The organism is Aminobacter carboxidus (assembly GCF_014863355.1).
GTDB classification, from domain to species: domain Bacteria; phylum Pseudomonadota; class Alphaproteobacteria; order Rhizobiales; family Rhizobiaceae; genus Aminobacter; species Aminobacter carboxidus.
In genome coordinates this window covers 1-50,926 of the sequence record NZ_JACZEP010000022.1, presented here as the reverse complement: position 1 = coordinate 50,926, position 50,926 = coordinate 1, and the positions used below count along the sequence as shown (strand labels likewise).

At 62.8% G+C, this 50,926-nt stretch carries 37 protein-coding genes; 17 read left to right on the top strand and 20 right to left on the bottom strand.

Features of this window, described 5'->3' with window-relative positions; translation table 11 throughout:
* Positions 1 to 451: 451 nt before the first annotated feature.
* From nadE to IHE39_RS29885, 5 genes are all read right to left on the bottom strand, one after another.
* A complete protein-coding gene (gene nadE / locus IHE39_RS29905) occupies positions 452 to 1,273 on the bottom strand; it encodes an NAD(+) synthase (RefSeq protein WP_343070145.1) in 822 nt (273 codons plus the stop codon).
* 230 nt (positions 1,274 to 1,503) lie between these two features.
* Positions 1,504 to 2,697, bottom strand: a complete 1,194-nt coding sequence (locus IHE39_RS29900; protein ID WP_192569091.1) for an amidohydrolase — start codon at positions 2,695 to 2,697, stop codon at positions 1,504 to 1,506.
* Between the two features lie 47 nt (positions 2,698 to 2,744).
* Positions 2,745 to 3,521 carry an amino acid ABC transporter ATP-binding protein gene (locus IHE39_RS29895; RefSeq protein ID WP_281399425.1) on the bottom strand — a complete coding sequence of 259 codons (777 nt, stop codon included), beginning with the start codon at positions 3,519 to 3,521 and terminating at the stop codon, positions 2,745 to 2,747.
* On the bottom strand, positions 3,521 to 4,489 hold the full coding sequence (locus IHE39_RS29890) for an amino acid ABC transporter permease (protein ID WP_184773027.1): 969 nt from the start codon (positions 4,487 to 4,489) through the stop codon (positions 3,521 to 3,523). Before IHE39_RS29890 ends, IHE39_RS29895 begins: the two co-directional genes overlap by 1 nt.
* Before the next feature lie 5 nt (positions 4,490 to 4,494).
* Positions 4,495 to 5,370 carry an ABC transporter substrate-binding protein gene (locus IHE39_RS29885; RefSeq protein WP_184773029.1) on the bottom strand — a complete coding sequence of 292 codons (876 nt, stop codon included), beginning with the start codon at positions 5,368 to 5,370 and terminating at the stop codon, positions 4,495 to 4,497.
* A gap of 344 nt (positions 5,371 to 5,714) precedes the next feature.
* On the opposite strand from IHE39_RS29885, the gene IHE39_RS29880 reads away from it, so the two are divergent.
* A complete protein-coding gene (locus IHE39_RS29880; RefSeq protein WP_184773031.1) occupies positions 5,715 to 6,587 on the top strand; it encodes a LysR family transcriptional regulator in 873 nt (290 codons plus the stop codon).
* 63 nt (positions 6,588 to 6,650) lie between these two features.
* Here IHE39_RS29880 and IHE39_RS29875 read toward each other — a convergent pair whose 3' ends face one another.
* The 3 genes from IHE39_RS29875 to IHE39_RS29865 all read right to left on the bottom strand — a co-directional run bounded on the left by IHE39_RS29875 (position 6,651) and on the right by IHE39_RS29865 (position 11,875).
* Positions 6,651 to 7,997: an amidohydrolase family protein gene (locus tag IHE39_RS29875; protein WP_192569090.1), complete on the bottom strand. Its 1,347-nt coding sequence runs from the start codon at positions 7,995 to 7,997 to the stop codon at positions 6,651 to 6,653.
* 387 nt (positions 7,998 to 8,384) lie between these two features.
* Complete coding sequence (locus IHE39_RS29870) at positions 8,385 to 9,035, bottom strand: efflux RND transporter periplasmic adaptor subunit (RefSeq protein ID WP_343070143.1); 651 nt, start codon at positions 9,033 to 9,035, stop codon at positions 8,385 to 8,387.
* Between the two features lie 32 nt (positions 9,036 to 9,067).
* Entirely contained in the window at positions 9,068 to 11,875 is a 2,808-nt protein-coding gene (locus IHE39_RS29865) for an autotransporter family protein (protein ID WP_192569089.1), read from the bottom strand.
* Positions 11,876 to 12,160: 285 nt separating this feature from the next.
* Here IHE39_RS29865 and IHE39_RS29860 point away from each other — a divergent pair, with 285 nt between their 5' ends.
* The 8 genes from IHE39_RS29860 to IHE39_RS29825 all read left to right on the top strand — a co-directional run bounded on the left by IHE39_RS29860 (position 12,161) and on the right by IHE39_RS29825 (position 19,118).
* Positions 12,161 to 12,532 carry a nuclear transport factor 2 family protein gene (locus tag IHE39_RS29860; RefSeq protein WP_192569088.1) on the top strand — a complete coding sequence of 124 codons (372 nt, stop codon included), beginning with the start codon at positions 12,161 to 12,163 and terminating at the stop codon, positions 12,530 to 12,532.
* A 495-nt stretch (positions 12,533 to 13,027) separates the two neighbouring features.
* Positions 13,028 to 14,386: an NAD(P)H-dependent oxidoreductase gene (locus IHE39_RS29855; RefSeq protein WP_192569087.1), complete on the top strand. Its 1,359-nt coding sequence runs from the start codon at positions 13,028 to 13,030 to the stop codon at positions 14,384 to 14,386.
* Between the two features lie 19 nt (positions 14,387 to 14,405).
* The gene (locus IHE39_RS29850; RefSeq protein ID WP_192569086.1) at positions 14,406 to 14,732 is read left to right on the top strand and encodes a putative quinol monooxygenase; all 327 of its coding nucleotides are present in this window, start codon (positions 14,406 to 14,408) and stop codon (positions 14,730 to 14,732) included.
* Between the two features lie 13 nt (positions 14,733 to 14,745).
* Positions 14,746 to 15,651 (top strand): NAD(P)-dependent oxidoreductase, encoded by a 906-nt coding sequence (locus IHE39_RS29845; protein ID WP_192569085.1) that lies wholly within the window; start codon positions 14,746 to 14,748, stop codon positions 15,649 to 15,651.
* 30 nt (positions 15,652 to 15,681) lie between these two features.
* A complete protein-coding gene (locus tag IHE39_RS29840; protein ID WP_434781354.1) occupies positions 15,682 to 16,677 on the top strand; it encodes a DctP family TRAP transporter solute-binding subunit in 996 nt (331 codons plus the stop codon).
* 56 nt (positions 16,678 to 16,733) lie between these two features.
* On the top strand, positions 16,734 to 17,315 hold the full coding sequence (locus IHE39_RS29835; protein ID WP_246485690.1) for a TRAP transporter small permease: 582 nt from the start codon (positions 16,734 to 16,736) through the stop codon (positions 17,313 to 17,315).
* On the top strand, positions 17,312 to 18,592 hold the full coding sequence (locus IHE39_RS29830; RefSeq protein WP_192569083.1) for a TRAP transporter large permease: 1,281 nt from the start codon (positions 17,312 to 17,314) through the stop codon (positions 18,590 to 18,592). The genes IHE39_RS29835 and IHE39_RS29830 overlap by 4 nt, the downstream gene beginning before the upstream one ends.
* Positions 18,593 to 18,605: 13 nt before the next feature.
* Positions 18,606 to 19,118, top strand: coding sequence for a gluconokinase (locus tag IHE39_RS29825; protein WP_192569082.1), 513 nt, complete (start codon positions 18,606 to 18,608; stop codon positions 19,116 to 19,118).
* Positions 19,119 to 19,136: 18 nt separating this feature from the next.
* Here the strand turns inward: IHE39_RS29825 and IHE39_RS29820 are convergent, their stop codons facing one another.
* From IHE39_RS29820 to IHE39_RS29810, 3 genes are all read right to left on the bottom strand, one after another.
* Positions 19,137 to 20,027 carry a LysR substrate-binding domain-containing protein gene (locus tag IHE39_RS29820; RefSeq protein WP_192569081.1) on the bottom strand — a complete coding sequence of 297 codons (891 nt, stop codon included), beginning with the start codon at positions 20,025 to 20,027 and terminating at the stop codon, positions 19,137 to 19,139.
* A gap of 313 nt (positions 20,028 to 20,340) precedes the next feature.
* Positions 20,341 to 21,483, bottom strand: a complete 1,143-nt coding sequence (locus IHE39_RS29815; protein ID WP_192569080.1) for an efflux RND transporter periplasmic adaptor subunit — start codon at positions 21,481 to 21,483, stop codon at positions 20,341 to 20,343.
* A gap of 15 nt (positions 21,484 to 21,498) precedes the next feature.
* Positions 21,499 to 24,639 (bottom strand): efflux RND transporter permease subunit, encoded by a 3,141-nt coding sequence (locus IHE39_RS29810; RefSeq protein WP_192569079.1) that lies wholly within the window; start codon positions 24,637 to 24,639, stop codon positions 21,499 to 21,501.
* A 215-nt stretch (positions 24,640 to 24,854) separates the two neighbouring features.
* Between IHE39_RS29810 and IHE39_RS29805 the strand changes: the two genes are divergently transcribed.
* The 3 genes from IHE39_RS29805 to IHE39_RS29795 all read left to right on the top strand — a co-directional run bounded on the left by IHE39_RS29805 (position 24,855) and on the right by IHE39_RS29795 (position 27,229).
* Positions 24,855 to 25,427 (top strand): TetR/AcrR family transcriptional regulator, encoded by a 573-nt coding sequence (locus tag IHE39_RS29805; RefSeq protein ID WP_192569078.1) that lies wholly within the window; start codon positions 24,855 to 24,857, stop codon positions 25,425 to 25,427.
* 209 nt (positions 25,428 to 25,636) lie between these two features.
* A complete protein-coding gene (locus tag IHE39_RS29800) occupies positions 25,637 to 26,728 on the top strand; it encodes a helix-turn-helix transcriptional regulator (RefSeq protein WP_184773045.1) in 1,092 nt (363 codons plus the stop codon).
* Positions 26,729 to 26,959: 231 nt separating this feature from the next.
* Positions 26,960 to 27,229, top strand: a complete 270-nt coding sequence (locus tag IHE39_RS29795) for a hypothetical protein (protein ID WP_192569077.1) — start codon at positions 26,960 to 26,962, stop codon at positions 27,227 to 27,229.
* 236 nt (positions 27,230 to 27,465) lie between these two features.
* Here IHE39_RS29795 and IHE39_RS29790 read toward each other — a convergent pair whose 3' ends face one another.
* On the bottom strand, positions 27,466 to 28,227 hold the full coding sequence (locus IHE39_RS29790; RefSeq protein WP_184773049.1) for a FadR/GntR family transcriptional regulator: 762 nt from the start codon (positions 28,225 to 28,227) through the stop codon (positions 27,466 to 27,468).
* A 112-nt stretch (positions 28,228 to 28,339) separates the two neighbouring features.
* Positions 28,340 to 29,236 (bottom strand): NAD-dependent epimerase/dehydratase family protein, encoded by an 897-nt coding sequence (locus IHE39_RS29785; RefSeq protein WP_192569076.1) that lies wholly within the window; start codon positions 29,234 to 29,236, stop codon positions 28,340 to 28,342.
* Between the two features lie 97 nt (positions 29,237 to 29,333).
* On the opposite strand from IHE39_RS29785, the gene IHE39_RS29780 reads away from it, so the two are divergent.
* Positions 29,334 to 30,260, top strand: coding sequence for an NAD(P)-dependent oxidoreductase (locus tag IHE39_RS29780; RefSeq protein WP_184773053.1), 927 nt, complete (start codon positions 29,334 to 29,336; stop codon positions 30,258 to 30,260).
* Positions 30,261 to 30,284: 24 nt separating this feature from the next.
* On the opposite strand, the gene IHE39_RS29775 is transcribed toward IHE39_RS29780, so the two are convergent.
* The 3 genes from IHE39_RS29775 to IHE39_RS29765 all read right to left on the bottom strand — a co-directional run bounded on the left by IHE39_RS29775 (position 30,285) and on the right by IHE39_RS29765 (position 33,204).
* Positions 30,285 to 31,052, bottom strand: a complete 768-nt coding sequence (locus IHE39_RS29775; RefSeq protein ID WP_184773055.1) for a FadR/GntR family transcriptional regulator — start codon at positions 31,050 to 31,052, stop codon at positions 30,285 to 30,287.
* A 138-nt stretch (positions 31,053 to 31,190) separates the two neighbouring features.
* On the bottom strand, positions 31,191 to 32,177 hold the full coding sequence (locus IHE39_RS29770) for a substrate-binding domain-containing protein (protein WP_184773057.1): 987 nt from the start codon (positions 32,175 to 32,177) through the stop codon (positions 31,191 to 31,193).
* 46 nt (positions 32,178 to 32,223) lie between these two features.
* Complete coding sequence (locus IHE39_RS29765) at positions 32,224 to 33,204, bottom strand: NAD-dependent epimerase/dehydratase family protein (protein WP_192569075.1); 981 nt, start codon at positions 33,202 to 33,204, stop codon at positions 32,224 to 32,226.
* 191 nt (positions 33,205 to 33,395) lie between these two features.
* On the opposite strand from IHE39_RS29765, the gene IHE39_RS29760 reads away from it, so the two are divergent.
* The gene (locus IHE39_RS29760; RefSeq protein WP_343070144.1) at positions 33,396 to 34,193 is read left to right on the top strand and encodes an ATP-binding cassette domain-containing protein; all 798 of its coding nucleotides are present in this window, start codon (positions 33,396 to 33,398) and stop codon (positions 34,191 to 34,193) included.
* A gap of 41 nt (positions 34,194 to 34,234) precedes the next feature.
* Positions 34,235 to 35,233 (top strand): ABC transporter permease, encoded by a 999-nt coding sequence (locus IHE39_RS29755; RefSeq protein WP_184773061.1) that lies wholly within the window; start codon positions 34,235 to 34,237, stop codon positions 35,231 to 35,233.
* A gap of 102 nt (positions 35,234 to 35,335) precedes the next feature.
* Here IHE39_RS29755 and IHE39_RS29750 read toward each other — a convergent pair whose 3' ends face one another.
* Both IHE39_RS29750 and IHE39_RS29745 read right to left on the bottom strand, forming a co-directional pair.
* Positions 35,336 to 36,046, bottom strand: coding sequence for a glycosyltransferase family protein (locus IHE39_RS29750; RefSeq protein WP_184773063.1), 711 nt, complete (start codon positions 36,044 to 36,046; stop codon positions 35,336 to 35,338).
* 58 nt (positions 36,047 to 36,104) lie between these two features.
* Positions 36,105 to 36,992 (bottom strand): glycosyltransferase, encoded by an 888-nt coding sequence (locus tag IHE39_RS29745; RefSeq protein ID WP_192569074.1) that lies wholly within the window; start codon positions 36,990 to 36,992, stop codon positions 36,105 to 36,107.
* 248 nt (positions 36,993 to 37,240) lie between these two features.
* Between IHE39_RS29745 and IHE39_RS29740 the strand changes: the two genes are divergently transcribed.
* Positions 37,241 to 37,777, top strand: a complete 537-nt coding sequence (locus IHE39_RS29740; protein ID WP_184773067.1) for a dihydrofolate reductase family protein — start codon at positions 37,241 to 37,243, stop codon at positions 37,775 to 37,777.
* A gap of 60 nt (positions 37,778 to 37,837) precedes the next feature.
* Here IHE39_RS29740 and IHE39_RS31030 read toward each other — a convergent pair whose 3' ends face one another.
* Entirely contained in the window at positions 37,838 to 40,480 is a 2,643-nt protein-coding gene (locus tag IHE39_RS31030) for an autotransporter domain-containing protein (protein ID WP_192569073.1), read from the bottom strand.
* Positions 40,481 to 40,827: 347 nt separating this feature from the next.
* Between IHE39_RS31030 and IHE39_RS29730 the strand changes: the two genes are divergently transcribed.
* A complete protein-coding gene (locus IHE39_RS29730) occupies positions 40,828 to 41,907 on the top strand; it encodes a helix-turn-helix domain-containing protein (RefSeq protein WP_192569072.1) in 1,080 nt (359 codons plus the stop codon).
* A gap of 378 nt (positions 41,908 to 42,285) precedes the next feature.
* On the opposite strand, the gene IHE39_RS31025 is transcribed toward IHE39_RS29730, so the two are convergent.
* Positions 42,286 to 50,865: an SPM autocatalytic domain-containing protein gene (locus tag IHE39_RS31025; protein ID WP_210327727.1), complete on the bottom strand. Its 8,580-nt coding sequence runs from the start codon at positions 50,863 to 50,865 to the stop codon at positions 42,286 to 42,288.
* Between the last annotated feature and the right edge of the window lie 61 nt (positions 50,866 to 50,926).

Genomic DNA, 50,926 nt, shown 5'->3' with positions numbered 1-50,926 from the left:
GGGGCGGAGCGGTCGGGGCGGCTTTGGGGCAGGGAGCGGATTGGCGGCTCTTCGCGGGGATTGTGCGAAAGTTGACCTTCAGGCGCGTGACAAGCGGCGAACAACGAGCGCCACGAAGGAGTACGAGCCGTCGGCACTCATCGTCCAATCACTCATTGTTCGCTCCCCAGCGCGAATTGTAGTCTGGCGATGCGAACCGGGAACATGTGTGGTCCTGCCGTGCTGTGTGCACCGCCATCAGCTTCCACCAGCAGAAGACCAACGACTTCTGCTCCTCCGCTGTCGGGCAGGTCGCCAGCATCTTTTATGCCGACGACGCCTTCTCCGCTGGCCGACGGCTAGGCCGTGGAAAGCCTTATCACGCGTCTGCTGACGCTACGAGACGGGCCGCTTGGTCTAGCAATGCCGGTAACGTTGCCCGGCGTGATCGAAGTGCTGGGCGGTTCAGCGCCTACTCTGGGGTGACCGGCAAGGCACGTTTGTGCGCTGTTGCCACATGCGCCGTGAGGATTCGCTGGCGGGCTGGTTCCGTAACCGATTTGCCTTCCAGAAAGTCGTCGATGTTGTCGTATGTTACGCCATACACCTCTTCATCCGGCCGTAGCGGCGCATCGGATTCAAGGTCAGCGGTGGGCACCTTGTCGATCAGTTCCTGCGGCGCGCCAAGACGTGCGGAGATCGCACGCACGCGCCGCTTTGTGAGACCTGAGAGCGGCAGGATATCGGCCGCGCCATCGCCGAATTTGGTGAAGAAGCCCATCAACGCCTCTGCTGCATGATCAGTCCCGATCACCAAGCCGCGCACGGCGCCGGCCAGCGCATACTGCGCAATCATGCGCTGGCGGGCCTTGATGTTGCCCAGATGAAAATCCAGCCGCGCCAACTCGAAGAGGTCACCCGCCTCACGACGGACTTCCGCCAACATGGCGTCGACGGCCGGCCTGATGTTGATCGTCACCGTGCGGTCGGGGCAAATCACTTCGAGCGCCGTCTGCGCGTCGGCTTCATCGGCCTGGATGCCATATGGCAAGCGCACAGCGATAAACTGCGCCTCGTGACCGTGGTCGCGCAGGCGTCGCACGGCCGCCTGTGCAAGCATCGCCGCGGTCAAGGAGTCAACACCTCCGCTGATCCCAAGCACATAGGCGCGCATCGCGGATGCTTTGAGATAGTCGGCCAGAAATGTGATGCGCCGCTCGGTTTCCCCGGCGGCGTCGAAAACTGGAGCCACCCCAAGGGTCCGGATGATATCCGCCTGTAGGTCAAGCACGATGATCGCTCCCTGTTCTGGCGTGGTATTCCCAGCTTTTGGAGAAAAAGCTCCGCTTGCGATGTAATTCGCGAAGCGCCAGCATTGTGTCAATGCCCTGCCTTAAGAAGGGCATTGAAAGCTCTCCTGGCTTTCACAGGCTCGGACCGCGCCAGCTCTCACGGGATGCCAGCGCGGCCTGTTCCAGTCACGTTGCAAGCCGTCGATGCTCAGACGCCGGAATGCGAGGGTGCTCAGACCAGCACGTCACCGTCGCGGGCAATAATGCGTCCGCCCGAGATCACTAGCTTGCGCGGAGGACAACGGATGAGCGCATCAGAGACATTCTCGGCGTCGACCAGCACGATGTCGGCTCGCGATCCCGCGACGAGGTCATGCACATCACGTCCGACGAAATGCGCACCGCCCTTGGTCGCCAGCTCCACCGCGGCAAGAAGCTTGTCGTCGTGGCGCAGCCCGCTCAACCGCGCGAACTGATGCGCAACACGCAGCATGTCGCCGTCGCCGAAGGGCGACCACAAATCGCGGATGCCATCGGTGCCAAGACCGAGGGGCACTGACCGTTGCCGCATCTGCTGCCAGGGGAGAGGCGCCGTCCCGCCCATTGCAACCGTCGTCCACGAGACACCCGCTTCCGCGAGCTTTTCGACGATCTCCTCCTGGACGTTCTGGGGCAGCGTGCCGAGCACGAAACCGTGCGAGATGGTGACGCGTCCCTGCAGGCCGGCATCGATCGTGCGCCGCATGACCTGCCGAAACTCGTACACACCAAGAGAGCCGAACTCGTGTAGATGGAAGTCGAGCCCGACGTCGCGCTTCACGGCGATGTCGAAAAGGCCGTCCAGCACAGCCTCGACATTGCCGTCGATCGTGCCCGGATCGAGGCCGCCGATGTTGTCGGCGCCAGCTTTCGCAGCCTCGTCGAGCAGTTGCATCACGCCGGGGCGACGCAGCACGCCGTCCTGCGGGAAAGCGACAGTCTCGACCTGGATGGCATCGCCAAGCTCGGCCTTCGCAGCCTCGACACACTCCAGTCCACGCAGGCCGACATCCAGATCAACGTCGATATGGGTGCGGGTCGCCGTCGTGCCGTTCCGGATGAATTGGCGCAGCACTGCAGCGCTCGATGCCACATTCGGTACGCCATACTTGTCGCGCTGGGCGCGCTCATTGGCGATCCAGCCTTCTACAGTTGGACGGTCGGAGTATGTGTAACCAACCCAAGGCTTGCCCCACCAACTCTTGTCGATATGTGCGTGGGTGTTGACGAAACCCGGCATGGCGAGCAGGCCGCCTCCATCGACATCGCCTGCATCAGTCCTGGTGGTCGGACGCACACCGGCAATCCGGTCACCCTCGATGAGGATGTCCACTGGATCGGCGCCCCACGGACGTACGTTGGACAGCGCGTAACTCTTGTCTTTCATGATGTTAGTCCTTGAGTTGTAGTCGTGTGTCCGGGCTGGGCCGAAACTCAGTGGACTCGGCGTAGGAACGCCGCTGTGCGCTCGTGCTTGGGGTTGTCGAGTACGTCGCGAGCTGGCCCATCCTCAAGGACGCGTCCTTGATCCATGAACACCACTCGGTCGGCGACCTCGCGGGCGAAACCAATCTCGTGTGTGACGACGAGCATGGTCATGCCCTCCTCGGCCACTTTGCGCATGGTGGTGAGCACCTCGCCGACGAGCTCAGGGTCCAGTGCGCTGGTCGGTTCGTCGAACATCATCAGCCGCGGCTCCATCGCCAGCGCCCGGGCGATTGCCACGCGCTGCTGCTGGCCACCTGAGAGTTGACTCGGAAACGCGTCCGCACGATCGGACATCCCCACGAGGGCGAGGAGATTCCGCGCCTTGTCGACACTTTCTTTGCGCGGATGCTTCAGGATTTTCACCGGGCCGTAGATGATGTTGCCCAGAGCAGTCATGTTGCCGAATAGATTGAAGTGCTGAAACACCATCCCGATGTGTTGGCGCGCCTTCGCGATCGTCCGCTCATCTTGCTCGTACAGCACATCGCCTCGAAGCTCGTATCCAATGCGCTCGCCCGCCACCTCGATCACACCGCCGTCGACCGGGTCCAGATGGTTGATGCAGCGTAGTAGTGTGCTCTTGCCCGAGCCGGAGGGCCCCAGGACGCACACGATCTCGCCCTTTCGGATCGCCAAGTCCACGCCGCGCAGGACATGGTTTTCGCCGAGCCATTTGTTGACGCCCTCGACTTTGAGCATCGTGTTCGTCGTTGCAGTGTTCATCACGTCCGTACTCCACTCACCGCGACAATCGTTTGCGCGTTGCCAGGACGCTGCCTGTTTTTACGCGCCTGTCGCGAGCCGGGCTGGCTGGCATTGAACCGCTTTTCCAGGAAGTGCTGTCCGATACTGGCCACCGTGACCAGGATCAGATACCAAAGCACCGCAACGATCAGCAGCGGCAGGATCTTGAAGTTCTGACCGTAGATGAGCTGCGTCCTGGTCAGCAGGTCGCTGCCGCCGATAACGGAAACAAGCGACGTCGCCTTGAGCATCCCGATGAACTGATTGCCCGTGGGTGGGATGATGACGCGGATGCTCTGTGGCAGAACGATCCGCAACAGCGCCTGGCCGCGGGTGAGCCCCAGGCTCATCCCAGCATCGATCTGGCCCGCTGGCACCGATATCATGCCGCCGCGGATGATCTCCGCCATGTAGCCAGATTCGGCCAGCGACAACGCGATCAAGCCCGCCGAGAATCCGGAGATGAGGTTATTTGTGCTGTAGCCGAAGATTGTTGGGAAAAGCACCGCAAGATTATACCATAGCAGCACCTGCACGAGCATCGGGACGCCCCGGAAGAACCAGACGTAGACGCGCCCGATGACGCTTGCGACCTTGTTTTGGCTCTGGATCATCAGTGCGATGAACAATGCGAGCACTATGGAGATCAGCATCGCGAGCACGGCCAGTTGAAGCGTTACGCCGACACCGCCAAGAATGACCGGGTGGAACAAGAATGCCGCGGAGACACCCCACTCCATGTTTGGGTTCGTTGCCTGGGAAGCAGCGAACATCGATAGCAGCGCGATGACAATCAGGGCGCTGACGATCTGGCCGTACCTCGTCCGTTGCTTGGCGTGAAACGGCGCGTCCTGAGTCGCGGGCTCCTCGCCCGGCCGCCGCACAAAGTGCATGACGGCCGGGCCGACCCGGTCTTGACCGGGTCGCTTGCTGTTGAGATTCGACATCAAAATCAGTCCTTCGCCAGGTTGACCCCGAAGTCTTCGAGGTTGATGACCTCGACCTTCCACTTGGCCAGGATCTTGTCGTACGTGCCGTCTTCGTGAATAGCCTTGAGCGCCGCAACGAAGCCGTCGCGCAGTGCCGCCTCGTCCTTGTTGAAGGTGATCCCCAGGTAGACCTTCGGCTCGAATTCAATCGGCATGTGCTCAAGCATGTCTCCGGTCTCGCGCATGATGACGGAAACCGCCATGTCAGGCCAAACCATCGCGTCGATACGGCCAGAGGTAAGGGCGAGGTTCTTGTCGCTGCTGTTGGGGTACGAGACCAGCTTCGTCGGCTCTTTGCCGTCGGCGATGCAGGCCGCTGCCATCAGGTCAACCAGACGCTTCGCGTCGCTGCCCTTAACGTCCCCGATTGTAATGCCGCAGCCGCCATTCACCGCGCCAGTTATTCCCTTGGGATTGCCCTTGGCGAGCATGAACACCGAGCCGGCCAACTGATAGTCGATGAAGTCGACCTTTTCCTGACGGTTCTTACGGTCGGTCATGCCCGCGATGGCGGCATCGAACTTCTTGCTCTGCATGCCGATAAGGATCTGGTCGAAGGGGACTTTGTCCCACTGGACTGGCAAGCCGAGCTTAGCCGCCATCGCCTCCATGAGATCGACGTTGTAGCCCTTGATGCCCGACTCGCCGATCGGGGTGAAATTCGCCGGCTCGAAGTCGGGCTGGGTGGCTACCGTGAGCACGCCCTTCTCCTGGTACTTTTGCGGCACCAAATTTGCCAGCGGCGCAGCTGCATCGAATTTACTCTGTGCAATGGCGGCCGGGCTGTAGGCGGTGACACCGAGCAGGGTCAGACTGGCTACTGCCGCCCCCATCGCCATGTGGATACGGTGCTTCCAAGAGTAGTTTGATGACACTATTTTTCTCCTCCGTTCGGGTTGTCAGGTCGACCAGACCCGTGGCCTCCTCCGGCCACATGTCGGTCTGGTTTTTAGCGCGGCTCAGTCAGCTTGAGGGCCTGGTGTTGATCTCGTCCTCACGGCGACATGCGCGGTGAGGGCCTGGAAGTCCTGCGTTGAACGTTGGCTACTGATGGCAGTCCATCCTGTTGAGATGACCAAGGCTGATGCGAGTGGCTATTTTCAGTAGCCTAATATTAGGGTATTTTGAAATTAAATAGACCAATGGTATCCATTCACGTTCGTAATTGACATGGAGGCTTTGCTTGTTTGATCCACGATTGCTGCGCGCCTTCGTCGGCATCCTCGATACCGGGAGCTTCACGCGTGCGGCTGAGCACCTGCACCTGACGCAATCCACGATCAGTCAGCAGATTGCCCGACTGGAGGCCAGTGTCGGACATGCGCTGGTGGACCGGGATGCGAGACCGATCTGTGCCACCGCTTCGGGCGAGCGACTCCAGGGCTACGCCCGGCGTATCCTCACGCTGCAGCAAGAGGCTCAGGCAGCACTTGGTGATCCCACAGGCTTGACGGCCATCCGCATTGGGCTGGCCGAGGACATTTTCGATGGCTCGATGGCTGCGCTGTTCCGCGACTTCGCGCGTGGGCGCCGCGAGATCAGGATGGACGTGACTTCCGGCCTGAGCCGCGATCTTACCCAGCGCTTTCGGGATGGCGAGTTCGACATCGCCGTCGTCAAGGAGCCCGCGCCGAGTGCAGACGTTCGCGCGTCCTTCCCCGAGCCGATGGGCTGGTTTGAAGCGCTGGACGCCGACCACGACTGGCCGGACCCGATGCCACTTGTGGTCTTCTCCCCGGGCGGCCTTTATCGAGACCAAATGTTCGAGCGCATTGAGCGGGAGCGGCGGCGTTGGTACGTCGCTTTTTCGAGCAGCAGCCTTCCAAACATCCTTGTAGCTGTGGAGGCAGGCTTCGGCATCACGCTCCTGCCCCTCGCCACCACGCAGGGTCGACGGGTCCGGAGCTACGTGCCATTCGGTACCGAGCCCGCGATTGCTGTCTCCGTCTATTCCTGGGAGCAGACCGGCCCGGTCCGCGAACTTCTCGAGTGGATGTCGTCCGCACTGGAGCTACGCTGTCATGGAAGTGTATCCAGCGCCGGCGTTGCTAGCTGACGACGCTCAACATGCGTAAGAGATGGTGCCAACAAACCGGCCGCGATACCGAAATATCGGGCCCTAGCCCTTGTCCACCGTGCCGAACACCAGTCTGCCCTTGTGGAATGTCGCAAGACGGGGCGACCGCCGGGCGACGGCCTCAGCAGAGCAACTGCCGGCAACCAGGACGAACTCGGCTGGATCACCGGGGCTGGGCCATGCGCGGCTGCCGTCGTCAGCCAAAGGAAGAATGTCGCCGGACGCGATCGCCATGGCACGGCTCAGGCCGAACTCGTCGCCGTTGCGATAAAGTCTGGCCCAGAGGTTGGCTTTCTCAAGCATGTCGCCCGTGCCGAAGGCAGACCAGTGGTCCATCACGCTATCCGTGCCTGACATCAGCTTGACGCCGAACCCGCGAAGCTGGGGTAATGGCATGGCGGGGGCCCAAATCGGAATGGCCGAGACCACGGTCACCCCTTGGGCGGCCATGCGGCTGGCGAGCTCTTCGAGCTCCTCCGGCGAAAGGGTGGCGAGCGCAACGGCATGGCTGAGGCTCAGCCGGTTCTTCAGCTGGGGTGTCCGCTCGATCGTTTCGATCATATAGCGGATCGCGTCGACACCCGCAGGGGCCATCTCGTGAAGGTGGATGTCAACAGCCTTGTCATGATCCAGGGCGATCTGGAACATGGTGTCGAGCGACTTTTCCATCGCGCCGTCCACGACGGTCGGATCCAGCCCCCCAATGAAGTCGACGCCCATTCCAGCCGCTTCCCGCATCAGGCCCTCGACCCCGGAGCGGAGCAGACCGTGCTGGGGGAAAGCCACGATATCGCAGGATAAGGACTCGCTGCGGTTTTCCAGCGCGAGCTTAAGGTGCTCGAGGCTTTTCAGCCCACTGATTGGATCAATGTTGCAGTGGCATCGGGCTCTGGTTGTGCCCTGTGACAGAAGCAGGTCGATGACCGCCTCCGCGCGCTCGCGGGATGTCCGCAGCAGTTCGGGCAGCAACGCCGCCTCGCGAGCGATCATGTCGAAGATCGTGGCACCCCGGCGCGGCAAGGGCGCCCGCCACGGACCACCGTAGAACGTCTTGTCCAGATGGACATGCATGTCGTGAAATGCGGGTAGCATCAGCGCGCCGCGCGCCGAATAGCGCGGCAGCCCCGCGTTCAGAGCGGCACCCTTCGCGAGCACGGCAACGATCCTGCCATCGCGGACCTCGATGACTTGCAGCGCTGTCTTTGTCGCGACCACGCATCCATTCTCATGCTCGAAGCCCTGCTCAAGGAGCGCATCATCCAGATAGTAGTGATTGTCAGTAACGCTGAGGACACCGGCCTCCGCGAAATGCGTCGTCAACCCTCCGGCCCGGCGGTGCCGATCTTCGCGAAGAGCTTCCGGGTCATCGTATTTCTCCGTCAGCTGCATTGTGAAGTCCTCTACATCCCCGGAATGGGCCCGGAATGGGCCCGGAATGGGCCCGGAATGGGCTGCCAAAACCGAAGCGATCTAACTTGACCACCCGAGCAGGATGCCCGGGCGCTACTGTGCGGGTATCCCGCTCCGGCAACGCCGTATTGTCGACAATAATACCAATTGATTGTATACATTCCACAGATGAAGATATAATTCAAGCATAAAGTTTTTTGGCGTCCAACCGACCCTGTTAGCGGATTCAGGCGCTGTCAGACAGGAGGGGCGCCTGGGCCGCCGGCGACTGACGAGGGTATCAATCTCTTAGGTCATCGCACCGGATGTCCGCGGGGAACCTTGGTCAGGAGGGGGAAGACGAGGCCAGGCACAAATGCAGCCCGCTTACCCGCCGCCGCCATCAAGCGGCTGCACCGCTGCGCCTGGAAAAATCTTCCGCAAATTGCCGGAGATGATCCTGTCGCCTTCCTTGATGCCTGACGTCAGCGTCACCAGATCGCCGTCGGTGGGGCCGAGGGCGACGACGCGTTGTTCGACGAGGTTGTCCTTGCCGACGACATAGACATATTTGCCGAACTGGCTGGAGCCGAGTGCCGTCTGCGGCACCATCAGGGCGTTGGGCAGTTGCCTGATGTGCAGGCGGATGCGGACATATTGGCCTGGTAGTAGCGACAGATCGAGGTTGTCGATCGTCGCGCGGGCGGCAATCGTGCCGGTGTTGCGCGCAACGGCATTGTCGATGAAGGTCAGCTTGCCCTGACGCGGCGCACTGTCGGCGCCGGGGATGATGACCTCGGTCTCGACGGTGCCGCTGGCAAAGGCCTGCTGGATCTCGGCCAGCTCGGTCTCGCCAGGGTTGAAGGTGATGTAGATCGGTGCGAGCTGGACGAGATTGTTGAGCGGTGTGCCGGCTGAGCTGGTGACCAGCGTGCCTTCGGGTGCCTGGTTGCGTCCGGGGCGGCCGGCGGGCTGTTGCTGAAGACAGCCCGACAGTCCGCTTCGCCGGCAGGCCTTGGCGCCGTCATGTGCAATCACCTGGCCAAAGCTTTGACCCAGCCGTTGGCCGCTCAAAAACTCATCGCAAAGCCCACCGTTCCCTTGACGCCATAGCTGCCGGCGAAGCTGGTGGAGGCCAGCGCCTCGCCGTGCAGGGCGCCGCCGGCCCAGCGATAGGTTGCGCCCAAGCCGAGTTCGGCGCCGAAACGCTGCGTCGCAAAAGACGTGTCGAGGCCTGAGACCAGCACGCTTGTGCCGTCGAGGAACGCGTAGGTCAGGTTGGCGATGCCGTGGAGCTGCGTTGCGGCCGCTTCATGGTTGGCGGCAATGCCGATGCGGCCCTTCAGGCTGTCGCCGTCCTTGAGCGAGACGACAGCGCCGAACCGGTCGGTGAAGCTGTCGAAGTCGACCGACGACCAGGCAAGCTGCGCCTGCGGCGTCAGCGACCAGCCGTCGCCGAGCGCGATATTCCGGCCGGCCTCCAGGCTGAGCGATTGGCCGCTGCCGTTAATGTCGTCGCCGACCCTGCCGATGCCGGCGGCATCCAGGTCGCTGCGCAACAGGGCCATCTGCACTTGTCCGTCGACATAAAAGCCGTTCTCGCCAAACCAGCTCAGCGTCGCGCCGATGCCGTAGCTGGTGGTGGCGGTGGATCCGTCGCCGATGCCGGAGAAGATGTCGGCGCCGGCGCGGCCATATTGCACGGTCAGCCCGCCGATCCACATGCCCTGGGCGCTGGCCGCCAGCTGGCCGTCGAGGCCGGCCTGCAACAGCGTGCCTGTGGTGTCGAAGCCTGTGCCGCCGCTGCGCGAACTGGCTGACTCGACGCGGCCATGCGCGCCCTCGATGCGCGCCCAGATGGGGCCTGGAGCCACGCCGCCGATCGGCGCGGCACCGTCCAGCTCCGTGTCGTAGCGGGCGCCGACGCGCTGCTTGAGGGTGGGCAGCTCGACCATGCCGAGCAGCAGCTGCGGATAGGTCTCGTAGACAGGCAAGGTCGGCGCCAGGCCGGACGAGCGCAGATACCAGTCGCCATCGGCGGGGTCGGCAATGCCGTTGTGGTAAAGGCCATAACGATAGGCGCCGGCGATGGCCGGCCCGGCGAGCGCGAAGGCACCCGCATCGGAGATGCCATCGACCCGGATGACGCGGATGCCGTCGGCGGTGGTCAGGCCACCCGTGCCGCCGACATTGATGACGCTGACCAGCGTTGTGCCGCTGCCGCCAATGCTGTTGCCTGTGATGACGAGCAGGTCCGTCGGCGCGGTGTCGGTGCCGAGTTCGGTGGCGATCTCGAGCACGCCGCCATAACCGGTATAGTCGCTGGCAACAGTCAGCGTCGTGCCCGGTGTGCCGCCGAACGTCACCCGTCCGGCATTGTTCAGCGATCCGACAGACTGGTCGAAGCCGTTGAGCGCAAGCGTTGAGCCGCCGAGGACCATATGCGCCGACCCGGCACTGAAGACATTGGCAGCGCCCGCGGCCAGCACGCCTGACGCAACCGTCGTGCCGCCGGCATAGCTGTTGGCGCCGTTCAGCGTCAGCCTACCCAGGCCATCCTTGGTCAGGCCGCCCGCGCCGGTCATTTCGGGGGCGATGCCGATATCGTGGCCATTGGTGTCGATGATGCCGCCGGCTGTGCCAAGGCTGATCTGTTGAGCGCCGTAGTTGCGGAAGAAGGTCGCGTTATCGGCGATGGCGCGGATGATGCCGCCATCCAGGGTGACATGTGCCGTGCCGATGCCGCCCCGGAAGCCGCTGGTTTCCACTACCCCGCGGGCACCTGGTGTGCCCAGCACGTCAAGCGTGCCGCTTGCCGTCGCATCCGACATGCCGAGATAGACGCCGCTCCGCGCAAAAACCCGGGCGCCGTCTGCGATGGTCATGGCGCCGACGCCGTAATTGCCCAAGGTGAGATTGGAGCCGGTCATCTCCCAGCTCGACCCCGCACCTGTGACGGTGACGGAGCCGTCGCCACCGGCATTGGCGCCGACATAACCCTGGTTGCTGCTCACACGGGCGCCGCCCTCGATCCGCAGGACGCCCTGGGCGCCCAGGCCGACCGTAAGCTGGTCGGTCATGGTCCAGGACCCGGCCGATGTCAGCAGCGCCTCGCCATATCCGCCGACGCCGATGATCGCGTCGTGGCTCGAGACGGTGGCGCCGTCGGAGATGGCAATTTCGCCCTGGCCGTAAGTGCCGATGTTGATACGGCCTGTGGTTACGACGCGGCCGCCATGGGCAACGTTCAACGTGCCGCTGCCCTCATAGCCGACATTGAGGTCGTTCTGATGCGTCCAGGTCGAGGCGTTGCCCTGGCCATCGTCGCCCGACACGGTGACGACACCGACGCTGCCGGGGCTTGCGCCGACATAGCCCGACGCGCTGCTGACGCGCCCGCCGGAGAGAACATCGAGCGTTCCGTCGCCAGACTGGCCGATGACGACGTCACCGAGATTGTTCCACCATGAGCCCTGGCCGGAAACCGTAACCGAACCGGTGCTGCCAGCCTCATTTCCGACAAAGCCGCCGCTATCGGTCACCACCCCGCCATCGAGAATGTCCAGGGTGCCGCTGCCCTGATCGCCGACAGTGAGAAAATCCGTGTTGGTCCAGGTCGAGGCGTTGCCCGCGCCATCGTGCCCGCTGACGATAACAGTGCCATTGCCGCCGATATCGCTGCCGACCGAGCCCTGCCTGTTGGTCAGCGTGCCGCCATTGTGGATGGTCAGGGCGCCGATGCCGGTGCGGCCGATCTCAAGATCGTCGCCGCTGGTGATAACAGTCGGATCGGAAGGATCGACGTCGCCACTGAGGATGACCTGCTGGGCCGACACCGGCGCGCTCGCCAGCATCAAGGCCAAAGGTGCTGCGACCATGGGCAGGCAACGGTGGGACGGTTGGAAAGCCCCAAACGGGCGGCGATGCTTCAACATGGAAAACCGAAATGATTCAAATACTAAGCGAGCTTGGGAGCGTTATGGTTAAAACTTCGATAATCTGCGCCGGCCGGCACGATCATAAAGTCGTGGGGCAGAGGGGCTGTGACGAGAGGTCGGGTTCGCGGGCATGGCGCCGGACGCAGAAGCCGCACATAATCAGGACATGCCCGAGCCGTTGCCTGGCGAACAGAGGGCAGGGCTCTGGATGGTCGGAGACGCGCCATGGATATCCTGTCGCTGCTGACGGAGCTGAGCGACGCTTTCAACGCGCATGATCTCGATCGCATCCTCGCGCTGTTTGCCGACGATTGCGTTCTGGAGATGCCGAGGGGCAATGCGCCGTGGGGCGCGCGCTTCGAGGGCAAGCCGAAGGTGCGGGAGGCACTGGCATCGCGCTTTCAAGGGCTGCCTGACGTTCACTACGGCAATACGGAGCATTTCGTCGATGCGGCGGCTGAAACCGGCATCTCGAAATGGACGCTGACGGGCACGACACCGGATGGCGTTCGAAAGCAAGTCCGTGGCTGCGACTTCTACAGCTTTCGCAACGGCAAGGTGATCCGCAAGGACTCCTACTGGAAGATCGTGGAGTGAAGCCTTAGCCTATGCCGGCGTCGTGCTGCGCTCCACCCGCAACAGGCGGGTCGACGCGATCCTCCCGAGTGCCTGGACGACCACGCGCCTGCCGATAGCCAACGACGCCGGCCGCCGCGGACACGCCCGGTGGGTGGACGGCTGCTCCGCCCGCCGCTGTCGCCGCGATCCGCAAACGCTGGCGCGTGCGACCTTGCGCGCTGAACTGCCTCGATGCGCCGGAACAAGCTGCTGATTTGTTAGCCTGCCTAAACAGACGAGCTTTCGTTCTAAATTGAGCTAAACAGGCAAGCGCGCTAATCAGGACGGGTCGGAACGCGGTCAGTCCTGCGCCGGCCTGGAGGGAGGAGCCTCCCAGCATATTCTGGAATTTCAACCTTCCGGCGCAGCCGCCGGATCGTTGCGCGATCCTGTCTTGTTGCACCTGGCGGCCGACTGCCTTCGGCGACGGATGGATTTCGCGCGACCGCTCGTGAACAAAAGGGACCTTCCATCATGAATCTCGCGTCACTTCTCGCCGCCCGCACCGCCGCGGGCAAGCCGGTTCGGGTCGGACTGATCGGCGCCGGCAAGTTCGGCTCCATGGTGCTGGCGCAGGCCCAGCGCATTCCCGGCTACCACATGGTCGCGGTTGCCGACCTCAATGTCGGCAAGGCGCGGGACGCGCTCGAGCGTGTCGGCTGGCCGAAGGAGCGCTTTTCGGCGACCAGTGCCGCCGATGCGGTCAAGAACGGCACGACCTTCGTTACCGACGACGTTGCCAAGCTCTTGGCCTGCGGCGAGATCGAATGCGTCATCGAAGCGACCGGCCATCCGATTGCCGGCACGCGCCACGCGCTTGCCGCCATCGAGGCGAACAAGCATGTCGTCATGGTCAATGTCGAGGCCGACGTCATGGTCGGGCCGATCCTGGCCCAGAAGGCGGCGGCAAAGGGACTGGTCTACTCCATGGCCTATGGCGACCAGCCGGCGCTGATCTGCGAGCTGGTCGACTGGGCCCGCGCCACCGGCTTTGAGGTTACCGCAGCCGGCAAGGGCATGAATTTCGAGCCGCGTTACCGCTATTCGACCCCCGATACGGTCTGGGGCTTCTTCGGCTGGTCGGAGGAATATGTCGCCAAGGGCGACTTCAATCCGAAGATGTACAACTCGTTTACCGACGGCACCAAGGCGGCGATCGAAATGGCTGCGGTGGCCAACGGCACCGGCCTCGATTGCCCCGACAATGGCCTGGCCTTCCCGCCAGCCGGCCTGCACGACCTGGCAAAAGTGTTCCGGCCGGCGGCGGACGGCGGCCGCATGGACCGCAGCGGTCTCGTCGACATCGCCGCCAGCCAGGAACCGGACGGTCGCGAAGTGTTCAACAACATCCGCTACGGGGTCTTCGTCACCTTCAAGGCGCACAATGAATATGCCAAAGCCTGCTTCAACCAGTATGGCCTGCTGACCGACCCGTCGGGCTGGTACGCCTCGATGTGGCGTCCGTTCCACATCATCGGCCTGGAGACGTCGATCAGCGTTCTGTCCGCCGTGCTGCGCGGCGAAGCGACCGGCTGCTCGAAGGAGTTCCGCGGCGATGCGGTGGCGACCGCCAAGAAGGACATGCAGCCGGGCGAGATGCTGGATGGCGAGGGCGGTTTTGCGGTCTGGGCAAATGCCATTCCAGCGACGCGCAGCCTGGCGCACCGCGCGCTGCCGATCGGCCTTGCCCACAATGTCAGGCTGAAGCGCGCGATCACGAAGGACCAGATCGTCAGCTTCGACGACGTCGAACTGGTCGACGATCTCGATGTCGTGGCGCTGCGCCGCGACATGGAAAGCCGCTTCGCGCCGAAGCCGGGCGTGGCCGCCTGATCGTCGCGAGGAAAAGCCGATGGCCGAGGCCCTGCGTTTCGTGGTGATCCCTGAATTCCGGGTCAGGCCGGCGGTCAGGGCAGCGTTCCTAGAGGCTGCCCTGGACGACGCGCAGCATTCGCTTGCCGACGAAGTGGGATGCCGTCGCTTCGACGTGGTCTGCCCCGAGGGCGTGGAGGAGACGGTGGTGTTTTACGAAGTCTATGACGATCGCGCCGCCTTCGAAGCGCATCTTAAGACACCGCATCTCAAACGCTTCCAGGCTGCGATGCAGACGCTCGGCGTCGAAGAAACGGTCGTCCGTTTTGCCACCTTGCAGAATGGCTGGAACGGCAGATCGGGTTAGGGGAGGCCCCACAATGGGCAACAGGCAAGGCAGGCATATCGGGTTCGTCGGTACCGGCATCATGGGCGGCCACATGGCCCGCCGGCTCGCCGAAGCGGGTTTCCGGGTGACGGCCTGGAACCGGACGGCCGACAAGGCCGCGGCACTGGCCGCAGCAGGCGTCGAGCGGGCCGGTAGCCCGGCCGGCGCCGCCAGCGAGGTGGACGTGGTCATCTGCATGCTGAGCTCGGGGCCGGTCTGCGACGAGGTCCTGCTGGCTGCAGGCGGTGTGCTGGAGGCGATGCGCCCCGGCGCGACGCTGGTGGTGATGAGCTCCATTCCGGTGGAGACCGCGCGCAACCAGGCAAAGCAGGCGGCCGAAAGGGGCGTCTGTTACGTCGACGCCCCGGTATCGGGCGGCGAGAAGGGCGCCCGCGACGGCTCGCTGGCAATCATGGCCGGCGGCGCGGCGCAAGAGGTTGCGGCGCTTGCCGATGTCTTTGCGCCGCTGGGGCGCCTCACCCATATCGGCCCGGCAGGCACAGGCCAGCTGGCCAAGCTCGCCAATCAGCTGATCGTCGCCTCGAACATCTGTGCGGTCGCCGAAGCGCTGGTGCTGGCTGAGCGGGGCGGGGCCGATCCGGCCATGGTGCGCGAGGCGCTGCTCGGCGGCTTCGCCGACTCGACGGTGTTGCGACAGCACGGCCAGCGCATGGTCGAAGGCAATTTCACCCCGGGCGGACCGGCGAAATACCAGCTCAAGGATACCGGCACCGCGCTGGCACTGGCCGGCTCGCTCAAGCTGCAATTGCCGATCGCCGCGACGGTCGACGCGCTGTTTCGCCGGCTCGTCGAGGAGGGCGGCGGCGATCTCGACCACAGTGCGGTTTTTCTGACATTGCAAAACATGAACCAAGCCGGGGGCGCTGGCGCCCTCTAAGATCTGTCAAGGGAGGAAAATGACATGACCATGCACAAAGCCATTCGTGGCCTTCTTGCCGGTGCCGCGATGCTTGCGGCAAGCGCTGCCCAGGCAGCGACGACGTTCACGCTGTCGACGCCCGATCCGGATGCCGCCGAGATCACCGTTGCGGCCAACAAGTTCGCCGAACTGGTGGCGGCCAAGACCAAGGGCGAGGTGACGATCAAGGTGTTTGCGAACGGCACGCTTTATGGCGGCGACCCCTCGGCGGCGGTCAAGCAGCTTGCCGGCGGTTCGCTCGACATGCTGGTGCTTGCCGGATCGCTCTACGCCAACTTCAATCCGAAGTTTTCCGCGATTTCGATTCCCTATCTGTTCGACGACGAGGCACAGCTGCGCGCCTATCTGGCCGGCGAGCAGGGGCAGGAGCTGGTCGCCGACCTGAACGGCATCGGCATCAAGGGCCTCAGCCTGTGGACCCGCCCGTTCCGCCAGATGACCAATTCCAAGCTGCCGATCGAAAAGCCTGCCGATCTCACTGGGCTGAAGTTCCGCGTGCCGAACAACCCGCTCTGGGTGGAGTTTTTCAAGAAGATGGGCGCCGCACCGACCCCGATGGCCTTCGCCGAAGTCTACAACGCCTTGCAGCTCAAGGTCGTCGACGGCCAGGAAAACCCGATCAGCGTGCCGCTGGCGGCCAAGTTCTATGAAGTCCAGGGCTTCGTCTCGATGACCAACCACATGGCCGACTCCTGGGTGCTCGGCATCAACCCGGCCAAGTTCGACGCCCTGAGCGACGCCGAAAAGGCGGCGATCAACGAGGCGGCCAAGGAAACGGAAGCCTGGAAGGCCGACAACGACGCCGCCCAGGCCGAGACGATCCTCAAGGAGCTGGAGGGCCATGGCATGAAGGTCAATCGCCTGACGCCGGAACAGCAGGCCGCCTTCGTCGCCGTTTCGAAGGAGCTCTATCCGGTGTTCGCCGGCCTGGTGAAGGACCAGGCATTTTTCGACAAGAGCGTTGCCTTCGTCGGCAAGAAGTAACAGCTAGCGCCAAGGCGGCGGGAAGAGGGGCCCGCCGCTGCTTCTGGGAGGAGCATATGGACAAGCCCATGGACGAGCCGGTGGACAGGCCGCGCACCCGTTGCGATGCGACGCTTCACGTCCTGCTGGACGGCCTCGCCGGCCTCGCCATGACGGGGGTGATCGTCGTCGTCGTGGCACAGGTCGCCAGCCGCCTGCTCGGCGTGCCGTTGTCGTGGACCGAGGAAGCCACGCGCTTCCTGTTCGTCTGGATGATCTTTCTCGGCATCGGGGCCGGGTTCCGTACCGTGGAAACGGCTCGCGTCACCGTCTTCATCGGCATGTTCAGGGGCGGGCTGCGCCGCCTGGCGGTTCCGATCTATGTCGCCTCTTCGGTGCTGTTCTTCGTGCTGACGGCATGGACCGGCTGGAAGCTGGTCCAGCAGCAATGGATGATGAACGAAACCGCCGCCACGCTGATCGTGCCGATGTGGGTGATCGGCTCGATCATGCCGATATCGGCCATCCTGGCCATCGCAGCCATTTTCGAGTCGCTTCGCACACGCCGCAGGCAGATCGAGCTGCCTGACCTCGATCTGCAATTGGGGCAGGCAGTCGACGTCGACGTCAACGTTCCCGACACGGAGCCGAAGCCATGAGCATCGCACTGCTCGTCCTGTTCCTTTTGTTGAGCGCGCTCGGCGTTCCGCTTGCCGTGGCGCTCGGCCTGGCAGCCGTCGCCGTGATCTTCGCCTTCACCTCGACCCCGATCGACCTTTTGTCGCAGAGCATGTTCTCGGCGATGAACTCCTTTCTGCTCGTCGCCGTGCCGCTGTTCATCTTCGTCGGCGTGCTGATGGAGCGGGGCCGGGTCGCCGAGAAGCTGTTCGACTTCGCCGAAGCCTGCGTCGGCTGGATGCCGGGCGGCATGGGCCATGTCAACGTCGTCTCGTCGGTCATCTTCGGCGGTGTATCCGGCTCATCCGTCGCCGACATCGCCTCCATCGGCGCGATCGAGATCAAGGCGATGGAACGCCACGGCTATCCCAAAGGCTATGCCGTCGGCATGACGCTGTGCACCTCGACCCTGTCGTCGATCATTCCACCGTCGATCCTGATCGTCATCGCCGGCTCGATCGCCAATGTGTCGATCGGCACGCTGCTGGTGGCGGGACTGATCCCGGGCCTGTTCATCGCTTTCGCCTTCATGGTGTTCAACCATGTCTATGCCGTGCGGCACGGCTACAATCCGCCATCGCCGATCAACCCGCGCAAGATAATCGTCACCGGCATGGGTGCCATCCTGCCGATGCTGACGCCGGTCATCCTTCTGGTCGGCATTGTCGACGGCTACTTCACGCCGACCGAGGCGGCGGCGATCGCTGCACTCTACACGCTGTTTCTTGCCGTCGTGCTATACCGGACCATCGGCATCGGCGAGCTGCCGGGCATCGTCGTCGAGACGGCGCGCACCTCCGGCACCATCCTGTTCATCGCCGCCACGGCCAAGCTGGCCGCATGGGTGTTCACCTTCGACGGCCTGCCGCAGCAGGTCGCCGCTTTCCTCGGCGCCGTCAGTACCGGCCCGACAATGGTGCTGATCCTGGTGTTCCTGTTCCTGATCGTCGTCGGCATGTTCATGGACGCGATCGCGGCGATGTTCATCCTCATCCCGGTGCTTCTGCCGCCCGCGGTTTCGCTGGGCGTCGATCCGATGCATTTCCTTGTCGTCACCGTCATCACGCTGACGCTCGGGCTGGTGACGCCGCCGGTCGGCGTCTGCCTGTTCGCCGCAGCGCAAGTGGCCAAGATGTCGATCGAGGACGTCATCAAGGGCGCGATGGCGCCGATGTCGATCCTGGTGCTGGCGATCCTGGCGCTGGTGCTGTTTCCGGTGCTGACGCTCGGGCCGATCCGCCTGATGGGCCTCTACTGATGGCCCCCCACTGATGGCCCCCTTGCTGATGGAAAAGCCCGACTTCATCGTCGTGATGGGTGTCTCCGGCACCGGCAAGTCAGTGATCGCGCGCAGCCTGGCCGAGCGGCTCGGTGTCGACTGGATCGAGGCCGACACCTATCACAGCCCTGAAAATGTCGAGCGCATGCGCAGCGGCAAGGGTTTGACCGACGACTTGCGATGGCCTTGGCTCGCGGCCGTGGCGGCAGCTGCCCTTGATTTGCCCGGCCGGCCGGCCGTCGTCGCCTGCTCCGCCCTGAAGCGGAGCTATCGCGATCTTCTGCGCCAACGCCTGGGCGATGTCGCTTTCGCTTTTCTGGACGGCGAGGCCGAGCTGATCCGGCAACGGCTCGGCGACCGCGCCGACCATTTTGCCGGACCGTCGCTTCTGGCGAGCCAGCTGGCGACGCTCGAGCGTCCGCAAGCAGACGAACGCTTCATCGCACTGCCGATTGCGTGGAGCCCGGATCGCATCGTCGACACGGCCGCCGCAGCCTTCGCTTGATCAGGCTCCGGCTCAGCTTCAGGCTTTGGCTCCGGCGCTGCGCTCCGCGCGCAGCCAGTCGAGAAACGTCCTGACCTTCTTGTGGCGCAGGTGGTCGCGCGGGCAAACGATCCATTGTGTCACGATGCGGATCTCGGGCGGGGTCTTGACCGGGCAGACGACGGCGCCGGCGGCAAGCTCGCGCTGCATCATCAACGTGCTTTCAAGCGCGATCCCCATGCCGCCTGCGGCAGCGTCGATTGCCATGTGACTGCGATCGAACAGCACCCGGCGCCAGCGTTCCCTGGGCTCGACGCCGGCAAGCGCAAGCCAGCGCGGCCATTGCGCCTGCGATTTGACCGAGTGGATCAGGCGATATCCCAGGACATCGCTCGCCTCGAGGCTGCCGGGCCCGGCCAGTTCAGGCGAACAGACCGGAATGAAGCTCTCCTCGGTCAGTCCCTCGACGAACAGGCCGGGCCATTTGCCGTCGCCATGGCGGATCTCGACATCGACCGCCTCGCGGTTGAAATCGGTCGGTTCGTTGGTTCCATCCAGCCGCACCTCGAGATCCGGGTTGGCGGCCAGGAACTGCTCCAAGCGCGGAAGCAGCCATTTGTTGGACAGCGTCGGTGTCGCCCGGATCGTCAGTGTCGTCACCGAGCGGTAGCCGCGGATGGCGTTGGTTGCCTCGGTGATCAGTTCGGCGCTTTCGTCGATGGACTCGAAGAAGCGTTCCCCGGCTTCGGTCAAAACGACGCCGCGTCCGACCTTGGCCAGCAGCGACACGCCGAGCTGCGTTTCCAAAGACTGGATCTGCTGGCTGACGGCCGACGGCGTGACGCCCAGTTCGCCTGCCGCACGCGTAATGCTGCGGCTGCGGGCCACCAGGTGGAACACCCAGATCGAGCGAATCGGAACTTGCGACACAAAGACATCCTAACCCTTGGATCGCACGGTCTTATCGCGCGTCGGCCAAGTCAATGCATGCCCGGCGTCGCCGACGCGGCCTGTTTGACGACGCAAGGACTGCAACAGGTGGTTCGTCTCGGGGGGCGGTCCGGCGCCTTTGTGCCACCGGCATGAAAGCGGGGGCTGAAGATGTGAAGCTGGGACGATGCGAAGCCGGGCGCTGACGATGCCCTGGCTGCCTGCAATTCGCGCCGGGGCCGGCGGTTATGCGTCGAGCCAGACCTTTTCCAGGAACATGCAGAAGCCGCAGCTCCAACGTCAGGCCAAAGGATCACCCGCCACCGCCATCGAGCGGCTGCACCGCTGCGCCTGGAAAAATCTTCTGCAAATTGCCGGAGATGATCCTGTCACCTTCCTTGATGCCTGACGTCAGCGTCACCAGATCGCCATCGGTGGGGCCGAGGGCGACGACGCGCTGTTCGACGAGGTTGTCCTTGCCGACGACATAGACATATTTGCCAAACTGGCTGGAGCCGAGTGCTGTCTGCGGCACCATCAGCGCGTTGGGCAGTTCCCTGATGTGCAGGCGAATGCGGACATATTGGCCTGGTAGTAGCGACAGGTCGCCGTTTTCGATCGTCGCGCGGGCGGCGATGGTGCCGGTGTTGCGCGCAACGGCATTGTCGATGAAGGTCAGCTTGCCCTGACGCGGCTTCTCGTCGCTGCCGGGGATGATGACCTCGGTCTCGACAGTGCCATGGGCAAAGGCGTTCTGGATCTCGGCCAGCTCGGTCTCGCCAGGGTTGAAGGTGATGTAGATCGGCGCGAGCTGGACGAGATTGTTCAGCGGCGTGCCGGCTGAGCTTGTGACCAGCGTGCCTTCGGGTGCCTGGTTGCGGCCGAGGCGACCGGCGAAGGGGGCGCGGATTTCGGTGTTTTTCAGATTGATCTCGGCGGTCCGCAAGGCCGAACGCGATATGGCAAGGGCTGCTTCGGCCTGTCGCACGGCACTGCGGCGCTGGTCGAAGCCGTCCTTGGCGAGATAGCCATTGTCGGCGAGCTTGTTGCCGCGGGTGAGGCTCGACTTGAGGTATTCGAGCGATGCCTGGTCACGCTCGATCTGCGCCTTGGCCTGGTCGAGCGCTGCCTGATAGTCCGAGGCCTCGATCCGGTAGAGCAGGTCGCCTGCCTTGACATCAGTGCCATCCGATACCGGCTGGTCCTGCAGATAGCCCGACGCCTTGGCGCGCAGCGTGACATTGCGGATGGCTTCGGTGCGCGCGGCATATTCGAGATAGATGGGAATTGTCTTCTTGACGACGCCGACCACCGGCACCGGCATGGCCTGGGGCGCCGCAGCCGAAGGGGCGGCACCCGCAGTCGTGCTGCCGACGTCCCAGCCGGCAAGCAGGTAGCCGCCCGCCACAGCCAGTGCGAGAAGGCTGGTGTTCAGACCGAGTTTGAAAATGCGCATCGTAATACTCCTGATTTATTCGGCCGGCTCGACCAGCTGGGGATGCTGCGAGCGGCGCGCAAAACGTTCACGCCAGGTTTCAAGCACGACGTAGAAGATCGGAACGAAAGCGAGCGTCAGCACTGTGGCGATCAACATGCCGCCGAAGACGGTGGTGCCGATCGACTGCCGGCTTGCCGCGCCGGCCCCTGACGCCAGCATCAGCGGCACGACACCGAGGATGAAGGCGAAGGCCGTCATCAGGATCGGGCGCAGCCTGAGGCGCGCGGCCTCGATGGCGGCAGCGACGATGTCTATGCCTTCTTCGCGCCGGCGTTTGGCAAACTCGACGATCAGGATCGCATTCTTGGCGGCGAGGCCGATCAGCATGACAAAACCGATCTGCGAGTAGACGTCGATCTGCAGGCCGCGCACCCAGATCGCCAGCAGAGCGCCGAGCAAGGCGAGCGGTACGGCGAGCAGCACGACGAAGGGCATCGACCAGCTTTCATACTGCATGGCCAGAACCAAAAAGCAGAAGACGATGGCGAGGCCGAAGACGAGGTTGGCGATCGAGCCGGCGCGGATCTCCTGATAGGTGATGCCGGTCCATTCGAAGGCGAAGTCCCTGGGCAAGGCGGTTGCCGCGACACGCTCCATGGCAGCGACCGCCTGGCTCGAACTGTAGCCTTCGGCGGCCGCACCATTGATCAGCGCTGCGGGATAATTGTTGTAGTGGGTGACCGTTTCCGGTCCCGAAACCGCCTTCAGCGCGCCCAGCGTGCTGAGCGGCACCATGTCGCCTGAGATACTGCGGACATAGAGCCGCGAAATGTCGGTGGCTTGGGCGCGCGCCTGCTGTTCGGCCTGAAGGGTGACGCGGAAGGTGCGGCCAAACAGGTTGAAGTCGTTGACATAAAGCGAACCGAGATAGATCTGCAGCGTCGAAAAGATGTCGGGCAGGTTGAGGCCGAGCAGCTTGGCCTTGTTGCGATCGAGGTCGTAGGAATATTGCGGGGTCGAGGTGCTGAAGGTCGTAAACAGCGTGAACGGGTTCAGCTCCGGCTGCTTGCGGGCCTCAGCGAGCAGGGCCTGCGTCGCCTCATCGAGGGCTGCCGCACCGCGGCCGGTCAGGTCCTCGACCTGAAACTCGAAGCCGCCGGTCGCACCCAGACCCTGGATGGAGGGCGGGTCAAAGGCCAGAACCAGGGCTTCGGGAATCTGGATCAGCTTGCCCTGGGCGATGTTTTTGAGCTCGGTCGCACTTTCGCCGGCGCCGCGCTCGTCCCAGGGCTTGAGCACGGCGAACTGGACACCGGCATTGGACTGGTTGGCGAAGGTGAGGAAGGAAAAGCCGATGACGGAGCCGACGGATTCGACGCCGGGCAGGGTGCGGAGAATTTCCTCCGACTTCTTGGCCACCGCTGCCGTGCGTTCCACCGAGGCACCATCGGGCAATTGCAGCACGACGAAGAAGTAGCCCTGGTCTTCGACCGGCAGGAAGGTGGAGGGAATGCGCTGCGACAAGGCGTAGGTTGCGGCAAGCGCGAGCCCGAACAGCCCGATGAACGCCCAGCGCCATCTGACGAAGCTGCGGATGCTGCCGGCATAGGCGTTCGACATCCAGTTGAAGCCGGCATTGAACCAGCGGAACAGGATGAATTTCGGCGCGCCGCGATGGCGCAGGAATACAGCACTCAACGCCGGGCTGAGCGTCAGCGAGTTGAAGGCCGAGATGGCAAACGAGATCGCCACCGTCAGCGCGAACTGGTTGTAGAGCTGGCCGGCGACACCAGGAATGAAAGCGACAGGCACGAAGACGGCGAGCAACACGCCAGTTGTTGCGATGATCGGGCCGGTGACTTCCTTCATGGCGATTTTTGTCGCCTCGAGCGGCGGATGGCCGTCTTCGAGCTGGCGTTCGACGTTTTCGACAACAACGATCGCGTCGTCGACGACCAGGCCGATGGCCAGCACCATGCCGAGCAGCGACAGCATGTTGAGCGAAAAGCCGAGCAGATACATCACCGTCAAAGTGGCGATCAACGACACTGGTATCGCGATGATCGGGATGATGGTGGCGCGCCAGCTCTGCAGGAAGATGAAGACGACAAAGACGACGAGCAGCAGCGCTTCAATCAGCGTGGTGACCACGTCGTCCATGGCAGCGGAGACGAAGCGGGTCGTGTCGTAGAACATGTTGTAGGACATGCCGGAGGGGAAGCGGCTCGACAGCTCGTCCATCTTGGCCTTGACGCTGCTCTGCAGGTCGAGCGCGTTGGAGCCCGGGGCCTGAAGCACCGCGAGCACGACGCTGTCTTCGCCGTCGAGGCTGAAGGACGACGAGTAGGAGAGCGCGCCGAGTTCGATGCGCGCCACGTCGCGCAGATGGATCGCGGCGTGGGTTTCAGGATCGACGCGCAGGATGATCTCGCCGAACTGCTTGGGGTCGCTCAGGCGACCGACAGCACTCACCTGCATCTCGAACGGGGTTCCTGAGGGTGCCGGCGACTGGCCGATCTTGCCGGCCGCGACCTGGATGTTCTGCTCCTGGATGACGTTCTGGACATCGACGGCGGTGACGCCGAGGCTCGCCATCTTGTCGGGGTCGAGCCAGACGCGCATCGAATAGCGGCGCTCGCCGAAGAACTGGACGTCGCCGACGCCGGGCAGACGCTTGATCGGGTCGAGGATCTGCAGATAGGCGTAGTTGGAGAGCGTGGTGAAATCGACCGACTTGTCAGGCGAGCTGAGATTGACCAGCACGTTGAAGTTGGGGTTCTGCTTGATGACGGTCACGCCTGTCTGGTTGACCAAAGCGGGCAGGGAAGGGGCTGCCTGCGAGACGCGGTTCTGGACGTCCATGGCGGCGATGTCGACGTCGTAGCCGACCTGGAACGAGATGATGATGCGCGCCGAGCCGTCGTTCGAGCTGGTCGAGGACATGTAGAGCATGCCCGGCACGCCGTTGAGCTGTTGCTCGAGCGGCGTCGTCACCGTATCGGCCACGACCTGCGCGCTGGCGCCGGGATAATTGGCGGCGACGACGATCTGGGGCGGGGTGATGTCGGGAAACTGCGCGACGGGCAAAAGGAAGTAGGAGATGGCGCCGGCCAGCACCATGATGATGGCGATCGCCGAAGCGAAGATCGGCCGCAGGATGAAGAAGTTGACCATGATGGTTCTCTCCGAGGCGGCTCGTGATGGTCGATGGCTGCCCTGGCGACGGCAACGAAAAACCGTTGCAGCGCACGGTTCCGTGCGCTGCTCCTGAACAACCCGATATTGACTTGCGATGGTGGATGTTACTATCTAGTAACAGGATAAATGTTACGGATCGGTAACATTGTCAAGGGCGTTCCAGCGACAAGATTGGAAGCGAGGAAACGTTGATGACAGCTGCTGTCAGATGTCCCCCGAGGGAGCGGATCATCGACGCTGCGCGCGACCTGTTCAGAAAGCATGGCATCAAGGGCATTGGTGTCGATGCCATCGCCGAGGCCGCAAGCAGCAACAAGATGACGCTGTACCGCCACTTCGGCTCGAAGGACGACCTGGTGTTTGTCTGCCTGCAGCAGGCAGCAAGCGAAGCCGATGCCTTCTGGGAGGATATCAAGGCCGCCAACCCCGGTGATGCCAGGGCGCAGCTGAGCGACTGGGTCCGCCGCGCCGGGGAATTCGTCACCGTCGAACATTGCAATTGCGAGCTTCTGGATGCCGCAGCGCAATTGATGGAGAGCGACCATCCGGCGCGGCAGTTCATCGAGGACCTTCGCAACCTTTACCGCAAGCGGCTGGTCGAGCTCTGCCGTGCCGCAGGTGCTGCCGACGCCGAACTGATGGTCGATGCGTTGACGCTTCTGGTCGAGGGCGCGCGGACCAACTGGCGCAGCGCCGGGCCGGGCGGTGCGGCGACGCGCTTCGTCAAGGTTGCGGAGATGATCGTCGACGATTTTCTGGAGTAGCCTGGCGGCAGCTTTGGGCCGATCCAATGGAATGGCGCCGCAGGCGTATCCTCCCTCATCGCCTTCATCGCGGCGGACGAGGATTGCGTGCTTGCCCTCATCAATGGCATTTTAGCTGTCTCTGTAATATGGTTGTCACAATTCGGTTTGCTGACATCGGGATCCTGTCATCAGCAACCGATCCGCGCTCGAACCGATTTCGGTGGGCAATGCAGGCTGGGACCGATCCGAACAATCCTGCTTTGCCCCATGGCGAGGAGCCTGAAGGATTCAGGCTCGCACGCATAGGCGACCTCCAGGATCTGGAAGGCGGCGTGTATTGGCCGCGGCTCCAGCCGCACTTCCTCAAGCCTCATTTCAAGCTATTGCGCTATAAGATTCAGGAAAGGACCGGGGCCGACCGGACCCCGAAATTCTTCTCGGTCCGGGGCGCGAGCGGGGTCGGCGATCTGGACGTCGCCTATGTTGCGGATCGGCTCGCCGCGACGCTGACCGTCACCGGATCCGGCATACCCGACTACTGCCTCACCGCCGTGAGCAGGGGCGCCTTGAAGTTCGGCGGCGCGCCGGGCGCTCGGACAGTGCCTGGAATCGGCCGCAGCGTGGGCCTGGTATACCGCGGAGTGCCCGGAACGACGCTGTCCGCGACCGGGAGCCACGAGCGACTTTCGGTTTGGATCCCTGCGACGAGCCTGAACCAGCGATTGGCTGCGTTGCTGGGTGGGCCGGTGACGAAGGACATCGCCTTTGAGCCGGTCTTCGACTGGGATGCTGTGCCGGCGCAGCGCTTGAGGCGCCTCATGGAGCTGATGGTGGAGGAGCTTCGCGCGCCGACACCCTTTGCGGGCAGCGAACTCGCCAGCCGTTCCTTCATCGACCTCATGCTCTACACACTGCTGCGTGCACTCCCTCACAACCATTCGGATCATCTTGCCCGGGCAGGCAGCCCCGCTATCCCGGGAATCATACGGCGGGCCGAGGCCTATATCCACGCCCATGTCGAAGAGCCCATCGCGCTGCACGAGGTGGCGGAAGCGGCGGGGTGCAGTGTGCGCAGCCTGCAACTTGGCTTCCGGCGGTTCCGCGAGACGACGCCGCTGGCAGCGATCCGCTTCGCCCGCCTCGTCGCGGTGCGCGACGCGCTCAGGACCGGCGACATCGCGGGCACGGTCACCGACCTCGCCCTTCGGTTCGGCTTCACCAATCCCAGCCGCTTCGCGCTCGACTACAAGGCGGCATTCGGTGAGGCCCCGCGCGACGCCTTGCGTCGCGGTTCAGGACATCGACGACACCGCAGGTGATAAAGGCGCCACGCAGGCCCGTGGGCGGTTTGCCGCTGTCGCGATGTTTGCGCGATCTGTCCTGCTCTTTCGTATTCCGCATAGAACGCAGCCTTAACGTAGCGTTAACTTAGGCCTGTCGCGCTCAGTCCGGCTCTCTTGCCGTTGAGCAGCGCAGCCGCCTTGCGGCTGCGAGGCAACCGACACTATGACGCCAACCGCAACTACCAGTTCGCTTAGGGAGGGCTGATCATGAAACGCGCGCTATCTGCACTTCTTGCATTGCCTGCACTTCTTGCATTGCCTGCACTTCTTGCATTGCTTGTACTGTCGCATGCGGCACAGGCGGATACGAAAATAGTTGTGGTCAAAAAGAAAGCGGTCATAACAGAAGAAAGCCCGCCGGCTCTCGACAAAAGGCCCACCGGATCGGTCAGGCCCGCATTCGATGCGATCACCGAACCGGCCGATAAAACCGGCAAAAACGCGTCCTATCCTCCAGCACTGTGGTTCACGTTCTAAGCAGCGCGGCTCGTCCTTTGGGGGGGCGAACGACGTTTTGACACGTCAAGTTGACTGATGACGGCACGGATCAGCTTCGCTGATCTGGAGCGATGTGTCGCGCGCGCTGATCGACCACAGGGCGTTTAACCTGCTGACCCCCGAGCCGATGGTTGGGGCGGCCGGTGGAAGCGTGCTTCATACGGCCAAGCTGCCACGAAGCCTGCAGGCGGTAGCGACGTGACTGAAATGCAGCCCTATCTTGATCTTCGAGCGATGATTTCATCGGTATTTGCCAGAAGCTTGCGGACCGCGTTGCGCGCGGCATTCGGCTTCTGCAGCCGAATGCACTTCTCGATGTTCTCGTGCAGTTTCTGCGCGCGAAGCAAGCTGCTGTCTTCGCGGGTCACGTGAACGAACAGGTGGTTCAGGGCCGATTCGATCAGGACACCGAGCGGCACCAGAAGGTCGTTGCCCGAGGCGCGCAGGATTGCCACGTGAAAGCGTGTGTCGGCCTGTGTCCGGTGCTGCAGCGAAGCGGCATTGCCCATGTCGTGAAGGGCCTGGCTTATTTCAGCCATCTGCGCTTCGGTCCGGCGCTCGGCGGCCAGTGCCGTCGCTTCCGGCTCGATGATGTGGCGGAACTCCTGCACGGTTCTCAGAAAGCCCTCGCGGTCGGGCGAGGCGGCGTACCAGCTCAGGACGTCACGGTCGAGCAGGTTCCAATGCTCCTTGGGCTCCACCCAGCTGCCGATCTTGGGGCGGGAGGCCAGCAGGCTCTTGGCCATCAGCATCTTGATGGCTTCGCGCACCGCGGAGCGACTGACATCGAAGATTTCGGTCCACTTGGCCTCGTTGGGCAGGATCGTTCCCGGCGGGTAGTCGCCGCGAACGATCCTGAGGCCGATCTCGCTGGCAAGGGACGTATGTACGCTGGCGCCCGAAATACGCGTGGCGTCGGTTCGGCGGCTTGCCAGCGGCTTGTCGGTGATGAGTGCGTCTGTCGGCTTCGAGGCCATTGCTGTGTCGTCTTCCTGTTGTCGTTTTGCCGATGCTTGAATTTCGGGCCGCCCTCGCAACGGAGTGGTGCGTCATCCCAAGTGTCAAGCGTCGCTTCCCGGCGCCGGCCGATCAGTCCTGCACGGCGTATTTTCGCCAGCTGTGCTTTTGTTGGAAACCCAGGACCTCCTTGGCCTTGCGGTTGGACAGCAGCGTTTCGAATTCGCCGAGTTCATGCTTCAACGGCACGCCGGGATAGAACCGCTCGAGCAGCTCTTGTGTCGGCAGGTCGGACGAGGTGTCGTCATTGGCCGCGTTGAAGACCTGATAGCCCAGGCCGTCCGTCTTGACCGCGAGGTCGGTGATCTGACCGAGGTCACGCGCGTCGATGTAGCTCCAGGCGATGCGCTTGCGGAAACCCGGATCGGCAAACCACTTCGGAAACAGCTCGTATTCGTGCGGCTCGATGACGTTGCCGATCCGCAAGGCATAGATGTCGAAGCCGCTGCGCAGTGCAAAGGCCCGTGCCGTCTTTTCATTGACGACCTTGGAGAGGGCATAGCTGTCCATCGGATCGACGTCATAGTCCTCATCGAGCGGAAAATAGTGCGGGTTTCGCGGCTCATTGGCGAAGACAAGACCATAGGTCGTCTCGCTCGAGGCGATGATGATCTTGCGGATGCCGAGTTTCACCGCCGCCTCGATGACGTTGTAGGTGCCGAGCGCGTTGATGCGGAACAGCTCGTTATCAGGTGTGAGCATGATCCGAGGAATGGCGGCGAAATGCACGACGGCGTCGACGGGCTGCGGCCGCAACGACGGGTCGAACTCGTGCAGCCCCATATAGCTGGTCAGCGCGTTGAAGAGCTGGCCGCTGTCGGTGATGTCGGTGATCAGCGTCCGCACCTTCGGATTGTCGAGCGGCCTGATGTCGAGATTGAGAAGCTGATGCCCCTGGTCGACAAGGTACTGGACGACGTGGCGGCCGGCCTTGCCGCTGCCGCCGGTAAAGATGATCCGCTTCGACATTTTGTCCTCCACATTCTGCCAGATCATTGGATATTGTCAGACAATATCATCGGTGACGACCGCGCCGAATTCAACCTGCGACCGGAGGGTAGGGAAGATGGCTAACAGCACCAGATCAACCGAGCAGATCGGTTTCATCGGCCTTGGCCTGATGGGGCATGGCATTGCCAGGAACATCGTCGACAAGGGCTATCCGCTGACCTTCCTCGGCCGCAGGAACCGCGGCCCGGCGGAAGACATGATCGCCCGCGGCGCCGTCGAGGTCTCGACCGCGGCCGAGGTCGCCGGCCGGTCGACCGTCATTTTTGTCTGCGTCACCGGTTCGCGGCAGGTCGAAGACGTCGTCCGAGGCGCAGGCGGGCTGAAGCAGGCGCTGAAGCCGGGTTCGGTGGTTGTCGATTGCTCGACTTCCGACCCGGTGTCGACCATGGCGCTGGCGGCCGAGCTTGCCGCTGTCGACGTCACATTGGTCGACGCGCCGTTGAGCCGCACCCCGAAGGAGGCGTGGGAGGGCACGCTGGACACGATGGTCGGCGCTTCCGACGCGATGTTTGCCCGGCTGAAACCGGTGTTCGACACCTGGGCCGGGCGTGTCGTCCATGTCGGCCAAACCGGCGACGGCCACCGGATGAAGCTGTTGAACAATTTCCTGTCGCTCGGCTATGCAGCACTTTATTCCGAGGCGCTCGCCCTGGCCGGCAAGGTTGGCATCTCGCCCGCCCGCTTCGACAGCGTCATCCGCAACGGCCGCATGGATTGCGGCTTCTATCAGACCTTCATGCGCTGGACCCTTGAAGGCGATCGCGACGCCCACAAATTTTCGCTGGCCAATGCGGTCAAGGACCTGACCTATCTCGAATCGATGGCCGATTCCGTCGGCATGGTGAACCCGCTGGGAAATGCCGCCAAGAACGCGTTTGCCGGCGCCGTCGCCGCCGGTGAGGGGGAACGCTACGTGCCGATGCTGGCGACACATATCGGGCAGATCAACGGCGTCGACCTGGCGCCGCCGGAAAACAGCTGAGCCAAGCCGGGTCGGGACAGGCGTCTACCGCCCCCAGCGGGCGATCACGTCGTCGGTGTCGGCCAGCAGCCTGTGCACCGCGTTGCGCGCCGCCCGGGGACGCCGCAGCCGGATGTTCGTCTCGATCGCCTCATGCAGGCTCTGGGCGCGTTCGTCCTGGATCTCCTGCGTCACGAAGGTGAAGAGATGGTGGAGCGCGGATTCGATCAGCACGCCCAGCGGCACCAGAAGGTCGTTGCCGGATGCACGCAATATGGCAAGGTGGAAGCGCGTGTCTGCCTGGGTGCGTTCCTGCAGCGACGTCGCCTGGCCCATGTCGCGGCAGCTCCGGCTGATCTCGCCCATCTGCGCCTCGCTGTGGCGTTCCGCGGCGAAGGCGGCGGCCTCCGGCTCGATGATGTGGCGGAACTCCTGCACAGTGCGCAGGAAGGCTTCGCGATCAGGCGAGGCTGCATACCAGCTCAGCACATCACGATCGAGCAGGTTCCAGCGATCCTTCGGTTCGACCCAGCTGCCGACCTTGGGACGCGATGCCAAAAGGCTCTTTGCCATCAGCATCTTGATCGCCTCGCGCACGGCCGAGCGGCTGACATCGAAGGTCTCGGACCACTTCGCCTCGTTCGGCAGGATGGTGCCCGGCGGATAGTCGCCGCGCACGATCCGGAGGCCGATCTCGCTGGCGAGCCAGGCGTGCACGCTCGAGCCGCTCATGCGCGCGGCGTTGGGGCGACGCATCGCCGGCGGGCGGTCGGCGACCGTGTCGTGTGGCCTTTTGGACGTTCCGTCTGCCATCGACCGCGTCGATCTTTCCTGGATCAGTTCCGTCTTGATTGTGCAGCAAAAGCCGGCTCGTGCGGCGGGACCGTCCGCGCCCGAGATGTATCAGCAGGTATGTCGGAGCGCCGGCGAGCCGGGCGCTCCGACCTGCACCTATTTCTGGATACAGGTATCGACCGTGTCCTTGGTGCATTCGTCGAGACCGGTGAAGACCGGATCGTCGACCTGCTTGCCTTCGATCAGGTCGATCATGACAGTCGGTGCCTTGTAGCCCATTTCGAACGGCCGCTGGCCGACCAGGGCAGTGACAAGGCCCTCCCTGGCGATCGCCACCTCGTCGCCGATCGTGTCGGCAGCGCCGATGACGAACTCGTTCTTGGCGATCTTGTCGGCCATCGGCTTGAACAGGTCGCGATAGGGCTGCGGGGCGCCGAACAGAGGCCAGCCGCCCATGATGCCGAAGGCATCGAGGTCGGGATTGGCCGCAAGGATGTCGGTCATCGCCTGAACGCCCTTGGCGCCGTCGTCATTGGTGAAGACAGGGCAGCCGGCGACCTCGGTCCAGCCGCCTTCACCCTTCAGTTCGGTCAGGCCCTTCTGGCCGGTCAGCGTGTCGCGCATGCCCTGGGCGCGGCGCAGGATGTTGTCGGCACCCGGATTGCCTTCGATGGTGCAGATCTTGCCGCCATTGGGCTTGGCTTTCTTGATGTACTCGCCGATGCGCGCGCCCATCAGGTAGTTATCCGTGCCGAGATAGGTCTTGCGCAATGCGGCGTCTTCCGCGGCGAGATCGGCGTCCAGCGTCATGACCGGAACAGTCGGGTTTGCTGTCTTGATGGTCTGGGCGATCAGCTTGGCGTTCGAAGGCGAAATGGCAATTGCAGCCGTATCGGCCTTGCCCAGCATGTCCTGGACGATCTGCGCTTCGCCGGCCTCATCAGACGTCGATGCCGGGCCGGTGTAGAAGCACTCATATTCCGAACTGGCGTTTTCCTTGTTCCACTTCTGACAACCCTGGTTGATCGCTTCGAAGAACGGGTTGTCGAGGCCTTTGACGACGATGACGAGTTGCTTCTTGGCGAGCGCGTTTCCAGCGCTGAGTGCCAGGACAGCTGCTGCAAGCAATAATGCCTTCCTCATTGTTTCCTCCCATTGAACAAACGGGCACAGCGTGCCCGCGACGAAATCAACCCGGATACCAGACAGTGCGAGGGTCATTTTTCGAACGCTCGTATTGCCAGGCCGAGTCGATGAGCATCTTCAGATCGTATTTGGGTTGCCAGCCAAGCAGGTACTTGGCCTTGGCATTGTCCATCCAGTTCGAGTGGTACTGGCTCGCAATGTCGACCGAGGCGAGGTGACGGGTGCGGGCGAGATGGTCGGCGACCTCGCCATAATCGACCGGACGATCCATGCAGACGTTGAAGAGTTGCTGCCTGGCGCGCGGATTGTCGATCGCCGCAAGGATCGCCGACACCAGATCGTCGACATGGACGAAGTTGCGTTTCAGCGGCTGCCCGTCGGCATCGCGCAGCAGGGGCATGGTGCCCTGCCTTGCATGGCGCCTGGCATCAGCCTCCGGCACCAGCGTCTTCCAGTCCGGGCCGCCAAAGACGTCATCACCAAAGGACAGCGTGTATCTGAAATCATCCTTCTCCATGATCCACGGCGCGCGCAGGCAGCACCAGTTGGTATCGTACTGGATGCCGAACTGTTCCAGCATGACTTCTTCGAGAACCTTCGATAGCGCATAGCTGCCGGGATAGGCCCGATGCCGTGCCGCTTCGGTGAGTGGCGCATCGTTGCGGTAGTAGAAATGACCGATCGCGGCGTCGCCGCCGACGAGAATGAACTGTTGAGCGGTTGGACTTAGCCGAAACGCCTCGAGCAGCCAGAACAGGCCCTTGACGGTGACGTCCATCACCTCGCCTGGCGTTTCCTTGCATGTGGCGAGGTGCACGACGTGTGTGACGTCGAAGAGGGCGTTGGCCACGACTTCGCGATCGGCGATCGAGCCGCGGGCCATCTCGACGCGGTCAGTTTCATCGAGTGAGCGGTTGTGACAAAGCGCGCGGATGCGAGTACTGGAAAATCGCGGATCGTCAAGCAGCCCAGCGATGAAGTGCCGCCCGACCTTGCCCGTTGCACCGGTAACAAGGATCAGCATGCTCTTCCTCCGATGCCTAGCTAATATCGGCGCGCCTTTGTCGTCAATTGGTATTTGTCTGACAAAACAGATTTTTGAGACATTTATGTTCGGATTCGTCGGACAATTGATTGACGCTGTCGAGACGTTTTGCATAAATGCAGGTCTTCGCGCTCCTGGGAGGAAAATAGGGAGCGTGAATTCGCAGTCAGATCGAGACGAGCGCGGGACGGCTGCGAGGCTTGCATGTTTCGGGAGGCAAGAGGCTGGTGGCAGTTCTCGAACTCGCCAATATTTCCAAGCATTTCGGCGCCATCCAGGCAGTGAACGACGTTTCGTTCTCGCTCGAGGCAGGACAGGTCGTCGGCCTGATGGGCGACAACGGCGCCGGCAAGTCGACCCTGGTCAAGATGATCGCCGGCAACTTTCGCCCTAGCCATGGCATCATGCGCCTGGACGGCGCCGAATTGATCATGCATCGACCGGTGGAAGCGCGGCAGCATGGCATCGAGATCGTCCATCAGGATCTCGCGCTGTGCAACAATCTCACTGCGGCAGCGAACGTCTTCCTTGGCCGCGAGCTACGCCGTGGTTTCGGACCGCTACGCGTCCTTGACTACAAGACAATGTACAGGCGGGCAGGCGAGATTTTCAGGGAACTGAAGTCCGAGACGCGGCCGCGCGACCTCGTCCGGCAGATGTCGGGTGGGCAGCGGCAGGCGGTGGCCATTGCCCGCACCATGCTTTCCGAGGCCAAGATCGTGTTGATGGACGAGCCGACGGCGGCGATCTCGGTCCGCCAGGTGGCGGAAGTCCTCAACCTGATCCGCCAGTTGCGCGATCGCGGCATTGCCGTCGTGCTGATCAGCCACCGCATGCCTGATGTCTTTACGGTGGCGGACCGGGTCATCGTCATGCGGCGCGGCAGAAAGGTTGCCGACAAGCCGATTGCCTTGAGTTCGCCGGAGGAAGTGACGGGGCTTATCACCGGTGCCATCGAGCAGGTATAATCAACTCTGCCGGTCGCGCCGTGACGACACGAAGGTCGATGATGGCTATTACCCTTGACCAGACCATTTCACAGAAACAGCAGAGCTGGATGGCCAAGGTTCTCGGCAGCCAGACCTTCTGGATCCTCGTCGCCGTCATTTTAGCCTGCATCTTCTTGTCCTTCGCCACCGATTCATTCGCGACGACAAAAAACCTCTACAACATCACCCGTAACGTCACCTTCGTCGCGATCATCGCGCTCGGCATGACGCTGGTCATCATCACAGGCGGCATCGACCTCTCGGTCGGTTCGGTGCTGTGCCTGTGCAGCATGGTGCTGGCGGTGGTCATGCATGCCGGCTACAGCATCGAGGTCGGCATTGCGGCGGCCATCGGCACTGCGCTGGTGATCGGCGCGTTCAACGGCATACTGATCGCCTATCTCGACTTTCCGCCCTTCGTGGTCACGCTCGGCATGCTGTCGATCGCACGCAGCCTGGCCATGGTCGCATCCAACAACACCGTCGTCTTCCAGTTCGGCCCCGACCACGACAAGCTGCTGGCGCTGGGCGGCGGCGCCTGGTTCTTCGGCATCGCCAATCCGGTGCTGTACATGATCGTTCTGGCGCTGCTCATCGGTTTTGTGCTGCGCTGGACGAGATTTGGCCGCTACGTCTTTGCCATCGGCGGCAACGAGCGCGCAGCGACGCTGACCGGCGTTCCGGTGCGCAAGATCAAGGTCGCCGTCTACATGATCTCGGCACTGTCAGCCGGCATCGCCGGCATTATCCAGACCGGCTGGCTCGGTGCCGTCACCACCAATATCGGCGCAGGCATGGAACTTCAGGTGATTGCGGCCGCCGTCATCGGCGGCGCCAATCTGGCCGGCGGGGTCGGCACTGCCTTCGGCGCGATCATCGGTGCGGCGCTGATCGAGGTGATCCGCAACAGCCTTGGCCTGCTCGGCATCAACGCCTTCTGGCAAGGCACATTCATCGGCAGCGCCATCGTGCTTGCCGTGCTGTTCGACCGGATCCGCAATTTCCGACTGAGCGAATAGTCGTTCTGCGGGGCATCGACTGCCGAACCGAACGATTCCGTCCCGTTGCCTGTGCGGGCAACCGGCTTGAAGCGTGCGGAAAGCCGACCAGCGGAGCCGCCGTCAATCTCCAGCCGGCAGTCCGCCCGCCTTGTCCTGGAGGTCGAACATCCACAGGCCGCCGTCGTCGATGTGCGGCGGATGGTACAGGCGGCCGGCCGGGACGGGTTCGAGCTGCACGCCGGTTTCGTCGGCGAGGTAGTCATAACCGATGGCCTGGTCGCGGCGGTCGGGATCGAGAAAGCTGTAGAGATCGCGCCGCGCGCCGCGCCGCGCCGGGTCGATCATCTTCAGATGATAGAGATTGAGCCCACAGCGCAACTCCCTGAAGCCGGCGTTCCTGGGGTACCACAGATCATGCAGGCCGGTGTCGGTCCGTTCGGCCGGGTCGAAGGCGCGAAACAGGCAATGGCGAATCTTGGATCCCCAGATCCCGTCGATGCGGTAGCTCAGCGGTGCATAAAGCTCGCGGAAATTGAAACCCCAGGCGATGCGCCCCGGTTTGCGGGTCAGGGTGGCGATCTCTGACGCCACGGCGGCTTCAAACCGTTCGTCGGGATCGACGGCCAGGATCCAGTCGGCGCCCGCCTGCCGTGCCGCCTCGAGCAGGCAGCGCCGGCGCCCGACCTCGCTGCTGAACACGCCGGTCGAGGCCCGGTCGTCGAAGGCCACCCAGCCGTCGACGAAAGGATCGATATTGGCGATGAGGTCGGGGACCAGATGGGCGTCGAAGCGGTAGCTGAAGACGGCGATTACCCTTTGTTTGCGTCGCAACAGCGTCTTCCACCGCGGCCGTTTCGGCTTGATTTCCAAGGAGATCATCAGGGGCAGCCTAGTTTGCGGTGATGCCTGAGGTGGCTGGCCTGTCGGTTGACCATTGCGACACCAGCACGCCACAGGCCTTGGCGGCCAGGGTGAGCCAGAAGATCGGCATCGACAGCCTGACATAGGCCAGGTCGCTGCCACTGAGGCCGGCGCGCGCAAGGGTTCGTGCCGGCCGCCACTGGCGCAGCACGTCGCGGGCAATCCTCGAATGGGATTTTCCCAGGATCCGGTGCATGTCGCGGCCATGGCCGATGCCGCGCCGGAACTGATCGATCATCAGCCGCAGGAGCCGCGTTTCGTTGAGGTGGACGGTCTGGACATCCGGCTCCCAGACGGGCTGCAGCTCAGGCGGCAGCCGTTTCAGGAACTCGGTGTCCTCGCTTGCCGGAACGGATTCGTCGAACCGGCCGTAACAGTCGAACAGCGCGCGGTCGAACGACGCGCCGAAGCGGATCGCCATGGTTTCAGGCAGGCCGGGCAGGCGCCGCATGAACATGCCGATATAGGCGGCACAGGCGACCAGGTTGCGCGGGTGGCTGTTGGCGATGGCGCTCGCCACTGCGCGCGCGCCGGAGCGGTGGCGGACCAGGCGCCGTTCCACCCAGCCGGGACAGGCGCGACAATCACTGGCAAGGAAGGCAACGAACGGCGCCTTGGTGTTGTCTATGCCGCGATTGCGCGCCGCCCCGACATAGAGCCGTTCGGGATATTCGATGCAGGGGACGGTGATGCCGGCGCTTTTAAGCACGGCGCCGACATTGCCGCCGCCGGAATTGACCACGACGATCTCCGTCGGCAGGTCCTGGTCGAGCAATGAGCGCACGGCGCCGACGACGTCTTCCGATGCCTTGTAGCAAAGCACAATTGTTGCAAGTTCGATCTGTTCAGCAAGCACGCGCAATAAGCTCCGGGGGACAGCCTGGATAGGCCGCCCTTTTAGCCAAAAAAGCACAATCTGCAATATGTATCTTCTACAACCTGAATCAATCATTGGTTGTGGTGCAGTGAGGGGCGACGCGTTCCCGTCGCGGCGCCCACAGGGCATGAACCGGTTGCAAAATAGCGGTGGTTTTGCGTTGCACCTGCTGCTGCCGCGATGCAGGATGCGACGCGGTCGATCAGCCTGTTTCCGGGAGCCTTTGCATGGCGCGCTTCTTCTTTGGCATGAACCAGTCCCTGGATGGTTTTGTCGATCACGATCGTTTCCCCTACGCCCCGGGGCCGGTGCTCTATCGCCGGTTCGTCGACCAGACACAGAACCTCGCCGGCAGCCTCTATGGCCGCCGCCTCTATGAGACGATGCGCTACTGGGACGAGGATCAGCCCGGCTGGGATGCGGAAAAGCGCGCCTTTGCAGCGGCGTGGCGCAAGAACCCGAAATGGGTGGTCTCGCGGACGCTGAAGGCGGTCGGGCCCAATGCAAGACTGCTCGGCACGGAGACCGAAGCGGAAATCCGCCGGCTAAAAGTCGAGCTGGAGGGCGAGGTGGAAGTCGGCGGCCCTGAGCTGGCGCGTTGCCTGACCGAATGGGGCCTGATCGACGAATACAGGATCTACCTGCACCCGGTCGTGCTCGGCCACGGCACGCCCTTTTTCGCCAGCCCCCGGCCGCCGCTGCGCCTGATCGACACCGAGCGCTTCGACGGCGACGTCATCCGGCTGAGTTATGTGCCGGCCTGATTGGTTACACGGCATGGCTCAAGCGGCGCGATCCGGCGGGCAGGCGCATAGCGGGACGCTTCACCAGGCGTAACGCAGCACGCCCTTGCCTGAATAGGACCGCGTCACGTCGGAGAATTCGCCTTCGAAGCCTGCCGTCGCCGACCAGCCGTTTTGCCATCTTGTCTCGACCGCGGCGCTGACCAGCGCCGTGTCGCGCGCCATGGCAGCGCCATTGACGACGAAGGTGGCACCGGGCAGCGTCTGGAAGCTGGCGGTCAGGCTGCGCTCGGGATCGAAATGATGGGCCCAGGCAAGGCGCCCGCGCAACGTCACCACGGCCTCGGCCATGGCAAAGGATTTGTCGAGGCGCAGGCCGAGTTCGGTGCGGCTGTCGGTGAGGCGCTTGCCGTCGTAAGACAGGGCGAACATGTCTGCGCCTGCAATCGCCTGCTCGGCATAGGCCGGCATGTCGAAGCTGGTGAACTGGCCGGCCGCGTAGGGCGTTATGCCGATGCCGCCGGCGTCGAGGCGCAAGCCGCCTTCGAGGCGTCCGGACCAGGCATTGGCGTCATATCGGGCGCGCAGCTGGTCGGTGCCGGAGATCGTCACGAACCTGTCGGTCGTGATGTCCTGGCGGCCATAGGCCAGCGCGCCGGTCATATAGGCTGCACCGGCATCGTGGCGGAAAAAGGCGCCGGCCTGGAACAGATCGGCGCTGCCGCTGCCGAGGCCCGCGACGCTGAAGCTGGTGCCCCCGCCGGCCAGAGCGAAGCCCAAGACGGTGTCGGGCGACAGGCGATAGTCGGCGCCGACGGCAACGCCATAGAGCCTGGTGCTGAGATCATTGGACCCGGTGGCGGCGTTGCCGTCACTTGATTGCGAGCCGCCGTAGCCGGCTGCCCAGGCGCGCCAAGGCTGGTCGGCAGGCTGGCTCTTGCCGGGCAACGTCTTGTCGGGCGATGTCTTGTCGGGCGATGTGATGGCCGTCAGGGCCGCATCGGCTGCACCCTTGCCATCCTCGGCATAGGCGAGACCACCATTGGTGCCGGCTTCACCGGCGGGTGCGCCGCGCCCGGCGGCGAACGGGTCGGTAAGCACGCCGAGGAACTGGTCCATGGCATAAAATGTCGCCTGCTGCGCGCCGGTGGCGGCCTCGCCGGAAAGCTGCGTCAATCCGGCCGGCGTCAGGGCGCCAAACACCATCGGGATGCTGCCGGTTCTGTCGAAATAAGCGACGATGGCGTCGCCGACGTTTCGCTGGTTGCCGGAAAACCCGGTCCCTGACGGCGGTACGAAATTCAGCTCGAGATCGAGATAGGCGCGCGTGGCGTCATAGCTCAGCGTGGTGTGGAAGCCCGACGGCAGGTTGCTGTCGACGGTCGTGGGGTTGAAGGTGCCGGTGATGCTGCCGGCGGTCAGGATGGTGTATTGCCTGGCGACATAGGTGCCGCTGGCAAAAAGCGGAGCGACGGTGGCGCCGGCGAGCGAGGCGTTGCCGCTGACGGTGGCGGAGGACGAAGCGCCGGGATCGAGGACCACCGCATAATAGGCGCCCGGCTCCATCGTCAGGCTGGACAGGGTCATCGACGTAGCAGGCAGGCCGTGGCCCGGCGCAAACACCCCGCCTGCCTTGATGCTGGTGGCGCCGACAAAACCGGTGCCGGCCAAAATGCCGCCGCTTTCGACCGTGGTCAGGGCTGACGAGGCGATCGAGCCGTCGACGACAAGCGTGCCTTCATTGACCGTGGTCGCCCCCGTATAGGAGCTTGTTGCGGTCAGAATCAGCGTGGCGATGCCTGATTTTGCCACCGATCCGCTGCCTGATATGGCCTGGTCGAGCGTCGAGCCCGTCGCCTGATCGAAGGTCAGCGCCCCGGTGACCGAGATCCGGCCGGTGATCCCCGATGTCGCATTGGCCAGGGTAAGCACATTGTTGCCGCCGGTGAAGACAATGGCCTCGGCCCGGGTGCCGCCGTCGCCGCTGAGCCCGCCTGATATGACGCCGCGATTGATGACGGTCAGATTGGCGCCGACGAGGCCCGCGCCGCCCAGACCGGGCAGCGGTCCGCCAATGCCGCCGCCGCGGGCGCCGCCATTGCCGCCTGTAACTGTGGTGTCGACGGTAATCATGACCCCGCCGAGATTGGTCAGCAGCAGCCCGGTGCCGCCGCTGCCGCCGCTGCCGCCGATATAGCCCGAGCCGCCATTGCCGCCACGACCGCCTGTTTGCGCCACGCCAAGCGTGCCGAGACTGCCCGAGCCGGTTGCCACCGCACCGAAGCCGCCGGCGCCGCCGCCGCCGCCAGCGCTGACACCGGTGCCGCCCGCGCCGCCATTGCCGCCATCGCCCCCGGCCGAGACGGCGAGGGGAAGGCTTATGCCGACAAAGCCATGGGCGCCGCCGCCGCCGCCGCCGCCGGTACCGCCCCAGCCTGGGTCGGCCGCGCCGTTGCCGCCATCCGCTCCGGCCGACGGCGCGCCCGTGCCGCCCACCCCGCCAAGACCGGCAGTGCCATTGCCACCGTTGCCACCCACGGCACCGGCGCCACCACCACCGCCGCCGCCGCCGACGCCGCCCGGTCCGTTGCCGCCATTGCCGCCGGTGCCGGTGGCGCTGTCGGCACCGCCTGGCGTGTTGAAGTTTCCGCCCTCGCCGCCGCCCGCGCTCGCCGGGGCGGGGGAGAGCGCTGTCGCTGCGACAAGGAGCAAAGCGAGACACATGCCCTGGGTCAGCACAGGCTGAGGCCGATGAAAGCTTTCAAGCCGGCAAGTCGGGTCAATCCGAAAAGTCGGGTCAATCCGGCAAGTCGGGTCGGCGCTGCAACCGTCGGGCAGGGCAGCCCGCGACAACCGGGCGAGGTCGGTCCGCACGCCTGCCGTCCTGGTCTTGTCCATCCGCCGCCCCCGCTGAAACCTGCCGGACAATTTGCGTTGGCCGCCGGGCCCGCAAGGGCGGGCAAGGGGATTGAGACGACAGGTCGAGAAAATGAGACGCCAGGCAAAGCCGGGCCCGGCTTGCGCACCCGCAGACGCCGCCCTACGCTGGCATCAAGGGATGGAGAGGGAGGATGCCATTGGACAGGCCGGCGCCGGATTCTGACGGCAAGAGGCCATCGTCCCGCCTGGACATATCAGTGCGTGCGGGCAACGCGCGTGATTTCGATCTGTTGCGTCTTGGCATGTCGCCGCTCTACGAGATGGATGCCGCCGATGCGCAGGCCCGTGCCGCCTTTGCGGCAGAAATGACAAGTTATCATTTTGCCGACATCGCCATTGCCAGCGGCTGGGCCTCGGCCGCCAGCTTCGAGCGCTCGCCGCTGACCATTGCGCGGGGCGGGCTCGACAACATCTGCCTGCTTGTCTACGCCGAAGGCGGCTGCGGCCTGTCGGTCGAAGGGCGTTCGTCCGAGGTCCATGCCGGCGACGTCTGCATTCTCGACATGACCCGGCAGTCGAGCTTGCGCGCGCCGCATTACAGCAGCCTGTCGCTGGTTTTGCCGCGCGCGCTGCTGGCCCCGCTGGTCGTCGATCTCGACGCCTTGCACGGGCGCATCCTGCAGCGCTCGAGCGCGCTCAACGCGATGCTGGCCCGCCATCTGCGCGCGCTTTACGACCAAGCCCCGGTGCTGGCCTCGAAGGACGCGGGTGCTGCCGCCCACGGCACGGCAGCGCTTGTGGCGGCCTTCGCCGGCGCCTCGGCCCAGGGCCGCGAGATGATCGAGCAGGCGTCGGCCGGCACCTCGCTGCAGGCCGCGCGCCGGCTCATCGAAGCGAATGTGCCTGAGCCCGATCTCGGCCCGGAATTTTTGTGCCAGCGGCTCGGCATGTCGCGGGCCAAGCTCTACCGGCTGTTCGAGCCGATCGGCGGCGTCGGCGCATATATCCAGCAACGGCGCCTGACGCGCGCCTACCACGCCCTGACCGACCCGGCCCAGGCGCATCTCTATGTCGGGGTCATCGCGACAAGATGCGGCTTCGGCAGCGCCTCGGTCTTCAGCCGCGCCTTTCGCCAGGCCTTCGGCCTGTCGCCGACCGACCTGCGCGCCAGCCATCACCAGTTCGACGCCGACAACACCAACCACACCGACGACAACGCCTTCACCAGTATGCGGCGGCAGTTGCTTGGGATGGGGGCGGGGCGGAGGTAGGCGAGGGCACAGACGCAGAGGTGGACGGAGTGCGGGGCAGGGCCGATGCTGGGGCGCGAAGCCGATCTTGCCTCGCCAGATCGAAATGCGGGCCTGGGGCGAGGGGGCTGAACAGAACGGGCCTCCTGCCGGCCACCGCCTACGCCGTCGCCTGTGGCCCGCGGGTTCCTTCCTCGGGGACTTTCGTACGCCTGCCGGCGCCCGAAACTCGTCACGGAAGTTGACCGTCCGCTTTGCGGAGAAAGAGATCGGAGCCGTTCCGGTCGTTACCCATTGTGTAGCGTCCGCGAGCCGTCGAGGCAGCATCCCTGTCGCTCATAGCAACCTGCTCTCTGGACGCTGCTGAGCGTGCAATAGCGCACTCAGCAGCGTTCAAAGTTATGCGGCCATCCACGTGGTCTTGATGGCTGCGGCCACAGTTCCAAGCCCATTTTGGTTGGCGAGTTGCAGGTCGCTTTCCCGAACCCCGCCGGGGTTGGCCCCCGTCGCCGGCTGGAACGCGGCCATGGCGGCAACAAGGCTGTCGACCTTGGCGTAGGTGAGTGCCTGGCCATCGCCCGAACGGATCTTTTCGATCGTTTGGGTACCAGGCGCGGAGAACCACTGCTGTACTGTCACCTGATCATTGGTGCCCAGGACATTGATCACCAGATCGTTGCCGACCTTGCGGAACCAGAGCTCATCCGCGTCAATGCCAGCGCCAAAGGTAAGTTCGTCCTGCTCGCCTGCAACACCGTTTTCAAGAATGGTGTCGGCACCATGGCCAAGGCCGAAGACGTACTTGTCGGCCCCAGCACCGCCAATGAGCGTGTCGTTGCCGAGACCACCCATCAGAGTGTCGTTGCCCGTCCCACCCTCTAGCCGTTCGTTGCCAGCCAATCCAAGCATGTATTCGTCTTCAGCTGTTCCGGTAACAGTAGCGCCAAGGCTGGACGCCGCCCAAAACCGCAGGGATGGACCTGATCCAAATGACATATGCTCGACGTAACCCGAGATCCCATGCTGAACTGACGTGATGCTGTCGCTCGCCGAACCGTTGGCGAAGTTGATCTTTAGGTTCTGCCCGACCCATTCGAGCCTGAGTTCGTCCAGTACGAAAGAACTATCGAACGCGATGGTTTCGTCGCCTCCGCCCATCCTCTTAAGCAGTTGGTTGCTGGCCGTGTCCCAACAATAACTGCTCACCCAGGTATTGACCGTGCCCCCGGCTTTGACGCCAAGCGCGTTGGCGGCTGCGACATCCGCAGAGGTCACGGTCGTCAAGGTGAAGTCGTCAAGCGTGTCGGCTCCGTCTCCACGCCGGTAGGCGTAGACGTCATTTCCAGCATCACCAACAAGATAGTCATTTCCGACGCCACCATGTAGGAAGTCAGCTCCGTTCCCCGCCAAGAGAAGATCGTTGCCGGCGCCACCGTAGAGCCTGTCGTCTCCGTCACCGCCTTCAAGCCGTTCGTTGCCTGCAAGGCCGAACAGCAGGTCTGCAGTTGCAGATCCCGTAACCGTGGCACCAGGTGCGGTCGCAATGTTAAAGACTGTCGCCGCCAGTCCGCCGAAAGCCAGCTTCTCGACCTTGCCAGCAATCCTTTGCTGAAAAAGGGTAACATTGTCGCCACTTCCGGCATCGATTAGCAGGTTGTCGGCATTACTCCCGAACCAAGAGAAGGAGAGATCCTCGGCCTTGATACCTCCGGTCATCGATAAGGTGTCGGATCCAGCCTCCATACGCAGGAATAGATAATTACTTGCTGTTGACCAATAGTAGCCCCCCACCCACGTGTTGACGATTCCGCTGGCGTGGACACCGAGCGCATATGCAGCATTGACGTGTGTACTTCGGGCTACGATTTGGTCGTTTCGGTCGTCGATCGCGTCGGCGCCATCCCCCTTTCGGAAGATATAGGTATCGTCGCCAGCATAGCCAGCTTGATAATCGTTGCCCTTTCCGCCGACGTGTAAGTCATTGCCGCCAGCGCCTGCGAGAACGTCATTGCCATCCCCACCGTATAGAGTATCGGCAGCCGCGCCTCCCCATAGTGTTTCGTTGCCCGCAAGTCCGTACACTATGCTTGCAATGGAGGTCGCTGTAACAGTACCACCAGCAACAGGTACAACGAGCAGATTGGAGGTAACTCCGCCAATCACCACCTTGCTTACATTGCCACCAAGGGTCGCAACCACGCTGTTGGCTGTTAAGTTAGCAATCGGAGTCACGGAGATCTGAAGGTCGGTGCCGGACCAAGAGAAGCTCAGGTCTTCGAGCTTCAATGTTCCGGTCAGGGTGAGCGTTGCAGTCGTCTTGTCAGCTGTCAGCGAATATGCGGACTTGCCCACAGCGTTGACACCGCTGATGACGCTTTTTGTGGCTTTTCCTGCCGCGTCGAGATCGACAACCGTGTGAACAATCGAGCCATCTATCAGCGTCAACGCTGTTTCGATGTGCTCGTAGGTGCCGTTGTTGTCACCATCCTTGCGAAGCGTGGTCGTGCGTCCGTCGGCGCTAAGCGTGACGATACCCTTGGCCTTGATGGTTCCGTTCGTGTTCTTTTCGGTGACGTCGGTGATCACAGATCCATCGATCTGTGTCTTCGAAACAGCCGAATACTCGAACTTCGCGAGGTCGTGGGTTGCCAGGACATTGCCGCCGTCGCCGTCATAGTCGGCAAGGGTTGTCGTGGTCAGTCCGTCAGCACTGGTTGTGACCGCGACGTTGTAGGCCAGCGCAGGCTTCCAGTAGACCTCGCCCAGCAACAGGCGCAAGGGATCGCGGGCTTGTGTCGTTTCGTTCCGGGTTCTTCTCGTGACGGAGCCACTGATATCGGTGGTGATGCTCTCAATGCGGTCGACAGCACCTGCACCATCGATGTTGTTGTTGATGGTCTTCAGGCGGTCGTCAGCGCTGACATAGGTCGTGACGCTGCTTTGCAGAACTCCTGTCGTGACATTCGTGTCGTTGGCGATAGTTTGCCGCGAGCCGTCACCATAGACGGTTTCGGTGGCAATGCGGCGCTGATCCACCGTTCCGTTGCCGTCGAAATCCCATTCCGAGGTTGTCACCAACCCATTGGCACTGGTGGTGATGACCGTGCGGCTCGATTTCTGGCCACCAAGTTTGAAGTTGGTGATCGCCGTATAGGTTGAGCCATCCACATTCTTCAAATTGGCTTCCCACTGATCGTAGAAGCCATCGCCATCAATATCGCGAGCCTTGGTGATCTCCCTTCCATCGCCGAGGACATACGTCAAGGTGCTTTCAAGCAGTTTTCCTGTTGTTGAAACGGCTTTCGTGGACTCACCGCTTCTGCCATCGGCGTATACCCACCTGGTAGTGGAAATTGTCCGATCGAACCCCGCTATCCCGTCGATGTTCTCTTGCGTGGTGGTGGTTTTTCCGTCGGCGCTGTCCACCGTCACATACTGGGACAACTGTGATCCGTCGGATTTCAGATTTGTGACCGTCCGTGTTCGCGAGCCGTCGGCATTTATTGTGGTGACATCGGTGGAGTCCTGGCTGAAAGCATCGACCCCAAACCTGTCCCAGCTGGTGCTGACGGACAGGCCATTGGCGCTTGTCGTCGTGACATATTGCTTCTTCAGGACACCGCTGTCGTACTCGTTGATGGTCTGGGTTTCAGTACCATCGGCGCCAAGCGCGGTGACATCCGTCTGCTTTCGCTCATAGACACCGTCGCCTGCGAAATCCCATTCCCGGGTGATCGAAAGGCCGTTGCCGGAAGTCGTGCTACGGGCCTGCTCGCGAGACACGAACGCCCCTGCAATCGAATACTTGGTGATATCGCTGGCCTCGATCCGGCTGCCGTCTGCGTTCAATGTCACCGCGCGCGTGTGGCGTTGTGGCATGTACTCAGCCGCCGAGGAGGGACCGGTGTTGTCGATGTAGTCCGTCGTCGTCGAAAGGCCGTCGGCGCTCACAGTGACAATCTTGCGAACGGTAAATGTCGGCGACCGCGTGCCCGAGAACGTCGTGACCACAGAGCCGTTCTGTTGCTTGGCCGAGGTCACACTAAGATCGACCGTGCCGTTGCCGTCAATGTCCCTGGTGATCGTGCTCGTGAGCTGGTCGGCGCTGACGGTTTTCACCGTCTGGCTTTCAAGCGACCCGTTGGCCTTCTTGTAGGCAACGGTCTGGGTTGTGCTGCCATTGGCATTGAGCACCATGGCATCACTCAATGAACGACTTGTCGTGGTGCCCCATGAGGCCCAGGCAACGTTCTTGGTCAAACCATCGCCGCTGAGGGTGGTGCTCGTCCGGTACTTCACCGAACCGTCCGGGTTGAGTTCGTCAGCTACCTCGGTCTTGCTGCCGTCGGCATTGAGCGAAGTGACTGACTTGGTCGCCCGCTCAGTCGTGCCGTTGCCGTCCCAGTCGACCACGAACGTCTTGGTCAACCCATCGGCGCTGATAATGCCAAGCGAACTGGAATGATGGGTGCCGCCAAAATTGTAGACATCGACAATCTCGCGCGTGGAACCGTCGTCGCCTATAACGAGCGCGCGCTTCTCATCGATCACGGCATCGCCATTGAGGTTGACGGTGGTCGTCAGCAGCCGCTTGTTGGCACTCTTTGTGGCCACCGAATCGACAAGGGTTCCACCATTCGCGCTTTTGACCGTCGACGTTTCAATCGTCGAGCCGTCGGCACTGAGAACCGTCGTTGTGGCTGTTGTGCGATCAGTCGTCCCGTTGCCGTCAATGTCCTCTTGAATGGTCACTGCCAGGCCGGATGCGCTGGTCGTGGCTATGGTCTTGCCGATCAACGCGCCGGTGCCGGCGAGCTCGGTCACAGTCCTGGTCTTCGACCCGTTGGCATTGAAGACGGTGACATCAGTGGTTTTGGTCTCGATGGTGCCGTCACCATTGTCATCAACCTGGACTTCCGAAGAGAAGCCGTTGGCCGAGACGGTCGTGGTTGTCCGCGACAGCAGCGCGCCATTGCCAGCGAGGTCCGACAGCGTGGTCGTGCGGCTGCCGTTGGCGTTGATGACGGTCTGCTGCCGCACCGAGCCATCGAAAGTGCCGTCGCCGTTGATATCCTGCTTGACCTCAGTCGTCAGCCCATTGGCGCTGACGGTCGTTTCGGACTTCGCCCTGATCGTCGTATTTGGGTTGAAGTCCGTGCCCGTCAGCTTCTTGCTGCCATCGGCATTGACGATGCTGACTTCGGTGCGATCCGTCTTGGTGTCGCCATTGGCGTCGATGGTAACAGTCGTTGTCTTGCGGTTGGCGCTGACCAGTTCCTCTGACTTGGCCAGCAGCGCGCCGCTGGCGCTTGTCGTCGTTGTTGTTTCCTTGCGGCTGCCGTCGGCGTTGAGCACCATGACGGATGCCGTTGTGCGATCGACAGTGCCGTCGCCATTGATATCTTCACGCTTGGTCTGCGATAGGCTGTCTGCCGTGGTTGTCGTCGCCACGCTGCCGATCAGCGTGTTGTTGGCACTCGACGTCCGCACGGTGCGTGTGCGGCTGCTGTCGGCATTGGTGGTGGTAATGTCGGTGACGGTGACATCATAGACGCTGTCGCCATTGACGTCGGCCTTATTGGTCACCGACAGGCCGGCAGCATCTGATTGTTCCAGCGTGCGCGACTTTAGCGTGCCGTTCGGGTTGAACAGGCTGGTCGTTGCCGTTGTCGCACCGCCGGCGTCGATGACGATGGTCTTGGTCGAATCGTTGAGCCCATCGCCATTCACGTCTGTCGAAATCGAGATGGTCTTGGCGTCGGCGCTGGTCGTACGCACGGTCTTGGCAAGCAAGGTGCCGTTGGCACTCTTGTCCTGGACCGTCTGTACCCGGCTGCCATCGCCATTGACGACAGTGGCATCCGACGAAACGACATCGGCAACGCCATCGCCGTTGATATCAGTCGCTTCGGATGTGCTGAGGCCATTGGCGCTTTTTGTCGTTACCGAGCTGCCGCGCAGCGAGTTGTCGGCGTTGTAGCTGGTGACGGTCGTGACCGTGGCGCCGGAGCCATCGCGCACGACAGTGCTTTCGTCGCGTTCTTCGGCAACGCCATTGCCGTCGTTGTCGAGCAGGCTCGTTTTGGTCGTGCCATCGGCGCTGGTTGTCTCGACTTCCTTGGCGATCAGCGTGCCGTTGCTGCTCTTCGCCTCGGTCGTCTTGGTACGGCTGCCATTGCCGGCAACCACCGTCACCTCGGTTTCCACGATATCGAAGACGCCAGAACCGGTTGAATCGGTTTGGACAGTCTCGGTCAGGCCGTCGGCGCTGGCCGTGGTTACGACTCGCTTCAGGATAGTCCCGTTGGTGCTGTTTTGTGTCACCGTCGTCGTCGACGAGCCATCTGAGTTTTTGACGTAGATTTGCTGCTGGTCGGTCGCGCCGTCGCCATCCTGGTCGACCGTGGTCGTAACAGTCTTTCGATCGGCACTGGTCACAATCATGGTGCGGTTGAGCAGAGATCCATCCGCGGCATAGTTCGAGATCGTCCGCGTCCGCGATTGGTCAATGACTTGCGCTTGCGCCCAATGCTCCCCGAAAGCATGCCCCGACGCCGCGATGATATCGGCCATGGCCAGTGCTGGGCCACTGCTGAACTTGAGGAATTCAACGTTCTTGAACTGGACAGCTTCGCCTGTAGCAGCGCGCGTTACTGTGAAATTGACGCCTTGCCCCTGGATTCGGTACTCGGTCACATCTCCTACAAAGACAATGGTGTCGTTGCTCGCCGCGCCGTCCACGTAGTTACCGGTGCCGCCTGTGAAAACAATCGTGTCCCCATTTGGGGTGCCCCAAAAAGCGCTATCGTTTCCGGTACCGATCGAAATTGGCGCCCCGGCGACAAGCTCGTGGATGAAGCACCATTTCTGCTCGTCGCTGAACCAGAGGCTATCGATGCCAATCAACGTGTCGACGCCATAGGTAGGATGGGACACTGTTACAGAGCCATCGGCATTCAGCGTGAAGGTGTAGTCCGCAGCGTAGCCATCATAGTTGACCTGGGTCTGGCCGGCTTCGCCGATCAAATAGTCGTTTCCGGCCTGCCCATACAAACTGTCATTGTTGCCACCTCGGATCACATCATTGCCGGTGGTCCCACTCAAAAATTCGCCAGCAGATGTCCCAATAATGTCGCTTGGTGCTGCCGCAGGGATGTAGGGCGCAGGAGCGACCGTGCCTGGTTGGTAGGGAGCTGCCAGGCGCAGTGTCTCGACCTGCGAACGATCCCAGGTGCCGTTGCCGTCGTCGTCGAACTTGGTGGTCTTGGTCAGGCCGTCGGCGCTGGTGAGAATACTGTTGCGGAAGGCGATCTGGCCTTCCTTGTCGTAGCCGTCGATCGCAACCGTGGTCGAAGCGTCGGCATTGTTGGTGGTCGTGCGCTTGATGACATAGCCATTGGCGTCCGACACCAACACCGCATCACCGACCGTTCCGGTGGACCCATCCGACTTGGTGTAGGTGGTCGTACCCGTCACGGCGGAGCCGTCATCAAAACGCTGGCCACTGCCCGTCGGGGTCAGATCGATGGAAATGATGCCGAGCGAGGCAAGCGTCACAAGTTGGCCATCGACCATGACCTTGAAGTCGTTCCAGCGCGCGTCGCCGGCGTCGAGCTTGCCATTGCCATTGGTGTCGAACACGCTCTTGATCGCGGCCAGATCGCCCGTTGCGGTCGGATCCCACTCGGTGAAGACGAATTCGCTCGAGCGGCTGATCTTGCCGTCGCCATCGGCATCGATGACCAGCACGCCGGTGCCTTTGCCGGCCCAAGCCGTGCGATGCTGATAGCCATCGCCATCGAGGTCGACAAACGTCGACGATGTCGAGATTGTATCAAGGTTGATGCCATTGCCGGTCAAGTCGAGAAGGACAGGGGCGGTATTCTTGCCACCCTTGCCGCCGACGCCACCTTTGCCAGCGCCTGAACCGCTCTCCTTGGATATACTTTTGCTGGAACTGTAACCTGTCGAACTGCCACTCTTGTTGCCGCTTTGGGTCGCGCCGCTCGTGGAGAAGGAGCCCTTGCTTCCACCGCTCGACGTCTTGCCGCCGACGGATCCGCCAGCGTATCCACTTTGCGAATCGCCATTCTTGGATTTGCCACCGACAGAGCCGCCTGCAAATCCACTTTTGGAATCACCGTTCGCCGATTTGGTCCCGGTACCGCCGCTGGGCTTACTTGCCCCTCCCGACGAGGACTCGGAACCACCACGGGTACTGGCAGACTTACCTGAATACCCCGGCATCGAGTCGCGATCCTGAGCGCGCGCATCAGCCATCGAACCTTTGCCTGACGACGCAGGCTTTGACTGGTTAGGCTTGCCCAAATCCCAGTCGTCTTGGTCCTTGCCCGGAAACTTGCCACCAGTCATTCCATCTTGTTGTTTTTTTGCGGCGTTGTAGGCCTCCAGAGCCTTCATACTCGCCAGTTCAGCCTCTCGGGAGCTGAGCGGTCGGGCGGTATTCCAGCCTGGTTGGCTTGCCGCATACTCGCGCTCTTGCTGAGCATGAGCGGCTCGAGAACTCGGCCCAAAGCCAATGTCGGGAATGTCATTCGATTTGTTTAATTTACCGTCGTCAAGCAAATCTTGGCCGAGTGCGGCTGCGGCTTTGATGTTTCGAAGTGCCTCAAAAGCCGCAACTAGCCCTTTTCCATAGACGTAGTCGTGCAATTTGTCGAGCAACGTCAAATTGTTAGGGTCTGCATTAAAGGTGCCATTCCTAAGATATTCTTTCATTCCACTTATAAGTTTGTTATCAGCTTGGATTACATCGTAGATATCTTTTGCGATACCATAATCGTAATCATGCGCCTTCCCCATTCCATCTTGTATATCTTCGACCGGGACGTCGAATCCACCTCCCCACTTTCCTCCCGTCCAGCCCGGTCCAAGGTAGTTGCCCTTGGAAATCGCGCCAGCCACATGAAATGAACCGATAGATCCGAAGTATCCGCCCACAGCATTCTTCGTCGACATTAAGTCGACCGTCGCCTGTTTCCCGACATAGCCAATGCCTGAATAGCCAAAACCGCTCATT

Coding starts and splice junctions, on each gene's coding strand:
- IHE39_RS29770 (WP_184773057.1), bottom strand. CDS start 32,177: ATGAGGAAGGCATTATTGCTTGCAGCAGCTGTCCTGGCACTCAGCGCT.
- IHE39_RS29850 (WP_192569086.1), top strand. CDS start 14,406: ATGGCCGAGGCCCTGCGTTTCGTGGTGATCCCTGAATTCCGGGTCAGG.
- IHE39_RS29865 (WP_192569089.1), bottom strand. CDS start 11,875: ATGGTCGCAGCACCTTTGGCCTTGATGCTGGCGAGCGCGCCGGTGTCG.
- IHE39_RS29805 (WP_192569078.1), top strand. CDS start 24,855: ATGACAGCTGCTGTCAGATGTCCCCCGAGGGAGCGGATCATCGACGCT.
- IHE39_RS29785 (WP_192569076.1), bottom strand. CDS start 29,236: ATGTCGAAGCGGATCATCTTTACCGGCGGCAGCGGCAAGGCCGGCCGC.
- IHE39_RS29830 (WP_192569083.1), top strand. CDS start 17,312: ATGAGCATCGCACTGCTCGTCCTGTTCCTTTTGTTGAGCGCGCTCGGC.
- IHE39_RS29765 (WP_192569075.1), bottom strand. CDS start 33,204: ATGCTGATCCTTGTTACCGGTGCAACGGGCAAGGTCGGGCGGCACTTC.
- IHE39_RS29835 (WP_246485690.1), top strand. CDS start 16,734: ATGGACAAGCCCATGGACGAGCCGGTGGACAGGCCGCGCACCCGTTGC.
- IHE39_RS29845 (WP_192569085.1), top strand. CDS start 14,746: ATGGGCAACAGGCAAGGCAGGCATATCGGGTTCGTCGGTACCGGCATC.
- IHE39_RS31025 (WP_210327727.1), bottom strand. CDS start 50,865: ATGTCGACGAAGAATGCTGTGGGCGGATACTTCGGATCTATCGGTTCA.
- IHE39_RS31030 (WP_192569073.1), bottom strand. CDS start 40,480: ATGTGTCTCGCTTTGCTCCTTGTCGCAGCGACAGCGCTCTCCCCCGCC.
- IHE39_RS29875 (WP_192569090.1), bottom strand. CDS start 7,997: ATGCAGCTGACGGAGAAATACGATGACCCGGAAGCTCTTCGCGAAGAT.
- IHE39_RS29755 (WP_184773061.1), top strand. CDS start 34,235: ATGGCTATTACCCTTGACCAGACCATTTCACAGAAACAGCAGAGCTGG.
- IHE39_RS29730 (WP_192569072.1), top strand. CDS start 40,828: ATGCCATTGGACAGGCCGGCGCCGGATTCTGACGGCAAGAGGCCATCG.
- IHE39_RS29775 (WP_184773055.1), bottom strand. CDS start 31,052: ATGGCAGACGGAACGTCCAAAAGGCCACACGACACGGTCGCCGACCGC.
- IHE39_RS29790 (WP_184773049.1), bottom strand. CDS start 28,227: ATGGCCTCGAAGCCGACAGACGCACTCATCACCGACAAGCCGCTGGCA.
- IHE39_RS29825 (WP_192569082.1), top strand. CDS start 18,606: ATGGCCCCCTTGCTGATGGAAAAGCCCGACTTCATCGTCGTGATGGGT.
- IHE39_RS29800 (WP_184773045.1), top strand. CDS start 25,637: ATGCAGGCTGGGACCGATCCGAACAATCCTGCTTTGCCCCATGGCGAG.
- IHE39_RS29740 (WP_184773067.1), top strand. CDS start 37,241: ATGGCGCGCTTCTTCTTTGGCATGAACCAGTCCCTGGATGGTTTTGTC.
- IHE39_RS29780 (WP_184773053.1), top strand. CDS start 29,334: ATGGCTAACAGCACCAGATCAACCGAGCAGATCGGTTTCATCGGCCTT.
- IHE39_RS29895 (WP_281399425.1), bottom strand. CDS start 3,521: ATGAACACTGCAACGACGAACACGATGCTCAAAGTCGAGGGCGTCAAC.
- IHE39_RS29855 (WP_192569087.1), top strand. CDS start 13,028: ATGAATCTCGCGTCACTTCTCGCCGCCCGCACCGCCGCGGGCAAGCCG.
- IHE39_RS29795 (WP_192569077.1), top strand. CDS start 26,960: ATGAAACGCGCGCTATCTGCACTTCTTGCATTGCCTGCACTTCTTGCA.
- IHE39_RS29885 (WP_184773029.1), bottom strand. CDS start 5,370: ATGGCGATGGGGGCGGCAGTAGCCAGTCTGACCCTGCTCGGTGTCACC.
- IHE39_RS29810 (WP_192569079.1), bottom strand. CDS start 24,639: ATGGTCAACTTCTTCATCCTGCGGCCGATCTTCGCTTCGGCGATCGCC.
- IHE39_RS29860 (WP_192569088.1), top strand. CDS start 12,161: ATGGATATCCTGTCGCTGCTGACGGAGCTGAGCGACGCTTTCAACGCG.
- IHE39_RS29890 (WP_184773027.1), bottom strand. CDS start 4,489: ATGTCGAATCTCAACAGCAAGCGACCCGGTCAAGACCGGGTCGGCCCG.
- IHE39_RS29840 (WP_434781354.1), top strand. CDS start 15,682: ATGCACAAAGCCATTCGTGGCCTTCTTGCCGGTGCCGCGATGCTTGCG.
- IHE39_RS29815 (WP_192569080.1), bottom strand. CDS start 21,483: ATGCGCATTTTCAAACTCGGTCTGAACACCAGCCTTCTCGCACTGGCT.
- IHE39_RS29900 (WP_192569091.1), bottom strand. CDS start 2,697: ATGAAAGACAAGAGTTACGCGCTGTCCAACGTACGTCCGTGGGGCGCC.